Source organism: Streptomyces sp. NPDC048650 (assembly GCF_043199095.1).
Classification (GTDB): domain Bacteria; phylum Actinomycetota; class Actinomycetes; order Streptomycetales; family Streptomycetaceae; genus Streptomyces.
The window spans coordinates 561,733-617,721 of the sequence record NZ_JBICVM010000001.1; the positions used below are offsets into that span (position 1 = coordinate 561,733).

Below are 55,989 nucleotides of genomic sequence, written 5' to 3' on the forward strand. Positions count from 1 at the left end.
AGGAGGGCTGAGCGGTGCGGCGCCCGCTGGGCGGCAGCGACCGGGGCCAGGTCTCCGTCGAATTCCTCGGCCTGCTCCCGCTGATCGGCCTGGTCCTCGTCCTGCTCTGGCAGTTCGTGCTGGTCGGCTACACCTACTCGCTGGCCGCCAACTCCGCCGACCGGGGCGCACGGGCCGCCACCGCCCTCGACAACGGCGGCGCGGGCGCCTGCCGCACCGCCGCCGTCCGCGATCTGCCCGCCGCCTGGCGCGGATCCGCCACCACCGAGTGCGGCAGCGGATCCGGGCTGTGGAAGGCCACGGTCCACCTCAAGGTGCCGGTGCTGTTCCCCGGCGCCGCCTCCTTCCCCTGGACGGTCACCGGCTCGGCCGGCGCGGCGAAGGAGGCCCGGGGATGACGGCCCCGCTCCGCGCCGCCACCCGGCCGCGCGCCCGTGACCGCGGCCAGGTGTCCATCGAATTCCTCGGCTTCCTGCCCGTCCTGCTGACCGTGGCGCTGGCCGTCGTCCAGCTCGGCCTGGGCGCGTACGCCGTCCAGCAGGCCGGCACCGGCGCCCGCGCCGCGGCCCGCACCGCCTCCCTCGACGAGGCCGACCGCGAAACCGATCCGCGCAGCGCGGGCCTGGCCGCGATGAGCGGCTGGATCGCCGACGGCGCCACCATCTCGGTGGGCGGCGGCAGCGCGGTACGCGCCACCGTGACCGTCCCCATCCCGTCCGTCATCCCCGGCGTCGACTTCGGCACCGCCGGCCGCAGCGCCACCATGCCCCGCCCCGAGACGCCCGACGGGCCCGGCGGCGCGGCGCGTCCGTACGAAGGAGCCGTCCCGCGATGAGTCTGAAAGCCCGGATCGTCGCACCCGAGACGCCCGCCGAGGCCCGCCACGACAGCCATCTGGTCGCCGTCTACCGCGCCAAGCTGCTCGAGGAGATCGACCTCGCCGAGATGTCCTCGCTGACCGCCGCCGAGCGCCGCACGCGCCTGGAACGCGTACTGGGCCACATCATCAGCCGCGAGGGCCCGGTGCTGTCCACCGCCGAACGCTCCCAGCTCATCCGACGGGTGGTGGACGAGGCACTCGGCCTCGGCGTCCTGGAGCCGCTGCTCGAAGACGCCTCGATCACCGAGATCATGGTCAACGGCCCGGACCAGGTCTATGTCGAACGCTCGGGTCGGGTCGAGCTGGTGCCCGTCCGCTTCGCCTCGCACGAGCAGCTGATGCAGACCATCGAGCGGATCGTCTCCACCGTCAACCGCCGGGTCGACGAGTCGAATCCGATGGTCGACGCCCGCCTCCCGTCCGGCGAACGCGTCAACGTCATCATCCCGCCGCTCGCCCTGAACGGCGCCACCCTCACCATCCGCCGCTTCCCGCGTGCCTACACCCTGGCCGAACTCATCGGCATGGGCACCCTCGACGAGCAGGTGCTGATGCTGCTGGCGGGTCTGGTGCGCGCCAAGTTCAACGTCGTGGTCGCGGGCGCCACCGGTGCCGGCAAGACGACCCTGCTCAACGCCCTCTCCGGCCTCATCCCGGACGGCGAACGCATCATCACCGTCGAGGACGCCGCCGAACTCCAACTCCAACAGACCCACGTCATCCGGCTGGAGTCCCGCCCGCCCAACGTCGAGGGCAAGGGCCGCATCACCATCCGCGACCTGGTACGCAACTCCCTGCGCATGCGTCCCGACCGCATCATCGTCGGAGAGGTGCGCGGCGGCGAGACCCTCGACATGCTCCAGGCGATGTCCACCGGCCACGACGGCTCACTCGCCACCGTCCACGCCAACAGCGCCGAGGACGCCCTGATGCGGCTGCAGACGCTGGCCTCCATGTCGGACGTCAAGATCCCCTTCGAGGCGCTGCGGGACCAGATCAACAGCGCCGTCGACTGCATCGTCCAGCTCACCCGGCACGCCGACGGCTCCCGCCGGATCAGCGAGGTCGCCATCCTCGACTCCCGCGGACACGAGGACTACCGGATCGCCACCGTGTGCCGTTTCGACGCCGAACCGATGGGCGCCGACCGCGTCGTGCACGGCGCCTTCCGCTACTTCCCGCTGCCCCGCCGGGTCGCCGAACGCCTCTTCATGGCCGGCGAACCCACCCCGCCCGCCTTCGGCGTGGCGGCCACCGACGACCAGCTCGCCACCCGGAAGGCCCTCTCATGACCGGCGGGAACGCCCTGCCCCTGCTCACCCTCGGGGCCACCCTGCTGTGCGGCGTGCTCGCGGTCATCGGCGTACGGGTCCACGCGGCCGGGCGCGCCCAGCGGCAGGCCGTCGTCGACCGCCTCGCCGACGAGAGCGGACTGCCACCGGCCCGGCGCCACCGCCGCTTCCCGTCGGTCGACCGCACCCTGCGCGGCACCCGCTTCGGACGCCGCCTCGAACTGCGCCTGACCGCCACCGGACTGGACGTCAGCCCCGGCGAGTTCCTCGTCTACCTCCTCGCCACGATCGTCGCCCTCTGGCTGATCGCCCAGGCCACCCTCGCCGCCTTCTTCGGCCCGATCGCCGCGCTGATCGCCGTCTGGGCCGCGTTCGCCTTCCTCAACTGGCAACGCCAGAAACGCATCGAGAAATTCATCAACCAGCTCCCCGAACTCTCCCGGATCCTCGCCAACGCCACCCAGGCCGGCCTCGCCCTCCGGACGGCGCTGGGCATGGCCGCCGAGGAACTCGAGGCCCCCGCGGGCGAGGAGCTGGCCAAGGTCTCCGACAAGCTCGCCGTCGGCCACTCCATCGACGAGGCCCTCGGCGAGCTCGCCGAACGCCTGCCCTCGCGCGAACTGGTCGTCCTGGTCACCACCCTGGTCCTCGCCAACCGCGCCGGCGGCACCGTCGTCGGCTCCCTGCGCAACCTCACCAAGACCCTCGAGGAGCGCAAGGAAACCCGCCGCGAGGTCCGCACCCAGCTCTCCCAGGTCGTGGTGACGGCGTACGTCGTCCCGTTGCTCGGCGTCGGCACCCTGCTGCTGATGAACCGCATCGCCCCGGGCGCCATCGACCGCATGACCTCCTCGTTCCTCGGCCAGACGGCGGTCGTCGTGGCCTTCGCCCTCTACGCCCTCGGCTTCTACTTCATCCGCCGCTTCTCCAGAATCGACGTCTAGCACGCGGCCCCCGGCGCCGACCGCCGGGCGCGGCCGCATCCGGACGCAGCGGGAACCGGACCAGGAACCGGATCAGGAAACAGGAACAGGAAGAGGAGCAGGAACACGAATGGGAACGGGAATCGGGGTCCTCATCGCCCTCGCCTTCGCCCTCTCGATCGTCGGCATCTGCTGCGGCATCGCCCTCTACCGCCGCGAGGCCAGACTCCCGCCTGACCTCGCACTGTCCCTGGAGGTCGGCTCGACGCGTACGACGGTGGTCGGCTCGGCCGTCGACCGTATGGGCATGCGCTACGCGCCGCTCGTGCTGCGGCTGATGGGCGACAGACGGGTCGCCACGATCCGCCGCCGCATCGACCGGGCCGGCAACCCCGGTGGCCTCACCGTCGACCGCTACGCCGCCCGTCGCGCCGTCTACGGAAGCCTGGGCCTCGTCGCCGCCCTGGTGATGTTCCTCCGCGGCCAGCTCCTCCTCGGCGTCCTCATGCTCCTCTTCGCCCTGTTCTGGACCGAGGTCGGCATCTGGGCGGCCATCCGCCAGCGCAAGGACACCATCGAACGCACCCTCCCCGACTTCCTGGACGTCCTCGCCGTCGTCGTCAGCGCGGGACTCGGATTCCGCCAGGCTCTGGACCGGGTCGCGGAGAAGTACGAGGGCCCCTGGGCCGACGAACTCCGCATCACCCTGCGTCAGATGGACATGGGCGTCAGCCGCCGCCAGGCCTTCGAGGAACTGCGCAAGCGCAACGACTCCGAACAGGTCGCGCAGTTCGTGACCGCCCTCCAACAGGGCGAGGAGCTGGGCGCGCCCATCGTCGAGACCCTCATCCAGATCGCCAACGACATGCGCCGCACCGACGCCCAGAACGCTCGCCGCCGCGCCACCCGCGCGGTCCCCAAGGCCACCATGGTGATCACCACGTTCATGGTCCCGGCCACGATGATCCTGTTGGTCGCCGGCTTCTTCCTGGGATCCGGCACCAACTTCGGGTCGCTGATGGGGAAATGAGCCGGGAGTCCGACCCGCGCCCATGACACCTTCCCCGACCGCCACGGTTTCGGCCCGTCCTTGCGGATGCACATCGCCACCCGACCCGGCCTCCTCGCCGGTCCGGCCGCCCCGGTGCGGCACGTCCCGCCGCGCCGGGGAGCGGCCCGCCGCCGCCCGGACCCGGCCTCCGCGGCAGCCTCCGACACCGCCGTCGCGTTCCTGCTCCAGGCCTTGCTGCCACTGCTCTTCGGGGTGGCCGAGGTCGACTTCGGCCGCCCCCGCTGCCCCTCCGTCGGCCACGCCTGCCAAGGCCCCGTACACCCCCTCGCGGCCGCGGCCCGTCGCGCGGCCGGATGGGGACGCCACGGGGCCCGCTTCTCGCCAACGCCTTCGCAGGAGCAACGAGTTGTGCCACAGTGGTGGTCCTGGCGGCCTCCCTCGCGCTCCGGTACGAGCGGGCCGGCCGGTCCCAGTGGTGTCGGAGTGCCGGATGATCCCGGAGGGGGAACGGGGGTGGCCGAGGTGCGGCTGAGTGGCCGAAACGCGACGGCACACCCCTCGTTCGCCCACCTTCCAGAGGAAGGGGTTCGGATTCCCTGTTCCGGGAACCCTCTTCCGGCGTACTTTTCAAGTGTCACGAGCGCGGACGACCGCGCCGACACCACGGGGGCAGACCAGCCGGACCAGAGCGGGCCGGCCGCCCATGGAGGGGTAGACGATGGCGAAGCGGTTTTTGGGGAACGACCGGGGACAGACCTCGATCGAGTACCTGGGCATCATCGCGGTGGTCGTGGCGATCGTCATCGCGATCGCCGGTACGGACATCGGCCAGTCCATTTACGACGCCATCACCTCGAAGATCTCGCAACTCACCGGCTGATTGACGCAGTGCAGCAGGGCGTACGGCGAGACGCAGGGCAGGCCTTCCCCATCTACATCGTGGCCGTGGCGGGTCTGCTCTTCCTTGCGTTTGCCCTCTTCGCCGTGGGCCAGGCCGCGGCCACCCGCAACAGCGCCCAGACGGCAGCCGACGCCGCGGCCCTCGGCGCGGCCCAGAGCTACCGCGACGATCTGCACCGCGCGCTGCGCAAGGCGGTCGAGGACGGCGACGGCTGGGAAGACCTGCTCAAGGCCATGGGCGTCTCCACGGGCACGGCTTGCCGAAGCGCCGGCTGGTTCGCAGGGAAGAACGACGCCGACGCCACCTCGTGCACCCCGGACTCCTGGCCGACATCCTTCGCGGTCCGGGTCAGGACACGCGGCACAGTGGGCGATTCGATCGTCCCGGGTACGGAGAGGACCCATGCGTCGGCCGGAGCCAAGGCAGTTGTCACCCCACGCTGCACCGTACGGCCCGCGAAGGCCGGACAGCCCGCTGACGGTGGCGGTGACGACGGCAGGGCCGACAGGAAGGAGGCCGGCAAGGGGAAGATCGAGCTCACCTGTGACGGAAAGCCCTGGACGCTCGACCCGAAGCACCTCGACCCGTTCCCCGTACCCGCCGACTTCTTCGCCGTCCGACTCGCCGAATGACCACCGATGACCAGCAAAGGAATCTCGCCCATGAGCATGCGACGCACCGCGAAGCGCCGTGAGGCGGCGGCCGCGATCGTGATCGCCGCCGGCCTGGCCTTCGGCGCGGTCGGATGTGGCAGCGACGGCGCGGCGACGGGCAACGCGAAGAAGCCCAAGGCCCGAACCAGCTCGCACAGTTCCCCGGCGAGCGAGCCGGCCGCGGACTCCACCAAGATCATCGCGGTGCTCAAGGGCAAAAAGGGAATGGTCCTCACCCTCAACTCCGCCGTGCGGGACGGCGGTGGATTCGTCACGGTGCAGGGCGTCCTGAAGAACACCAGCTCCGAGCCGTTCAGCGAGTCGTCGGCATGGCGGGGCGACGAAACGGAGATGCAGCAGCACGGCAACCACCTGGGCGGAGCGACGCTGATCGACGCCAAGGAGCGCAAGCGCTACTACGTCCTCCGGGACACCGAGGGCCGCCCGTTGGCGACGACCGGCATCCGGATCATCAAGGCGGGGGAGACCCTGCCGGTCTTCATGCAGTTCCCGTCCCCGCCGTCCAGCACGACTGATGTGGAATTCCAACTGCCGACCTTCCCCTCCGCCGACATCGAGATCACCGGGTGAGTGGCCGCATGTCCACAGGTCGCACGAAGCCCAGGGCCCTGACGGTTGCCGCCACCGCCGTACTCGTCGCCGCGCTGCTCACGCCGACGGCCCGGGCGGACGACCCACCCGGCATCACCGAAGGCTCCGCGCCCCCCGTCCACATCGACCCCCAGGATCCCGACCTCCGCATGGTGCAGGGGGCCAAGCTCGCCCCGTCCAAGGTGCTCAACATCAAGTCCATCGTGGAGACCGACGACGGCTCCGAGCGGCGCCAGGACACCAACGACAACGTGACGTTCTCGCTCCAGGCAGAGGTGCTCTTCGGCAAGGACAGTGCCAAGCTCTCGCCGGACGCGCTGTCGCGGATCGACACCATCGCCGCCGAGGTCAGGAAGCAGAACGCCACCAGCCTGCGGGTCTTCGGGTTCACCGACGATCTCGGCTCGGCCGCGCACGGACTGACGCTGTCCAAGGACCGGGCCAACGCCGTGCAGCGGGAGCTGGCCGACGAACTCGGCTCGGCGGTGTCGTTCGAGATCCGGGGGTACGGCGAGCAGTACCCGATCGCCGACAATGCCAGCGAGGCCGGTCGGAAGAAGAACCGCCGGGTCGAGGTCAGTTTCCCGCGGACAGGGTGACCGGGGGCGGCGCCTGGACGGCGAGACGGCGGCCGGGGCGCAGGCCCCAGCGGGTCATCGCGCCGGCCTCCGCCTCCAGGACGTGCCGGGCACGCAGGCGGGGCAGGCCCAGCCGGCCGGGACGCATGGTGCGGACGGACAGCACGGTCAAGTCCCGGCTCAGGTAGGCGACATCGATGGCGAACCGCATCCGGAAGGTGTGCACCCCGCTCGCCGGGCTCAGCAGGAGCGCACCCTCGATGCCGTCGCGGCCCAACAGGCCACGGGTGCGGGCCCGGTAGGACGCCGCGATCTCCACGGGAACGCCGGCGTCCGCGCCGTGCAGGATCCCCGGGCCGTCCGTCCAACGCGCCATACCCGTCGTTCTATCAGCTGCCGTGCGCGGCGGGTAGATCCGAACGCCCGTCTAGGGTCGACGCATGACGGTGATGCTGATGGTTCTCGCCGCCGCCTACGGGGCCGCGGCCGGGCTGCTCATACCGCGGCCGGTCCACCGGATGACCGTCGAGCCCGAGGAGCCGTGGCGGGCGACCTGTCCCGGTGGGCATCCGGTCGGCGGAGCGGCACGCGGCTGGCTGGGTCGGGCACGCTGCCCGGAGCCGGGGTGCGGGGCGTACGGGCCCGGGGCGCGCGCGACGGCGGCGGTCACCGCGCTGGCCTGCGCGGCGCTGGCGGTGGCCACCGGGGCACGGCCCGAGCTCGCGGTATGGCTGCTGATGGCGCCGGCCACCGTGTGCCTGGCGGCGGTCGACCGGCGGGTGCACCGCCTGCCGGACGCGCTCACCCTGCCGCTCGCGGCCGTGGCGGCCGCGGCGCTGGGACTCGTCGGACGGCTGACCGGCGAGAGCGGAACCTGGACCGGGGCGTTGCTGGGCGGGCTGGGGCTGGGCGCGTTCTATCTCCTGCTGTTCCTCGTCAACCCGGCGGGCATCGGCCTGGGGGACGTCAAGCTGGCGATCGGGCTGGGGGTCGCCCTTGGGTGGTACGGCTGGCGCACCGTCGTCACCGGGGGCGCGGCGGGCGTGCTCGCCGGTGCGCTGTACGGGGTCGGGCTGATGTGCGCAGGCCGGGGCCGGTCGGCGGTCATGCCATTCGGACCATTCATGATCATTGGGGCGTTCGGGGGGCTGCTCCTGGGGGCCGCCACGGCCTCCTGAGCGACGGCGGCCCCCGGCCGCCGCCACCGATCGGGCCGCCCGCGCCACGCGGCGCCACGCCGCGATACGGCGCGGTGCACGCACCATCCCCGCGGCGGGGTTATGGTGGAAACCCCCCCTCGGGCCGGTCCGTATTCCCCCCCACGGACCGGCCCGCTTTTTTGTGCCGCCGGGCAGGAGCTCGGGCGGGTGCCCCGGCTTTTCGGCCCACCACCGACCGCAGCCCGCAACGGCTCCGAGCCCCGGCCCACCGCGACGTACGGGGCTAGCCCCGCTTCGCCCAGATGTTCACGCCCTCCGTCGAGGTGGCGAACTCATCGATCTCGGCCAGCTCCGCGTCCGTGAGCCCGGGGCCGTCGAGGGCCGCGATGTTGGCCTCCAGCTGGGCCACGCTGCTGGCGCCGATCAGCGCGGAGGTCATCCGCTCGTCGCGCAGCACCCAGCGCAGGGCGAGCTGCGCCAGCGACCCGCCGCGCCGGGCGGCGATGTCGTTGAGGCCGCGCAGACGTCGCACGACGTCCTCGGACAGCAGATCCGGATTCAGGGACTTGCCCTGGGAGGCACGCGAGCCCTCGGGAATGCCGTGCAGGTACTTGTCGGTGAGCATGCCCTGCGCCAGCGGCGCGAAGGAGATGCAGCCCATGCCCTCGGCCTCCAGGGTGTCCAGCAGGCCGTCGTCCTCGGTCCATCGGTTGATCATCGAGTACGAGGGCTGGTGGATCAGGGCCGGGACGCCCATGCCGCGCAGAATTCCGGCCGCCTCGCGGGTCTGCTCGGCGTTGTAGGAGGACACCCCGGCGTACAGGGCCTTGCCCTGCTGGACCGCGGACGCCAGCGCGCCCATCGTCTCCTCGAGCGGGGTGTGCGGATCGAAACGGTGCGAGTAGAAGATATCGACGTAATCGACACCCATCCGCTTCAGTGACGCATCCAACGACGAGAGGAGATATTTCCGCGAACCCCATTCACCGTAGGGGCCGGGGTGCATCAGATATCCGGCCTTCGTGGAGAGAATGATCTCGTCGCGGTAGGGCCGGAAGTCCTGCGCGAAGATCTTTCCGAAGTTCAGCTCGGCGGACCCGGGCGGCGGGCCGTAGTTGTTGGCCAGGTCGAAGTGGGTGACCCCCAGGTCGAAGGCGCGGCGCAGAATCGCCCGCTGGGAGGCCAGAGTGCGGTCGTCACCGAAGTTGTGCCACAGTCCGAGAGAGATGGCGGGGAGTTTCAGGCCGCTGCGGCCGGTGCGCCGGTACTCCATGGCGTCGTAGCGCGAATCCACGGCGCGGTAGTCAGATGTGCCAGTCATGCTCATCTCCCTATCACGTACCTGTGACACACCTGATTGGGTCGTCGACACACCCGAGAAGTAAAGTTGCCCACTTGAGGCGACGGGGCGAGGGCCATTTCGGCACGGAGGGGCTGGACCACATATGACGCGATCTTCCGGAGTGCGCATCCCTTATCCGCCCGCACTGCGCAATCTGGTCTACCGGTTGTACGCGCGCCGGGTGGAGGGACGCCTGGACCACGACCAGGTGCCCAAGCACATCGGCGTCATCCTGGACGGCAACCGGCGCTGGGCGCGGGCGGACGGGCGGACCACCGAGCAGGGCCACCAGGCGGGTGCGGCGAAGATCAGTGAACTGCTGGGGTGGTGCGCGGAAACCGATGTGGAGGTCGTCACGCTCTGGCTGCTGTCGACGGACAACCTCGACCGGCCCGAGGGCGAGCTGAAGCCGCTGCTGGGCATCATCGAGAACACCGTGCGCGGCCTGGCCGCCGACGGCCGCTGGCGGGTCCACCACGTCGGCAACCGTGATCTGCTGCCGGAGGCCACGCAGCGGGTCCTCAAGGAGTCGGAACAGACCACCCAGGACAACAGCGGCATTCTGGTGAACGTCGCCGTCGGCTACGGCGGCCGGCAGGAGATCGCCGACGCGGTCCGGTCGCTGCTGCTGGACCACGCCGAGCGCGGCACCTCCTTCGAGGAGCTGGCCGAGATCGTCGACATCGACCTGATCTCCGAGCACCTCTACACCCGCGGCCAGCCCGACCCGGACCTGGTGATCCGCACCAGCGGCGAACAGCGGCTCTCGGGCTTCATGCTCTGGCAGAGCGCCCATTCGGAGTACTACTTCTGCGAGGTCTTCTGGCCGGCGTTCCGGAAGGTCGACTTCCTGCGCGCGCTGCGCGACTACGCCGCCCGGCACCGCCGTTACGGCTTCTGAGGGGTGCCCGCAACGGCACGGACAGGCGTTTCCCCCTCCTGAGCCCACCCGCCCCGGCGGCCCGCCCCGCCGCCACCGCTGCGCAGCCGGCACACACCACCATGAGCCGTAACCAAAGGTTCATCAACCATGTGTCATATGCCGTGGCATGGCGGCGGGTCATCCAGGGAATATCCCAGGCAGGTCGGCGTCCGGAACAAGACATCGGGCGCCGCATCTCAGCGGACGGCATGGGGCTGTCCGCCCGGGAGGCCCTTTGCACATCACGGACGATCGTGCGCACCGCACGGACGACGCGAGGGGCCGGCGTTCGGCCCTCGCATCGTGGCCTGAACCCGGTCCTGTCCCCCGCGACGCCGTCGCACCCCGACCTCATCCGAGGGGGTTCGTCCACCCGTGGTGAACAGCAACAAGCGCCGTGAGAACGGCCGGCGCACCTACGTTCTCGACACCAGCGTCCTGCTGGCGGATCCAGGCGCCATGTCCCGTTTCGAGGAGCACGAAGTCGTCCTGCCGGTCGTCGTGGTCACCGAACTGGAGGCCAAGCGGCACCACCCCGAGCTCGGCTACTTCGCACGGCAGGCACTACGCCTGCTGGACGAATGCCGGGTCCAGCACGGGAGGCTCGACGCTCCCCTTCCCATCGGCGATCTCGGCGGCACGCTCCGGGTCGAGCTGAACCACTCCGACCCGGGGATCCTGCCGGCCGGCTTCCGCCTCGGCGACAACGACTCCCGCATCCTGGCCGTGGCACGCAATCTGCAGGCCGAGGGATATGACGTCACGGTCGTGTCGAAAGATCTCCCGCTGCGCATCAAGGCGTCCTCGGTCGGCCTGCTGGCCGAGGAGTACCGCGCCGAGCTGGCGATCACCGACTCCGGCTGGACGGGCATGGCCGAACTGACCGTGCCCGCGGAGCAGGTGGACGACCTGTTCGCCGCCGAGATCGCCGACGTACCGGGCGCCGCGGACCTTCCGGTGCACACCGGACTCGTCCTGCAGTCCGAGCGCGGCAAGGCGCTCGGCCGGGTCACCGCCGACGGCGGGGTCCGGCTGGTGCGCGGCGACCGGGAGGCGTTCGGGATCCACGGCCGCAGCGCCGAACAGCGGATCGCGCTGGATCTGCTGCTGGACCCGGAGGTCGGGATCGTCTCGATGGGCGGCCGGGCCGGCACGGGCAAGTCGGCGCTGGCGCTGTGCGCGGGTCTGGAGGCCGTGCTGGAGCGTCAGCAGCACCGCAAGGTGATGGTCTTCCGGCCGCTGTACGCCGTCGGCGGGCAGGAGCTGGGCTATCTGCCCGGCAGCGAGGCCGAGAAGATGAGCCCCTGGGCGCAGGCCGTCTTCGACACGCTCTCCGCGGTGACCAGCAAGGACGTCATCGAAGAGGTGGTGGGGCGCGGCATGCTGGAGGTGCTGCCGCTCACCCACATCCGCGGGCGGTCGCTGCACGACGCGTTCGTCATCGTGGACGAGGCCCAGTCGCTGGAACGGAACGTCCTTTTGACGGTTCTGTCCCGTATCGGAGCCAACTCCCGGGTGGTACTGACGCATGACGTCGCACAGCGGGACAATCTCCGCGTCGGGCGGTACGACGGCGTGGTCGCGGTCGTCGAGAAGCTGAAGGGGCATCCGCTCTTCGCCCACGTCACCCTCAACCGCAGCGAGCGCTCGCCGATCGCCGCGCTGGTGACCGAAATGCTGGAGGACGGCAGGATCTGACCCTTTGTGAACCACCGCGCCGCCCGGAGAAGCGAAGGAGCTTAACCGGGCGGCGCGCGTGTGCGCGGAGATATCCGAAAATCCTCGGGCGTAAACGAGGTGTGAGCTTTCACACCCGGCCGGGAATTGATTCACGGCCCCCCGTTCGGGCAGAGTCTGGGTCCTGTCAGGCCCCGCATACGGCACCACCAGCATCCTCAGAGGTGCGGAACACACCGAACTTCATAGCGACTCGCCGTATGCCGCCCGAGCACCACGCGGACCCCCTGGGGGACGTACCGGGCCAGTGCCTCCCGTGACCAGCCGGTCCCGCCCGCTCAACTGGGTCCGGAACAAGGGGAGACCAGCGCCAGGGGCACGATTGCGCCCGCGAGGTCACCTATGCGGGCGATGCTGGAAGGAAATCGTGTGAGCCGGATCTCGGTCCGGGGATTCGCCGTGGCCTCCGCCACCGCGGTCACCACCGTCGGCGCCGTTGTCGGCGTCGCTGCAGGGCAGCCTGCTGCTTCGGTCGACAACACCGAGGCCACCGCTGCCGACGCGACGATCGCCGACATCCCCGCGGGCGCACAGGCCCAGGTGCAGACGGCTTCCCTGACGCAGCAGGCGGACGACCAGTCCACCCAGGCCGACGCGGCAGCCCTCAAGTCCGCGCAGGAGGCGGCTCGCAAGGCAGCTGCCGAGACCGCACAGTCCAAGAAGGACGCCGCGGACGAGGCAAAGGCGGAGAAGGACGCCGAAGCGCGCAAGAAGAAGGAGCAGGCCGCGTCCCGCTCCTCCTCGCGCGACCTGGGCGACCTTCTCGGCAAGAGCTCCTACACGATCGCCGAGACCCAGGGCATCGCCCGTCAGATGATGGCGAGCGACCAGTTCCAGTGCTTCAGCAACATCGTGGACCACGAGTCCGGCTGGAACTACAAGGCCACCAACGCCTCCTCGGGTGCGTACGGGCTCGTCCAGGCCCTGCCGGGCTCGAAGATGTCCTCGGCGGGCTCCGACTGGCAGACCAACCCGGCCACGCAGATCAAGTGGGGCCTGAACTACATGAACGACCGCTACGGCAGCCCCTGCGGCGCCTGGTCGTTCTGGCAGGCGAACAGCTGGTACTAGGCCGTACCGGCAGCACCCAGCACGTCCGGAACCCCCGACCGCGGCAGCGGCGGGGGTTTCGTGCATCCGGCACAGGTAACGTCGTGCCGTCAGGTGTGGCACAGGGGAGGGGAAGAGGAAGCGACATGTCCAGATTGCCTCAGTGGGTCGGTGGCCTCGGCGCCGGCCTGACACGGCTCTCGCAGCGGCTGGAGGATCAGCGCCGCCGGGCGGAGGCCGCGGCGGCCGGCGACTCGGAAGAGCTGAGGCCGGCCGGGTTCCCGCCCGGCTCCGTCCCCGCCCCGCCGTCCTACGCACCGGCCGCTGCACCGGCCGCCGCATCGGCGGACGAGGGTTCGGGCGGGCTGCTCGCCGCCACCCGTACGGCCGTACCGGAGACGGTGGACGGCGTGCCGCGCGACGCCGTGGAGGACACGTCGGCGTCCGGCTCCGCCCTGCCGCCCGACTCCGTCCCCGCCCCGCCGTCCTACGCACCGGCCGTCGCGGCCCGTCCTGATCCCGTCGCGGCGGTGCCGTGGGGCGTGCGGGTCGCCGCCGAGGTCGGTTGGCGGCTGCTCGTCCTCGCCGGGACGCTGTGGGTGCTGGCGCGCGTCATCACCACCATCGAACTGGTCGTCCTCTCCTTCGTGGCGGCGCTGCTGATCACCGCGATGCTGCAGCCCACCGTGGCGTGGCTGCGCCATCGCGGGTTGGCGCGCGGGCTGGCCACCGCGCTGACCTTCATCGGCGGGTTCGTCATCATGGGCCTGGTCGGCTGGTTCGTGGTGTGGCAGGTCCAGGACAACATCGACTCGGTGTCCAGCCGCATCCAGGAGGGCATCACCGAGCTCAAGGGCTGGCTGCTGAAGAGTCCGTTCCATGTGACCGAGGGTCAGATCAACCACATCGCCAAGAACCTTCAGGACGCGGTCGGCGCCAACACCGAGGCGATCACCTCGGCCGGTCTGGAGGGCGTCACCGTCGTCATCGAGGTGCTCACCGGCATCCTGCTGGCGATGTTCACCACCCTCTTCCTGCTCTATGACGGCAAGCGCATCTGGACCTGGCTGCTCAAGCTCGTTCCCGGCGCGGCCCGCGAGGGCGTGGCGGGCGCCGGGCCGCGGGCCTGGCGCACCCTGACCGCCTATGTCCGCGGCACGGTGATAGTCGCTCTGATCGACGCGATATTCATCGGCATCGGCCTGTGGTTCCTCGACGTCCCGCTGGCCGTTCCGCTCGCCGTCTTCATCTTCCTGTTCGCCTTCATCCCGCTGGTCGGCGCGGTGGTCTCCGGCGCTCTCGCCTGTGTCGTCTCGCTGGTCACCCAGGGCGTCTTCACGGCGCTGATGGTGCTGGCGATCGTCCTGGCCGTCCAGCAGATCGAGGGCCACGTCCTCCAGCCCTTCATCCTGGGCCGGGCGGTGCGGGTCCACCCGCTGGCCGTGATCCTCTCCGTCGCCGCGGGCGGCCTGATCGCGGGCGTCGGCGGTGCGGTCGTCGCCGTCCCGCTGGTGGCCGTCACCAACACGGTCGTCGGCTACCTCCGTTCGTACTCCAGGAGCGAGGCGCTGCGGATGTCGGCGGCGCCGCACGGCGCCACGGCGGTCGGGGCGGCGGCCGCGCCCGCCCGGCCGGCCGGACAGGGACCCGGCGAGTAGGCGGCGCGACACCCCGCATCGCGCAGAACCCCGCAACGCACAGAACCCCGCAGAGAGAAATCTGCGGGGTTCTGCGTGTGCTGCGGGTGCGCGGCGGGTGGCCGCGCGAGTGCTGCGGACGCACTCGGCGCGCGTCCGCGGCAGGGCTTACGCGCCCAGCGTGTCCTCGGCGTCGAGCGTGGCGCCCACGGCCTGCAGGACCGAGGCGATCTTGATGGCCTCGAGGATCGTCTCGCGGTCCACGCCCGCCTTGCGGAGCACCTGCTCGTGCGAGTCCAGGCACATGCCGCAGCCGTTGATGGCCGAGACGGCCAGCGACCACAGCTCGAAGTCGACCTTCTCCACACCGGGGTTGCCGATGACGTTCATCCGCAGACCGGCACGGAGGTTGCCGTACTCGGGGTCCGACAGCAGGTGCCGGGTGCGGTAGAAGACGTTGTTCATCGCCATGACGGCGGCGGCCGACTTGGCGGCCTGGTACGCCTCGGCGGAGAGGTTGGCCTTGGCCTCCGGCTCCAGCTCGCGCAGCACCTTCGGCGAGCGCGAGGCGATCGCGCAGGCCAGCACGGTGCCCCACAGCTGCTGCTGGGGCAGATCGCTGTTGCCGATGACGGAGCCGAGGTTCAGCTTCAGGTCCTTGGCGTAGTCCGGTACGGCGGACTTCAGTTCGTCGAGAGCCATGTCAGATCGGCCTTCCGTTCAGTGGTCAGTTCACTCGCCGGAGAGCAGCGCGACCGGGTCGAGGGTGTTCTCGCCCTTGGTCCAGTTGCAGGGGCACAGCTCGTCGGTCTGCAGGGCGTCCAGGACCCGCAGGACCTCCTTGGGGTTACGGCCGACGGAACCGGCGGTCACCATGGTGAACTGGATCTCGTTGTTCTGGTCGACGATGAAGACGGCGCGCTGCGCGAAGCCGTCCTCGCCCTCGATGCCCAGGTCGCGCATGAGCTCGTGCTTGGAGTCGGCGAGCATCGGGAAGGGCAGGTCGGTCAGGTCCGGGTGGTCCTTGCGCCAGGCGTGGTGCACGAACTCGGAGTCACCGGAGAAGCCGAGGACCTGCGCGTCGCGGTCGGCGAACTCGTCGTTCAGCTTGCCGAAGGCGGCGATCTCCGTCGGGCACACGAAGGTGAAGTCCTTGGGCCACGCGAAGACGATCTTCCACTTGCCTTCGTAGGTCTTGTGGTTGATCTGCTCGAACTCCTGGCCGGACTCGAGCGAGACGCAGGCGGTCAGATCGAACTCGGGGAACTTGTCACCAACAGTGAGCACGCGCTCTCCTTGCTGCGGAGGAAACGTCGGCGCGTTCCCTTTTTGGGGGTTCGGCCGCTTTCCTAGGGGCTTGGACGGATCACACAGTGCCACAGGAGCCATTGATCAGGGAAATAGCTAGACTGGTTGATGTTGATCGGAGGTGGTTATCAGTGGTGTCCCCGGTGAGTTCCGGCAGCCGGCCCCGCCAGCCCAGCCTCGCCCAGCTCAGGGCGTTCGCCGCGGTGGCCGAGCATCTGCATTTCCGCGAGGCGGCAGCCGAGATCGGCATGAGCCAGCCCGCACTCTCCGGCGCGGTCTCCGCGCTGGAGGAGTCGCTCGGCGTCCAGCTGTTGGAGCGTACGACGCGCAAGGTGCTGCTCTCGCCCGCGGGCGAGCGGGTGGCGGCGCGCGCCCGTACGGTCCTGGAGGCCGTCGGCGATCTGATGGAGGAGGCGGAGGCGGCGCGCGCCCCGTTCACCGGCGTGCTGCGCCTCGGGGTCATCCCCACCGTCGCGCCCTACCTCCTGCCCGCCGTCCTGCGCCTGGTCCACAGCGCCTACCCGGCCCTCGACCTCCAGGTCCACGAGGAGCAGACCGCCTCACTGCTGGACGGCCTCGCGCACGGCCGGCTCGATCTGCTGCTCCTCGCGGTGCCCCTCGGTGTCCCCCAGGTCACCGAACTCCCGCTCTTCGACGAGGACTTCGTGCTGGTCGCGCCCAAGGAGCACTGGCTCGGCGGCCGGGCCGACATCCCCCGTCAGGCACTGCGGGAGCTCGATCTGCTGTTGCTGGACGAGGGGCACTGTCTGCGCGACCAGGCCCTGGACATCTGCCGCGAGGCGGGCCGGGAGGAGGGCACCCCGGTGACGACGAGCGCGGCCGGACTGTCGACACTGGTCCAGCTGGTGGCCGGCGGGCTCGGGGTGACACTGCTGCCGCGTACGGCGCTACGCGTCGAGACGGCCCGCAACGACCAGCTGACGACCGGCTATTTCGCCGATCCGCAGCCCTCGCGCAGAATCGCCCTCGCGATGCGTACGGGCACCGCACGCCAGGCGGAGTTCGAGGAGTTCGCGGGGGCGCTGCGGGAGTCGATGCGGCTGTTGCCGGTGCGGATCGTGGAGAGCTGAGAGGCCCCTCAGGGGCGGGCCACCGCGAGGATCGCCCCGACGTCCAGAGTGATCTCCGCGCCGAGTGAAGGGGGCAGCGTGACGTGCTGTCCGGGGGCGTGCACCTGGTGCGTGCGGTACTCGTTGGCGAACGGGTCGGTCAGGACGTGGATGCGGTTCTTCTTGCGGTCGATGATGACGTAGACCGGGATCCTGGCGATGGCGTACGCGGCGACCTTGCGCTTGAGGTCGGTGGAGTGGTTGGCGGAGGTGACCTCCAGGACCAGGCGGAAGACGGCCGGGTCGTAGCAGTTGAACTCGATGAGGTGGTCGCCGTAGTCGGCGTCCACGACGGCCATGTCCGGGACGACGAAGTCCTCGGGCCCGTCGGGGAGCCACAGGCCCATCGCCTGGATCACTCTCGACTCCGCGCCGTGCAGGGGCAAGAAGGAAACGAAGAGATCGGACAGCACATCCCCGTGGGGGCCGTCCGGCCGTGGCGGCACGGTGAGTTCTTCCCCGATGATCTCGATGCGGTAGCCGGGAAGCTTCTCGGCGAGCATGTCCGCTTCGTGCAGCAACGTGGACCCGCTCTCACAGGGGTGCTCGACCGCAGCGGCAGACATCGCGCCTCCTAGTGGCTGGTGTCGAGACCATTATCGTAAGCCCGGGTGTCCGCAAACGTCTCGTACGACCGCATTCACCCCTCCGCGGAGCGAGGGCAGCCGGCCCCCTACGGCCCGGGCGCGGGAGGGGCCCCGCGCCCGAACCGTCGGGCGCCGGACCGCTCACGCGACGGGTGACCGGTCGTACGTCAGGAACGCCGCGCCGCTCTCGAGGACCGTGTGCGCGCTCAGTTCCCAGCTGCGCGGGTCGAAGGCGGTTGCCGGGGCGAAGAGCGGGGTGCCGGAACCCAGGGTCAGCGGGCCCAGCTTGATGATCAGTTGGTCGATCTCGGAGTAGAGCGCACCGGCCAGGGTGCTGCCGCCCAGCAGCCAGATGTCCTTGCCGTCCTGCTGCTTCAGCTCCCGCGCGGTGACCACGGGATCGGTGGCGACCAGCTCCACGGCCGGGTCCGGGCTCTCCCGCAGCGTCCGGGAGAAGACCAGGTGGCGCAGGTGCGGATAGCAGTCGGTGAATCCGGCGTCGAGGCCGAGTTCGTACGACTTGCGGCCTTCGAGGACGGTGTCGAAACGGGTGCCGGCGGCGGTGACGCCCAGGGCCGAGCGCGCCGGGGCGGGGAGGATCTCCGGGAGTTCGGTGATGAGGTGGTCGAGGTAGCCGTCGGGTATGGGCCAGAAGCCGTCCGGGCCGGTGGGATCCCCGCCGTCAGGGCCGGCGATGAATCCGTCGATGCTGGAGGCGATGCAGTAGACGAGCTTGCGCATGGCAGGTGGCTCCTGGGTGGTGACGAGCACGGAGTGATGGGCGGCCGGTGGCCGGGGTGCGATGTCGGTTCATGATCGCTCGAACCTGCGCGCCACGACGGGCATGGCGTGAATTCCGGGCACCCGGCACCCACGGCACCGCAGCCCCTCACTCCGTCCGCAGGCCCGCCGGCCGCATCAGCCGCCAGAGCAGCGGCAGGGAAAGCGCCGTGACGCCGAGGATGACAGTGCCGGCCGTGCCGGTGAGGGTGAGGATGTCCCACCACTCCGGCTCCGGCGGGCGGCCGACCATGTGGAGGAAGAGGAGGCCGAGCGGCAGCCCGCAGGCGACGGCCAGCCCCAGGCCGACCGCCACCGGCAGCGCCGTCTGCCACAGGATCGAGCGGCCCAGGACGGCGCGGGGCGTGCCGAGGGCGTGCAGGGCGGACAACAGGCGGGACCGTTCGTGGAGTTGTTCCAGGGTCGTGATCAGCAGACCGCAGCCGATCAGCAGCAGCACGGCGACGGCACCGGCGGTCAGGGCGCGGCGGGTGATGTCCAGGACCCCGTCGTCGCCGCTCGTGCCGTACGACAGCACGGCGATCCGGGGGTCGACGTGCGCGGCCGCGTTCCGCAGGTGCTCGATGGCGTCGGGGCGGTGCGGATCGAGGCGGACCAGCACCATGACGCTGTGGTGGCGCAGCAGGTCGCCGTCCAGGGCCCCGGGAGTGACCAGGAGGCGGGGGAACGGCAGCCAGGGCGGCAGGGCGTCGCGCGCCTCGACCCGGCGGGCGCCGGACGGCACGGTCCAGGTGGCGGGGCGGCGGTGGTCGGCGCGCGCGGTGGCCGGTTCGAGCGCCAGCCGCTGCCCCGGGCGCGGGGCCTCGGCGTCGGGGTCCTCGGTGCGGAAGACGTCCCCGTCGGCGCAGGAGCCGATCCGGGCCAGCCGGCGCAGCGCCGCGCAGTCGGCGAGGGTCAGAGGGTAGGGCTCGGGGTCGTCCGCGGCCTCCGCCCCTGCGCCGTGGGGGAGCCCGGCGGGGCCCGCGTACGCGACGGTGAGGACGGGGCCGGGGCGGACGCCGTCCGCGGCGGCCAGTCGATCGTGGAACTCGTGGGTGCGGGCGGCGGGCAGCGCGCCGTCCCTGGCATCGACCTCGGTCCACCGGGTGTAGGGGTCGGTCTCCGCAGGCGGTTCGACGCCGCCGGCGCCGGTCAGCAGCAGCTGTACGGCGATGGCGCCGGCCACCGCCACGGTGATCCCGCTGACCGAACGGACGGCCGCGGCCCCGGTCAACTGCAGCCGCCGGACAGCCAGTTGCCAGGACTGCCCGCCGCGCCCGGAGCGGCCCAGCCGCGCCACCGCGGCGTCCAGCGCCCACGGCAGCAGCGCCGCGACGCCCAGGAGGAGGAAGGAGGTGCCGAGGATGAGCTGAGTCATGGCGGCGTCACCGGGCCGCAGCCCGCCGATCGCCTGCGGCAGCAGCAGGGCCACCCCGGCGCACGGCAGCAGCAGCCGCCACCACAGGCGGCGGCGCGGCGGCGGCGCCGTACGGGTCACGCCCAGCGGTTCGACGGTGACCCGCCGCATGGTGGCGAGGGTGACGGCCACCGCGCAGAGCGGAACGGCCACGGCGATGAAGGCAGCGAGCGGGGCGCCCGGCACGACATCGGTGGGAAAGACGCCGATGCCGGCGACCGTGACGTCGGAGAGCGGAACGCGGACCGCGAGGAAGAGGACCGTACCGGTGAGCAGCCCCAGCAGCGCACCGGCGAGCGCCTCGCCCGCGGCGACGCGGCGGGTGGTGGCCCGGTCGGCGCCCACCAGGCGGAGCGCGGCCAACCGCCGATCGCGGCGGTCGCCGCCGAAGCGCACTGCGGTGGCGACGAAGACGGCGACCGGGGCCAGCAGCGCCACACAGCCCACGACGATCGCCAGGACCACCAGCGGGCCGGACTCGAAGGGTGTGCCCCACTCGCCGAAGCCTGTGATCCGCTCGACGTTCTCACTGGGGCCGCGCAGCGCGTCGGTGCCCTCGTAGAAGCGGAGTTCGCCGGGGTGGGCCAGGCCCGTGGCGCCGATCCGGGCGGTGATCCGGCGGTGCGGGAAGCGGTCCTTGAGCAGGGCGCCGTCGGGGGACGACAGCAGCTCGGCCAGGGCGGGGGAGACGGCCATCTCACCGGGGCGGGGCAGGCGCCGGAGGCCGGGCGGGACGGGGGCGTGCGGGCCCTCCGCCTGCAGCGCCCGGCCGCCGACGTCCGCGCCGTGGTACGTGGTGCTCACCGAGGTGATCAGCAGCGTGTGGTCACCGGGGCCGGTGCCCACGGCGGCGGGGACCGTGCCGCGGGCCCGGTCGCGGCCCAGCGAGGCGTTCATGACGTTCGGGACGGCGGCGGCGAACAGCAGCACGGCCACTCCCAGTCCGACGCCGAGCGCCGTCAGGGTCGTCCGGATCCAGCCCGGGCGCCCGCCGGTGACGGCGAACCGGGCGCCCATGGCCAGGTCGCGGCACCAGCGCGCGGCCCCGAAGGGTCCGGGGGCGGTCGGCATCGGCACGTTCACTCCGTCCGCAGTCCGTCGGGCCGCATCATGCGCCACAGGGGCGGCAGGCTGAGCGCCGTGACGAAGAGGATCACTCCGGCGCCGATGCCGGTCATCCCGGCGATCGCCTGCCAGTCCACCGTCACCGCGCTGTCGATCATGGTGAGCAGCAGCGATCCCAGCGCGAGCCCGCAGCCCAGCGCGAGGCCCAGCCCGAGGACGACCGGGATGGCGGTCTGCCAGAGGACCGACCAGCCCAGGGTGGCGCGGCGGGTGCCGTGGGCGTCGAGCGTGGACAGCAGCCGGCGGCGTTCGTGGAGCTGCTCGACGGTGGAGATGATCAGGCCCGTCCCGATCAGCAGCAGGGTGATGACGGAGCCGCCGAACACACCGGCACGGACGCTGGAGAGCTGCTGGTCATGAGGGTTGTCCAGGTAGGAGTGCTCGTGCAGGGTCGGGTCGATGCGCGCCGCGGTGTTGCGGATGTGTTCGAGGGCGTCCGGGGTGCCGCGGTCGAAGTCGACCGTGATCTCCATCGTCGGGGACGACAGTCGGGCACCGTCGAGCGCGCCCGGCGTGACCAGGAGGTCGTACGAGGACGAGAACGCGCCGGGGGTGCTCACGGGGGCGAGGAGGCGGACGGTCCGGGCCGTCCCGGGGATCTTCCAGGGGCGGGGCTTCGCCGGGGCGTGGTAGCCGTCCGGCGGGTCGAGGTCGACGCTCGTCCCGGGGTTCAGGGTGGGCCGGCGGAGGCCACCGGCCCGTTCGTGGTCGTCGGTGCGGAAGACGTCGCCGTCGCGGCAGGAGGGCAGGTGCGCCAGGCGGCGCAGTTCGGCGCAGTCGCCGACGCTCAGGGCGGCACCCCCGGCGCCGTCGTTCGCGGAGCGGCGGGGCAGCGGGCCGACGGACGCGTCGAGGGTGCCGCGCACCGCGGTCACCCCGGACGTGGCCCGCAGCGCGCCGAGCGCCTGTCGCGTCTTCGGCCAGTCGTCGGAGCCGACCCACAGGCCGACCCGCGGCAGCTTGCCGGACACCGCGTACGCCTGCGCGTAGCCGGCCTGCATCCCCGTCATCAGCATGTGCACCGCGATGGCCCCGGCCACCGCCACCACGATCCCGCCGACCGCGCGGGTCGCCGATCCGCTGTTCAACTGGAGCCGCCGGAAGGCCAGTTGCCAGGGGACCGGGCCGCCGCGCAGCCGGCTCACGACGGCGTCGACCAGCCACGGCAGCAGCGCCGTGACCCCGAACAGCAGCAGGATCGAACCGGTGGCGAGCCGCACGGTGTCGAACCCGGTGTCCGCCCACGGACGCGCCCAGGCGAGCGGGAGCAGCAGCACGGTCCCGGCCGCGGGGAGCGCCAGCCGCCACAGCAGCCGGCGGCGCTGCGGGGGGCGGTTGCGGACGACGCCGAGCGGTTCGACGGTGACGCCGCGCTGGGCGATCAGCGACACCACCACCGAGGCCGTCGGGACCAGGACCCCGATCAGCGCGGCCGCGAGTGGTCCGGGCGCCACGTCCGAGGGGAAGACGTTGACGTCCCACAGCGTGATCGGCGACGCGAACTGCCGGCCGCACAGGAACAGCACCGCACCCCCGGCCAACCCCAGCAGCGAGCCGAACAACGCCTCGCCGGCGGCGATCCGGCGGGTGGTGCGGACATCGGCGCCGACGAGGCGGAGCGCGGCCAGCCGCTGCTCACGGCGTTCGTTGCCGAACCGTACGGCGGTGCCGATGAACACCATCACCGGCATCATCAGCGCCACGCACGTCATGATCACGAGCAGGACGACGGGGGCCCGCATCGGCGGCGAGTCCCAGTGCTTGCCGAAATGGTCGATGCGGTAGCCGTCGGCCGCATTCAGGGCGGCGGGCCGGGCCACGTAGGTCAGTTCCTTCGGACCGAGGAGCCCCTCGTCGCCGATGACGCCGGCCACCTCGTAGGACAGCCGGTCGTGCAGCAGCGCCCCCTCGGGGGAGTCCAGCAGCTCCTTGAGGGCGGGCGAGACCACCATCCGGCCGGGGCCGGGGAGCCCGTGGACACCCGGCGGCACGGGCGGATGCGCGCCGTCGGGCTGCACCAGCCGGCCGCGGATCTGCGCGCCGTGGAAGGTGGTGTCCGCCGACGCGTAGAGCAGGGTGTGGTCGGCGGCCTTCGGCTCCTGCGCCTGGCCGAGGTTCTCGCGCGCCTTCTCCCGGCCGTGCCAGGAACTGGTCAGCGACGGTACGGACGCGCCGAGCAGCAGTACGGCCACGCCCAGGGCGACGCCGAGTGTCGTCAGGGCCGTACGGATCCAGCCCTCGCGCCCGCCGCCGGCCGCGAACCGTATGCCCATCGCCAGGTCGCCGGCCCAGACCGACGGGCCGGTGCGGACCTGGCTCATGTCCGGGCCCGCCTCATCCGCACGTCCGCATCACATACCGGCCCGGTTCATATCAGGCCCGCCAGCATGTCCTTCACCTTGCCGTCGCGGACGACGATCTCGCGGTCGGAGTAGGCGGCGACGCGTACTTCGTGGGTGACCAGGACGACGGCGGCGTTGGTGTCGCGGGCGGCGTCGGTCAGTAGGGCCATGACGCGTTCGCCGTTGAGGGAGTCGAGGGCGCCGGTGGGTTCGTCGGCGAAGACGACCCGGGGGCGGGTGACGAGGGCGCGGGCGACGGCGGTGCGTTGGCCTTGTCCGCCGGAGATCTCACCGGGTCGTTTGTCGGCCACTTCGGTCACTTCCAGTCGCTCCAGCCATTCCCGTGCCTGTTTTTCGGCGTCCTTGCGTCTGGTGCCGTTCAGGCGCAGTGGCAGTGCGACGTTCTCCAGTGCTGTCAGCTCGGGGACGAGTTGGCCGAACTGGAAGACGAAACCGAAGTCGGAGCGGCGCAGGGCGCTGCGTCGGGTGTCGTTGAGCCGGGTCAGGTCGTGCGGGCCGTAGCGCACTGTGCCGGAGTCCGGGGCGACGATCCCGGCGAGGCAGTGCAGCAGCGTCGACTTGCCGGAGCCGGAGGGCCCCATCACGGCCACCACCTCGCCCGGGTGGACGGAGAACTCCACGCCGTCCAGCGCGGGCGTCGACCCGTAGGACTTGTGCAGAGCCTCGGCGGACAGCAGAGATCCCTCCGGCGTCATGCCCGGACCCTCTCCGCCAACCGGTCCAGCCGGGCCGCGGTCAGCTCCAGCCAGCGCAGATCGGCCTCCAGGTGGAACAGTGCGTGATCGCAGATCAGCTGGTCGGCGAGGTCGCCGCCGCGCTTGCGCTCGGTCAGTCCGCGCATCAGCCGCAGATGCTCGGCGCGCTGGCTGTCCAGCAGCTCGGCGGCGTCCCGGTCGGTCAGCAGCGCGAGGACGACCTTGGTGTAGAGCGTCGACTGGAGGTAGGGCTCGGGCTTCTCGGGGCGGGCCAGCCACTGGGCGACATCGGTGACACCGGCGTCGGTGATGGCGTACCGCTTGCGCTCCGGTCCCGCGCCGGCCTCCACGGCGTCCACCTCGACCAGGCCGTTCTTCAGCAGCCGGGACATCGTGGAGTAGACCTGGCCGTAGTGCAGCGGCCGGTCCTGCCCGAAGTGTTCGTCGAAGGCCCGCTTGAGGTCGTAGCCATGGCGGGGGCCGGACTCCAAAAGGCCCAGCAGCGTATGACCGATTGACATGCCGACCACCTTACGTCGTGGGTGTATCGCTCGTGTATACGCGGCGGGTATAGCGGCTCGCGGGGCCCGGCGGCTGCCGTGCCCCGCGCCGTGCCGGTCACTCCGTACGCAGCCCGTCCGGCCGCATCATCCGCCACAGCGACGGCAGCGTCAGCAAGGTGACCGCCACCACCAGGACGCCGCCGGCCGCGACCGGCGGCCAGATCACCGACCACGCGATGCCGCTCTTGCCGGCCATCCGCAGCAGGACGACGCCGAGTCCGACACCGGCCGTCACCGACAGGAAGAGCCCCAGCGCCACCGGTACGGCGGTCTGCCACAGCACCGACCAGGCGAGCGTGCGCCGCCTGGCCCCGAACGCCACCAGGACCGACAGCAACCGCCGCCGCTCGCGCAGCTGCTCCAGCGTGGAGACCAGCATGCTCACGGCGATCAGCGCCAACGTCGCCGTGGAGGCGACCAGCAGGCCGGTGCGCACGCTCGCGAACTGCTTGTCGCGGGTGAGGTTCTGCAGCGCGAGCACATCGGTCGCCGGATCGATCCGGGCCGCGGTGTTCCGCGCGTACTCCACGGCGTCGGGGACCCCCGGGTCGATCCTGACCATGGCGCGGGCGACGGGGTCGGCCAGCGCCGTGGTGTCCAGCGCGCCGGGGGTGGCGAAGATGCCGAAGCCCTCCTGGCCCGTCGGGTCCCTGCGCGAGGGGACCACCCGGGACGCCTTCGGGATCGTCCACAGCTGCGGACGGGCGGGCGCCCGGTCGGTCGCCGCGTCCCGGTTGAGGAGCACCCGGGCGCCCGGACGCGCGGTCTTCGCGAGATACCCGTCGTCCACCGTGCGCCCGGCGTCCCGGACGATGAAGACATCACCGTCCCGGCACTCGCCGGTGTGCGCCAGTTCGCGCAGCGTGGCACAGTCGCCGACGGTCACCTCGGTGCTCGGCACGAAGTCCTCGCCCGCGCGCAGCGGCCCGGGCCGGCCGGCCGAGCCGTGGACGGTGGCGAGCACACCGCGCACGCCCCTCGTCGCGCGGAACTCCCCGATCATCTTCCGGGCCGTCGCGATGTCCTTGCCGGGCAGCGCGACCTCCAACTGGGCCCGGTCGGCGTCCTGCCCCGTCACCTTCATGAAGTCGCTCTGAACGGCGGCGAAGAACAGCTGGAGGGCGATCGCCCCGGTGACCGCGACCGTGACCCCGCTGACCGCGCGGGCGGCCCCGGAGCTGCTCAGCCGAAGCCGCCGGGTGGCCAGCTGCCAGGGCACCGGACCACCCCGGAGCCGCCCCACGACCACCTCGACCAACCACGGCAGCAGCACCGTGATCCCGACGAGGAACAGCACCGCACCGCCCGCGATCACCTCCGTGTGGACCACCGCACCGTCGGCCCGCGGCTTTCCGAAGAACCACAGCAGCGCCGCCCCTGCCAGGGGCAGCGGCAGCCGCCACCACAGCCGGCGCCGGCGGTGCGTCCCGCCCCGTACGACGCCCAGCGGCTCGATGGCCACCCCGCGCAGCGCGAACAGCGTGACCAGCACGGCCACCACCGGCACGGCCGAAACCACCAGCGCCGCCAGGGCCGGGTCGGGGGTCACGTCGAAGGGGAAGGCGTTGACGTCCCAGAGGGTGACCGCGCCGATCAGCTGACGGACGGCGAGGAACAGCACGCCGCCCACCAACAGCCCGCACACCGCGCCGAACAGGGCCTCACCGGCGGCCGTCCGGCGGGTCGTCGGGACATCGGCGCCGACCAGGCGGAGCGCGGCCAGCCGCCGGTCGCGCCGTTCGCCGCCGAACCGTACGGCGGTCGCGATGAAGACGGCCACCGGCATCAGCAGGACCACACACGCCACGATGACCAGCAGGGTGAGCTCGGGGCCCATGGCGGAGGCCGTGCCCGACGCCCCGAAGCCGGTGGCGCGGTAGGCGCTGTCGCCCGCGGTGAGGGAGGCGTGGCCCGCGTAGTACGTCAGCTCACCGGGCCCGACCAGGCCGGGGTCGCCGATGGTTCCGGCGATCTTGAAAGGCAGCCGCTCACGCAGCAGCCTTCCCTCCGGAGAGGCCAGCAGATCCCTCAGCGCGGGGGAGACCACCATCTCGCCCGGCCGCGGCAGCGCGGAGACTCCGGGCGGCACCGACGAGCCGGGCCCGTCGGCGCGCAGCAGCACGCCCCTGACGGGGTCCCCGCGGAACGTGGTCTCCACGGGGGCGAGGACCAGGCTGTGGGCGGAGGGCGGGTGCGTCCCGACGCCGATCGGGTTCCGGGCGTCCGAGCGCTGCTGCCGGCCCTCCATGATGTGCGGGACGGACGCGGCGCCGAGCAGCAGCATCACGCCCAGCCCGACGCCGACCGCCGTCAGGATCGTCCGGACCCAGCCCTCCCGGCCGCCGCCCGCCGCGAAGCGGACGCCCATGGCGAGGTCGCGGGCCCAGGAGGCGCCGCCGGCGGCGGGCCCGCGCTGCTGCCCGGCGGCCCGCTCGTCGTCGAGAACGCTCATACCGCGGCCGCCGCTTCCCGAGCCACGCCGTCGCGGACGACGATCTCGCGGTCGGAGTAGGCGGCGACGCGTACTTCGTGGGTGATCAGGACGACGGCGGCGTTGGTGTCGCGGGCGGCGTCGGTCAGTAGGGCCATGACGCGTTCGCCGTTGAGGGAGTCGAGGGCGCCGGTGGGTTCGTCGGCGAAGACGACCCGGGGGCGGGTGACGAGGGCGCGGGCGACGGCGGTGCGTTGGCCTTGTCCGCCGGAGATCTCACCGGGTCGTTTGTCGGCCACTTCGGTCACTTCCAGTCGCTCCAGCCATTCCCGTGCCTGTTTTTCGGCGTCCTTGCGTCTGGTGCCGTTCAGGCGCAGTGGCAGTGCGACGTTCTCCAGTGCTGTCAGCTCGGGGACGAGTTGGCCGAACTGGAAGACGAAACCGAAGTCGGAGCGGCGCAGGGCGCTGCGTCGGGTGTCGTTGAGCCGGGTCAGGTCGTGCGGGCCGTAGCGCACTGTGCCGGAGTCCGGGGCGACGATCCCGGCGAGGCAGTGCAGCAGCGTCGACTTGCCGGAGCCGGAGGGCCCCATCACGGCCACCACCTCGCCGGAGCGGACCGAGAAGTCGGCGCCCTCCAGCGCGGGTGTGGCCCCGTACGCCTTGTGCAGCGCGCTCGCTTCGAGCAGGGAACCGGCCGGGGTCATGCGGGGGCCCCGGGGGGTGCGGGCAAGGGGTGTCCAGTGGGCATGCCGCGCACTCTACGCCAGCTGTATACCCTCAATGTATAGAAGCGCTCCGCTCGGCCGCTCAGCCGCCGGTCGGCCGGCCGTCGCCCTCCCGCCCCGCCTCGGGTGGTGGTGTGGCCCCTTTGGGTGGCCGCCCCCGCCGCGGCACGGCTCCCGCACCTCGGGGCAGCCGCCCCGCGTCCGCCAGCGCCTTGCGCAGCAGGAACTCGACCTGCGCATTGGTGCTGCGCAGTTCGTCGCCCGCCCAGCGGGCGAGGGCGTCGTGGATCAGCGGGTCGAGCCGCAGCAGTACCTGCTTGCGCTGCTGCGGCCCTCGCGCGGGGGTCCGCTCGCCCTCGGCGCCGGCCCCCTCGGTGCCGGCACTCACTGGTAGAGCGAGCCCGTGTTCAGGACGGGCTGGGCGGCACGGTCGCCGCAGAGCACCACCATCAGATTGCTCACCATGGCCGCCTTGCGCTCCTCGTCCAGCTCGACGATGCCCTGTTCGTTGATCCGTTCCAGCGCCGACTCGACCATCCCCACCGCGCCCTCGACGATCTGCTGGCGGGCGGCGACGACCGCACCGGCCTGCTGCCGCTGGAGCATCGCGGAGGCGATCTCGGGGGCGTAGGCGAGGTGGCTGAAGCGGGTCTCGATGATCCGCACACCGGCGGCCTCCACCCGGGCGGTCAGTTCCAGGGCGAGCTTCTCGGTGATCTCCTCGGCGTTGCCGCGCAGCGACAGGCCCGCCTCGTCGTGCGCGTCGTAGGGGTACTCGATCGCGATGTGCCGGACGGCGGCGTCGGTCTGGGTGGCGACGAACTCCAGGAAGTCGTCCACCTCGAACAGCGCCTGCGCGGTGTCCTCGACCTTCCACACGACGATGGCGGCGAGCTCGATCGGGTTGCCGTAGGCGTCGTTGACCTTCAGTACGGCCGTCTCGTGGTTCCGCACCCGGGTGGAGATCTTCTGGGCGGAGGTCAGGGGGTTGACCCAGCGCAGGCCGTCGGTGCGGATGGTGCCCACGTACCGCCCGAAGAGCTGGATGACCCTGGCCTCGCCGGGCGCGACCATCTTCACGCCGGTCATGCAGAAGAAGGAGCCCACCACCAGCAGGGCGCCGACGATTGCGAACGGCGCGGTCAGCGAGCGGTTGTCGCCGGAGCTGAGCACGCCGCCGACGCTGATGGCGGTGATGCCCAGGGCGACCCCCAGCACGGTCAGCAGCAGGGCGAGGCCGCCCGGGATGCTGTGCGCCGTGCTCTCGCGGACCTGGGGCTCGGGCATCTGCGGGGTGTCGACGGCCGGCTCGGCTCCCGGCCCCGCGGTCATCTGGTCGGTCTGATTGGACATGGAGGTCCCCGTTTCTCCGGAACGGCGCGTGATGTCCGCCGCACCAGGTGATTTCTCTGGTCTAGCAAAGTGATATCACTTTATCGTCCTGGCCTGCCCGGGTCCAGGGCGATGCCCGAAACCCCCTCCCCGGTTCCCCCGCTCCCCGTGCTCTTTGTCACGCCCGGAAAAGCCTTCACTGATGACTATGTGTTGACAGATGCGGTGTTAGCTTCAACAGCTGAATCAGCTGGGGGCGGACGACTGGAGTTGCGGAAGCGATGGGCCGAGCGGATGACAGGCGGGCGCGCCAGGGGAACGCCCGCCGGGCCAAGCAGAAACAGAGAACGCCGAAACAGGACAAGAGCCTCATACGCCGGATCTTCTCCTGGAAGAAGATCCTCGGGGCCTTCCTCGGGGCGTGCCTGCTCGGCATGCTCGCCTTCGTCGGCCTCTACCTGTACGTGGACATCCCCGCCGAGGGGAACGACGCTGCCCGCCAGCAGAGCAACGTCTTCAAGTACGCCGACGGCAAGACCCTCGCCCGCGACGGCAAGGTCAACCGCGAGGTGGTCCCGCTCAGCAAGGTGCCCAAGGCGGTCCAGCACTCCTTCGTCGCCGCCGAGAACAAGACGTTCTACAAGGACTCCGGCGTCGACCTGAAGGGCACCGCCCGCGGCATCCTCAACACCCTGATGGGCCACGGCAAGCAGGGCGGCTCGACGATCACCCAGCAGTACGTGAAGAACTACTACCTGAGCTCCGAGCAGACGGTCAGCCGCAAGCTCCAGGAAATCGTGATCTCGCTCAAGGTGGACAACAAGCTCACCAAGAACGACATCCTCGCGGGCTACATCAACACCGCCTACTACGGCCGCGGCGCCTCCGGCATCCAGGCCGCCGCCCAGGCCTACTACGGCGTGGACTCGGAAAAGCTCACCGTCTCGCAGGGCGCCTACCTCGCCTCGCTGCTCCAGGCGCCGAGCCAGTACGACTGGGCCATCGCGACCGACACCGGCCAGAAGCTGGTCAAGCAGCGCTGGGCCTACACCCTGAACAACATGGTCGAGATGCACTGGCTCTCGCCGCAGGACCGGGCCAAGCAGAAGTTCCAGCCCCCCAAGCCCCCCAAGTCGACGCCCGGTGTGAGCGGCCAGAAGGCCTATCTCATCGCCGAGGCCAAGCGGGAACTCTTCGCCCAGGGCGTCGACGAGAAGCAGTTCGAGGCCGGCGGCTGGACCGTCACCCTCGGCATCGACCGCAAGAAGCAGCAGGAGCTGGAGAAGTCCGTCAAGCGCAAGCTCACCGCGGACCTCGACCCCAAGAAGCGCAAGGTCGACGCGCACGCCCAACTCGGCGCGACCTCGGTCGATCCCGAGACCGGCCACATCGTCGCGATGTACGGCGGCGCGGGCTGTCCCGAGCACTGCCTGAACAACGCGACGCGCGAGGACTACCAGCCCGCCTCGACGTTCAAGCCGCTGATCCTGGCCTCCGCGATGGAGAACGGCAAGACCACCCAGGACGGCGTGCAGATCACCCCGAACACGATCTACGACGGCCACAACCGCCGCCCGGTCGTCGGCGGCACCTCCCCCTTCGCGCCGCCCAACGAGGACGAGCACACCTACGGCAACATCGACGTCCAGACGGCGACGAACAACTCCGTCAACTCCGTCTTCGCGCAGATGGGCGCCGACGTCGGACTGGAGAACGTCAAGAAGACCGCGGTCGAGCTCGGCCTCAACGGCAAGAAGATGGACGTCCAGCCCGCCATGACGCTGGGGACCATGGGCGCCAGCCCCCTCGAGATGGCCGGGGCGTACGCCACCTTCGACAACCACGGCAAGAAGGTCACTCCGACCCTGGTCACCAAGGCCACGCACGGCGAGCAGACGACCCGGCTGCGCAACCCGATCGGCGAGCAGGTCCTCACCCCGAAGACCGCCGACACCCTCACCTCCGTCCTGACCGGCGTGGTCAACGACGGCACCGCCTCGGAGGCCGTGAAGAACACCGCTTATGACGCGGCGGGCAAGACCGGCACCTCCGACGACAACAAGTCGGCCTGGTTCGTGGGCTACACGCCCGACCTGGTCACCGCGGTCGGCATGTTCGGCGAGGACACCGAGAAGGGTGGCACCCAGGTCACCCTGAAGGGGACCGGCGGCGGTGGCCGGGTCAACGGCGGCGGCTATCCGGCGCGGGTGTGGGCGGACTACACCCAGGCGGCGCTGGGCGGCCACACCGGATCCGAGTTCCAGCTGGACACGGACCTCGGCGCCGGGGTGGCCCCGACCCCCACGCCGACGCCGAGCGACACCCCCTCGTCGACCCCCACACCGTCCGACACACCGAGCCAGACGCCCTCGCAGACCCCGACGCCGACCGGGTCCCCGACGGACAGCGGCCGCCCGACGGGCAGGCCCACCGATCCGACCCCGACCGACACCGGCCTTCCCGACGGCGGCACCACCGGCGGCCCCGGAGGGCCCGGCGGAGGCGGTACCGGCGGGAACGACGGCGGACCGGGCGGCACCAGCCCCAACGACAGCGACGGCCTGACCGGCTTCAACTGACCCGAGGGCCGGCACACACGGCACGGCACGGCGCCCGGAGCATCACCGCTCCGGGCGCCGTGCCGTCTCACGCGGGGGCGGGCCTCAGCCGCCGTTGACCTTCTTGGCGATCCGGTCGCCCACGTTCTTGTCGATGTTGCGCCAGTACTGCAGCGCCCGGTCCAGCACCGGACGGCTGACGCCGTTCAGCAGATGGCCGGAGACGTTGCCGACCAGCCGGTCGCGGGCCGCGTCGTCGAGCACCTCGCGGACCATCGTGCCCGGCTGGCCCCAGTCGTCGTCTTCGCGGCGCAGCGTGTAGGCCGTCCGCACCATCTCGCCGCTGGTCTCCCAGCCCGCGGGCTCGCCGTACGCCACGGTGTCCGCCGCCGGCCCGCCGTAGGAGTTCGGGGCGTACGGCCGGGCGACCCGCGACGGCTCGAAGCGCATCGGCCCGTCCTTCGCGTACGAATGGACCGGCACATGCGGCCGGTTGGGCGGCAGCTGCAGGTAGTTCGGGCCGATGCGGTACCGGTGGGTGTCCGGGTAGGAGAACAGTCGGCCCAGCAGCATCTTGTCCGGCGACGGGCCGATACCCGGCACCAGGTTGGACGGCTCGAACGCCGCCTGCTCGATGTGGATGAAGAAGTCTTCCGGGTTCTTGTTCAGCGTCATCCGCCCGACCTCGATCAGCGGATAGTCGCCGTGCGGCCACACCTTGGTCAGATCGAACGGGTTGAAGCGGTAGTCCGGGGCGTCCGCGAACGGCATGACCTGCACATACAGCGTCCAGGACGGAGCGTTGCCGCCGTCGATGGCATCGAACAGATCGCGGCGGTGGAAGTCACCGTCCTCGCCCGCGATCCGGTCGGCGTCCTCCTGGGTGAGGAAGTCGACGCCCTGGTCGGTCTTGAAGTGGTACTTGATCCAGAACTTCTCGCCGCCGGCGTTGATCCACATGTAGGTGTGCGAGCCGTAGCCGTTCATATGGCGGTAGCTCTTGGGGATGCCGCGGTCGCCCATCAGCCACGTGACCTGGTGGGCCGACTCCGGCGACAGCGTCCAGAAGTCCCACTGCATGTCGTTGTCGCGCAGCCCGCTGTCCGGGCGGCGCTTCTGCGAGCGGATGAAGTCCTGGAACTTGATCGTGTCACGGACGAAGAAGACCGGCGTGTTGTTGCCCACCAGGTCGTAATTGCCGTGCTCGGTATAGAACTTGAGGGCGAAGCCACGCGGGTCGCGCCAGGTGTCGGGGGAGCCCTGCTCGCCGGCGACCGTCGAGAAGCGGGCCAGCATCTCGGTCGTCCTGCCGGGCTGGAAGAGATCAGCCTTGGTGAACTGACTGACGTCGTTGGTGACCTTGAAGATGCCGTACGCGCCGCTGCCCTTGGCGTGCACCACCCGCTCGGGAACCCGTTCGCGGTTGAACTGGGCCATCTTCTCGATGAGGTAGTGATCCTGGAGCAGGATGGGGCCGTCGGCGCCCACGGTCAGTGAGTGCTCGTCGCTCTCCACCGGAATGCCGGCGTTGTTCGTGGTGCGCGGGACGTTCTGCGCGGAGGTGGTCATGGAGGAATGCCTCCCGTTCGACGACTGGGGCGGGGGTGGTGGGGGCCAGTCAGTCCCTTTTGTCCACCCCAGCAGTCAACGCCCACCGACGACCTGTCGGCAAGAGTTGGACCCCGTCCGGTCTCAGACGGGGTCCAATATGTGGGACAAATGGCCGTACGGCCTTCCGGCTCAGCCGCGCGCCCCCGCACCCGGCGGCATCGACAGCTCGAACCAGACCACCTTGCCCATACTCAGCCGCGTCGCGCCCCAGCGACGGGCCATCCGGTTGACCAGATACAGCCCCCGCCCACCCTCGTCGGACGGCCGGGCCTGCCGCAGCCGCGGCAGCTGCGGAACATCGTCACCCACCTCGCAGCGCAGCACATCGGTCCGCAGCAGCCGCAGCGTGATCGGCCGCTCCGCATACCGCACCGCATTGGTGACCACCTCGCTGACCAGCAACTCCACCTGATCGGTCAGCTCATCCAGCCCCCACCGCGCCAACGCCCGGCGCGCCAGCCGGCGCGCCTGCCCCGCCGTCTGCGCCTTGGGATCCAGATACCAGTACGCCACATCGCTCGGCGCTATGCCGTCGAACCGGGCGGCCAGCAGCGCGATGTCGTCATCGCGATCACCGGGCCCCAGCATGTCCAGGACCTCGTCGCACAGCGGCTCCAGCGGCGGCGGATTGGGCCCCGTCAGCCGGGCCGTCTCCGTCAGCCGCTCCCGCAGCTGCTCGATGCCCGTCCACACGTCCCGGATCCGCGACTCCACCAGACCGTCGGTGTACAGCACCAACGTCGCACCCGCCGGCGCATCCAGCTCCACCGCCTCGAAATCCACCCCGCCCACACCGATCGGCGCACCCGGCGGCACCCGCAGCACCTCCGCGCGCCCACCGCGGTGCAGCATCACCGGCGGCGGATGCCCCGCGTTCGCGATGATGATCCGGTGCGCCACCGGGTCGTAGACCGCGTACAGGCACGTCGCCATCCGGTCCGAGCCCAGCCGCTGCGCCTGCTCGTCGAGATGGTGCAGCACCTCCTGCGGCGGCAGATCGAGCCCGGCCAGCGTCTGCGCCGTCGTCCGCAGCTGCCCCATGATCGCGGCCGAGGTCATCGAATGCCCCATGACATCGCCCACCACCAACGCCACCCGGCTGCCCGGCAGCGGGATCGCGTCGTACCAGTCACCGCCCACCCGCGCCGTCTCCGCGGCCGGCAGATACCGGCTGGCCAGACGCACCCCGGTCGGCTGCGGCAGCGAATCCGGCAGCATCGTCCGCTGCAGCGCGTCCGCGATGTACGCCTCCCGCCCGTACAGCACCGCCTTGTCCACACCCAGCGCCGTGTGCGTCGCCAACTGCGCCGCCACCAGCAGATCGTCCGGCTCGAACGCCGGACGGTCCGGACGGCGCAGGAACACCGCCGCCCCGATCACCCGCCGGCGCCCCCGCAGTGGCGCCAGAACCACCCGGTGACCACTGGGCAGCCGGGTCTCCGGCCCCAGCAGCTCCGGCAACGCCGTACGCGCCGCCTGCGCCTCGCCGAACAGCGGCCGCACACCCCGCAGGACCTCCGCCAGCGGACCACCCGCCCGCACCTCGGCGAGCTCCGCCGCACTACCGCCCATCGCGGGCCCCAGATCGGGCTGGGCGGGCAGCATCGGCAGCCGCGTGCCGTTCGTGTCCGGCTCCTCCGGGATCCGGTCCGTACGCCGCAGCCGCAGCACCACCGGACCCGTCGGCCGCTCGTCACCCACCGGCAGCGGATCGCGCAGATACACCAGGATCGCGTCGGCGAACGTCGGCACCGTCGCCCGACACAGCCCCAGCACGATCTCGTCGAGGTCTATACCCCGCGCGATCCGCCGCGTCGCCGCCCCGATGAACCGCAGCCGGTCACCGCCCGCCTGCCGGGCCGCCGCCACCTCACCGCTCTCACCCGGATGCGCCGAGCGCACCGGAGGAGCCGCCGGCGGGCCCGCCGGCGGCGGCACCCGCACCCCGGCGGCCTCCCCGGCCACCGGACGCGTCGCCTCCCCGGCGAAGCCGCCCTCACGCTGCCGCCCGATCCCCTCGCCGCCACGCGGCTCCTGGCCCGTACGCGGCTCCTCACCCGGCTCCGGCGACCCCGCACGGCCCACCGCGCCCTGCCCCGCCCCCTGCACCGCTCGGGCCGCCGTTCGCTCCTCCGGCACCCCGGCCGGCCGCCCGGCCACGGGCATCGCCACCTCCCTGTACGCATCCGGGTACGCATCGGCGGACGGATCCCCGTACGAACCCGCCGCGCCCCACGCCGCGGCGTGACCGGCAGCGTGGTCACTCACCTGATGACCGGCCGGCTGCCCGGCCGTGTGCTCCGCGGCATCACGCGCCGCCTCACCCGCCGCGTCCCGCTCCGCCGCGCCGTGATCCGCCGCCGGCTCGTCCCGAGCACCATCGCGCACGCCATCACCACCCATGCCGGCCTCCAGGCCGGCGCCCGTACCGCTGTTCATGCCGATGTTCATGCCGATGTCGTCACCGCCGCGCACCGCGAAGCCCGTGCCGGGAACCGGCGCGAACCCGGTCGCGGCAGGCGGCTGCGGGGCGCTGCGGGGATCGGGAACCGCGCCGAGCGGCGCCGTCCCGGCCGCCCCCCGGAAAGGGGACGCCGAGGGCGCGGCGGTCGAGGCCGACCGCCGCGATTCGTAGGAGGTGGGGTGCTCCGTCACGCGTGGGATTCCATCCGTCCGGGGCTGCATACCTGATATCCGACCCGCCGCATATCGGGCGTGTCAGACGCGTTGCAGGTGCAGAAAGAGCTGGATTTCGGGTGGTACGTCCGTACTCGCCGGGGCATACGCATACGAGTCCTCCCCGGTGACCTCGAAACCCGCGTCGCGCACGACCCGGCGCAGGTCGTCCCGCAGGTATCCCGATACCCGGACCGAGGTGCCCAGGAACGGAATCGTGAAGTCGTCCACATCCGCTTCGACCATCGACAGAGCCAACACCCCGTCAGGTCGTAGGAGATCATGCAGCATGGCCAGCGCGTAAGGGATTTCCGCACGCGGCAGCATCAGAAGCGAGAAAAAGGCGGCAATTCCGTCGAAGGAACCGGTGCCGCCGAGCCGGCCGCCGCGCAGATCGGCGATGTCCAGCCGGTGGAATTCCGCGCCCGGGACGTTGTCCCGAGCCAGTTTGATCATCGAGGGGGAGAGGTCGACACCCACCACGCGGTGCCCCGCGTCCGACAACTGACGGGCGGTCGGCAGACCCGTACCGCACCCCACATCCAGGACACGCGAACCTGCCGGCAGCGCATCGGCCAGCCACGCCCCCGACGCGAGCTGGCCCTCCTTGTGCGGAAAGGCGACGTCGTACCGGTCACCGACCGCATCGAACGCCTCGGCCTGGCCGGCCCGATCCAGTGCTAACCGGTTCAGGCCCTCGTATTCGTCGTAGCTTCTCGCGCTCACGACCTTGCCCCTCCTGCGACCGCGGTCAAGTTCGTTTTCCCGTTCTGGAGTTGCGCCTGTGCAGCCTTGCGGAGGACGATCCTACGGTTGAAGACCCCCGCCACAGCAAGGGGGCTCGGTCAGGCTTCTCGGCCCGCGAGAAAAGCCCGTGCCCATAGGCGCGTCTTTCCACGGTTCGCCCGGTTACTCGCCCCACTTCCCCTTACGCACTCACGACCGCAAACGGCCCGACGGATGGCCCCAGTTCTCCGGAAGCCCGGGAACCTCCCACCCCGGATCAGGCCGCCAATTCTCCCAGCCATCGGCGAACGGCCTGCCCCACGCCCCGATCTGGGCCACCGCGGCCCGCCCCGCCGACCTGACCTCGGACGCCTGCGCAGAGCTCATCAGCCCGTCCCGCTGCGCCTGTGCGAACTCGTCCTCGTCCCGCCACTCCCAGTGCCGGTCCGGATAGACGCAGATGTCGAGGAAATGATCCAACGAGTCAATACCACCCGCCCAACGGCGACGCGGTTCCTCCAAATTGACGTACCAGTTCTTGAACAGCCAGCCCTGCTCCCAGAACAGCCACACCGACCAGGGATCACCCGGCCGCGCCAGCTTCAGCACCCCCGTGCCGAACCACTGGTCGAAGGCGGTACGGCGAGCCGAGGTGTAGCGGGTGGCCAGCGGCTCCCGATGCACCGGCGTCCCGTCGGCGAGCACCGGCTTGACGCACGGCGTGCCGGGCGCCAGCCACACCGCAAGCAGCTCGTCGGAGTCCTGGACAACAGTCACCGGACGGGCGATGTGGATCCGGCGGCCATCGGCGTTGTCCCGATAGCGCCACAGGATCTGCTCCCCAGGCTCCCACCGCGCCGGCCCCACGTCGCGAGTGGACTCGCCTTCCGTCGTCTCCACCATGTCCGCTGTCATGACCAGAGCTTAGGACCACGGAGTTACGCGCGCCGTGACCCGAGCCGCACCGCACGTGACGACCAGCCGCACGACACGCCCTCGGCACACCCGCGTCACACACCCGCGTCACACACCCTCACGGACACCCCCACCCACAGCTCACCGTCACGGACGGGTCATCCGCAGCACATCCAGCGCACGGTCCAACTGCTCCTCGCTCAACAGCCCCCGCTCGACATAGCCCCCCTCGATGACCACCTGCCGAATCGTCTTCCGCTCCGCCAGCGACGCCTTCGCCACCTTCGCCGCCTCCTCGTAGCCGAGGTACTTGTTCAACGGCGTGACCACGGACGGCGACGACTCCGCATACTCCCGCGCCCGCTCCGCATTCGCCTCGATCCCGTCCACCGTCCGGTCCGCCAGCAGCCGCGACACGTTCGCCAGCAGCCGCACCGACTCCAGGACGTTCCGAGCGATCACCGGAAGCATCACGTTCAGCTCGAAATTACCGGCCGCCCCCGCCGCAGCCACCGTCGCATCATTACCGGTGACCTGCGCCGCCACCATCAAAACGGCCTCCGGAATCACCGGATTGACCTTCCCCGGCATGATCGACGAACCCGGCTGAAGATCCGGCAGCGTGATCTCCGCCAGCCCCGTCCGCGGACCCGACGCCATCCACCGCAGATCATTGGCGATCTTCGTCAGCCCGACCCCGATGGTGCGCAGTTGACCGCTGATCTCGACAATGCCGTCCCGCGCCCCCTGCGCCTCGAAGTGATCACGGGCCTCCGTCAGCGGCAGCCCCGTGGCCAGCGCCACCTCTGCGATCACCGAAGCCGGGAACCCCGGCGGCGTATTGATCCCCGTCCCCACCGCCGTCCCGCCGAGCGGCAACTCCGCCAGCCGCGGCAACGACGCCCGCAGCCGCTCCACGCCGTAACGGACCTGCGCGGCATACCCCCCGAACTCCTGACCCAGCGTCACCGGCGTCGCATCCATCAGATGCGTCCGCCCCGACTTCACCACATCGACGAAGTCCGTCGCCTTGCGCTCCAGCGCACCCGCCAGATGCTCCAGCGCCGGGATCAGATCGCGCAGGACGGCCGCCGTCGCCGCGATGTGGATCGACGACGGAAACACGTCGTTCGACGACTGACTGGCATTGACGTGGTCGTTCGGGTGCACCGGCCGCCCCAACCGCTCGCTCGCCAGCGTCGCGATGACCTCGTTGGTGTTCATGTTGGACGACGTCCCCGACCCCGTCTGGAACACGTCGATGGGGAAGTGCTCGTCCCAACGCCCCTCCGCCACCTCCCCGGCGGCCTCGACGATCGCCGCAGCCGTCTCCTTCTCGAGCACCCCCAGCTCCGCGTTCACCTTCGCCGCCGCGGCCTTGATGCGCGCCAGCGCCTCGATGTGGGCCCGCTCCAGCCGCTGCCCCGAGATCGGGAAGTTCTCCACCGCCCGCTGCGTCTGCGCCCGCCACTTCGCGTGCGCGGGCACCCGCACCTCGCCCATGGAGTCGTGCTCGATGCGGAAGTCGCCGGGCTCGCCGTTTGCGCTGTTCTCGCTCATACCTGTTTCAGTACCCGGGACCGCCGTTCTGTTCCCGGATACGGACACCGGCCCCTCGCGCGGCGCACGCGAAGGGCCCGGCTCCGCGGAACCGGGCCCCGCGTCCACCGCTCAGCGGCAGCGGCGCGACATCAGTGCGTGCACTTGTAGTACTCCGTCTCGTACGCGTTGGCCGCGTACAGCTCGTCGCGCCACTTCGCCTCGTACTGGCGCACCTTGTCCTTGTTCGGGTGGGCCTTGTCCGCTTCCACGGCGGCGAGCCGGTGGTACTTCTCGGCCGCGAGCTTGTGCTGGCGCACCTTGTCCAGGTACTTGTCGCAATTGGCGGCGGCCGAAGCCTTGGCGCCGACCGGGGCGGCACCGGCCGGAGCGACGCCGGCGAAGGTGATACCGGCGAACGCCACGGTCGTGACCGCCGCGGCGAGTGAACGGGTCATTGTGCGCATGCTTCGTATTCCCCCATGAATGTGCTGTGAACTGTGCCTGCGTGACACTGGTCCGGTGCCACTCGAACAGTTTAGCGATCATGGAGGGGGGTGTCCGGGAGTCTGCGGCATTTCGCTACGGCGTAGGGGCGTAGGGGCGTAGGGGTGCAGAGGCGTACGGCGGCGGGCGCGGTGACGCCGTGGGCCAGGGCACCGGGTGCACCCCAGGGTGGCCCGGACGGGCAGCGGCGAACCGCACCGTCATCTCGCGCGGCAGCGGGCGCGCCCGCTCCGCGGCCCGGCCCCGCTGCCGCTCCAACGCCTCGCGCCGGCCCGGCAGTTCGGCGAGGACGTCCGGGCGGCGCCGGGCGGCTCCCCGGCCCACGCGGATGCGGCTCCAGGCCGGAAGGGGGAGCCGCATCGTGATGCGCGGGCGGTTACGAGCCCTGACGCACCGGAATGCTCGTGAACGTCGGCGCCGGGTCCTACCGGACAGGGAGGGGGAGGTCGAAAGGATCTGGGGCCCTTCTCCGCACCCGCCGCCTTCCCTTCGCGTGCGCGCGCGGGGGTTTGCCCGAAGTCGTAGGTCCGATATTCCTCGCCTCCGCGCCATGGGTGTGACCGCGATCACTTCAATTACGGCGCGCGAATCGCGCGAATAACAGGTCTTTGGAGGATGAACCAAGGAAGCTGCGATTCCTTGCGGGGAGGAATCGCAGAGCGGCGACGGGTGGTGTTGTCGAGGCCGGTGGTCACACGGTTTGACTCCAAAGGCCGTGAGGCCACTTGTCTCCTTCCGGGGCAACACCACCGTCCACCGAGGAAGGAAACTCAGGCCATGGCTGAAGCGATCACGCTTCGGTGCTGGGCTTGCTGCAAGGAATTCAGCGTGACGTACGGCCCTGGGCGTCCTCGACGCTACTGCGACTCGCACTCGCACGGCCATTGCCGAGACCCTGAAGCACATGGATTTGCGCGCCTTTGACTCGGTCGAGGAGCGGGCCCGGCTCGACCGAGAGAACGAGGTTCGTTCGCTCGCTCAGAGGCACGGCGGGTTTCTGACTCCCGGCACCCTTCCTGCCCCCGATGAGGCTCAGGAATGGCGTTCCCTGATGCCCTCTCTCAGCGAGTACCGTGCAATTTCGGGTGGTGTGGCCTCTGAAGGTGGCTACACGGTGCCGACCGAGGTTTCCGGGAAGTACATCGACGCGCTGAAGGCGAATTCGACCTTCCTTCGCGGTCTGCCCGAAGGCAGCATCATTCCGTTCGCCTCGGCCACTTTCTCAGTTCCGCAGCTTGTCTCCTCTACCGGAGCGGACTACGCGGCCGAGGGGTGAGAAGTGCGATCTCGCGGTCCCACAGGTCGAGCCTGTCCGATCCGGGGCTCTCCAGCACGTTGTACGTGCACTCCTTGACGTGCGGGCGGACCGCGTTCAGCAGCGCCCGAGGGTCGCGGTATGTGGTACCGCTATGAGCTTCGACCATGACGGTCATGCGGTGGTTCCCCTTCCCATTGATGGGGTGTTGCCCGCCACTGCCGCGCGGTTGCGCGGGAGACGGGAGCTCATAACTTGCCGGTCGCGGCAAGGGTGATGATCAGGCCGCACAAGCCGGTCACGATCAGCACGAACGATGGCCACGCAATGCGGCCAAGGAACCGCTTTACCACCTGATCGGCTCCAATGTTCCGCCCGCGCGGTGCGGGCACGGCACCTTGAATGTGAAGCGGCATGTAGTGCAGCCTTCGAATCCGCAGCAGTCGGGGCACCAAATCCGAAGGTGACCGATGCAAACACCGCAGTAGGTCGCAGGGGCGGCCTGCGGCATGTCCGCAGCCTGCGGGGCGCTCCTGCGTCGAATGGGTTTGCCCGCTCGCTTTTGAGGCGCCTTGGTGGCGGCGGTCATGCGTTTTCCGGTCGGTGGACCTCCGGTGCGGGCAATTTCGCAACTCGACGTGGCAATCCGCCGCTGCTGAAAGTTCCCACTAGCCTCGGCCTCTGCGCGCTTCTTGGCCAGCGCGGCACAAACCCCGCATCCTTCGGTTGGCTTCGGAGTGCTGGGAGGGAGCGACAGATGGACAGGCGGTGTCATCATCGTGTTGTCGCTCATCGCTATTGGCCTCCCCGGTCCGGCTGCTCGGTGGCAAGCAATGATGCCGGGAAGCGTGCATCGTCAGAGGTCTTATTTGCGAGGTCGGGTAAAGTTCGCGGACCACTCAGCCAAGAGTTCTCGACAGCTATCGCCAAAGACGGCGAGCCGCTCGTACGCCTCAAAGTCCTTGAGATACGCCGTGATGTCTCTGTGGTCGCGCAAAATCAACGCCCCTGTACCTGTTTCGACAGTGGCTAGCCGGCGGTCGTAGACCGTGAATGTGTTCAGCGGCCTTTCCGGGATGTGTCCACCCAGAGGGATCACGCCTAGCTGCACATTCGGGATGCGAGAGACGGATGTAAGTCTGTCGAGTTGCATGGCCATGGCCATTGGGGGGAGAAGTGGCCACCTCACCGCCTGCTCGGTGAGAATGAATATGAACGACTTCGAGGAGTCGTAAAGCACCTGCTGTCGTTCAAGCTTCTTGGCAATGGTCTTCGATTGGTCGCCGGGAACGTCGGAAATGCTGGCACGCACATATTCAGGCGTGGCCAGCAGTACGGTAATCATCGACAGCAGGAAGAACCGGAACTCTGTCGAGACCGCTTCGAGCGTCGCCAGCTCGTTCTGTTTTTTATCCAAACCCCTACGGCGAGAGGACCAGTGATCCTGCCATTCCGTGTTGGCTGTTCTTGCTATCGCCAAGATTTCGGAAGCGACAGGGCTGTCTGCCCCGAGTGCTTGAAGGATCAGTTCGACGTCGACCAGTGAGGGCGTGAGCTTTCCGCTCTCGATGTTGCTGACCTTGGTTTGAGACATGTTGCAGCGGCGAGCGAGCCAGGTTTGGGTTTTCCCGGCTCGCTTGCGCCGGCCTCTCAGGACTTCCGCTAGGTCTGCCGGCCAGCGGGTTATCCCGCTCGGTCACGTCGAGAATTCGGATCTGCTCACCCGATAGCGCGTGGGGCGTGTAGTACTGCGCGAACTCGAATCGCAGGTAGTCCGATAGTGGCCGCGTCACGATGTGCACGCGCCCCTGAGTGCGCCCTTCATCGGCTTGTCGGCGCAGCCGATCGGTGTACTCATTCGATACGGCGTGAGGGTCGATTCGTGCCCCCGCTTTGAACGCTTGGAACTCTTCTTCTTCCTGCGGCATGAGGTATTGAGGCAGGGTCTCAAGCCTCCACGCTTCCCGCTGAAAGCCCTCGAAGCGTGACGCCCACGCCTCACCAGCCAAGAACACGAACGGCCTCCCTCAGCACGCTCTCGGGGATCATCACAAGCCTTCGCCCTCGGGCGGCGTGAACGCCTGGGAAACGTCGCCCTGTACGACGAATGAGCCGTCGGCGGTGCGATAGACGTTTGGGCAGTCGTCCTTGCCACAGGTGCCGTTTCCGTTGCCGGTCAGTCGGGTCAGTCCTCGCGCGCCATGCCGAAACCCCCTTGTGGTTGACCCCTGTTGGGGCCTAGTGGTCATGACGGTACGAGGGGACGACACGGCCGTCTATGCGGCGGCTCGAATATTCGCGAAGTCGGGTATTCCCAGGTCCATGCCTGGGCCGGGCGAGCCTGCGTGGGGCCGTCCTGGGCCGTGCTGCCCCGAGTGGCAGCAGAGCCCCCGGCGGTTTGCCAGGGGCTCTGCGGCGCTTCTGGGGGTGACTCAGGCCAGGCCAGGGCCCCGTACGGGGATGCTGGTGAACGTCGGCTGCTGAGGTTCCCGCGAAGTGAAGAAGTCGTTGCCCTTGTCGTCGACGACGATGAAGGCCGGGAAGTCCTCGACCTCGATCCGCCAGACGGCCTCCATGCCGAGCTCCTCGTACTCCAGGACCTCGACCTTCTTGATGCAGTCCTGGGCGAGACGGGCGGCCGGGCCGCCGATGGAACCCAGGTAGAAACCGCCGTGCGTGCCGCACGCCTCGGTGACCTGCTGGGAGCGGTTGCCCTTGGCCAGCATGACCTTGGAGCCGCCGGCCGCCTGGAACTGCTCGACGTACGCGTCCATCCGGCCCGCCGTCGTCGGGCCGAACGAACCGGACGCGTAGCCCTCGGGGGTCTTCGCCGGGCCCGCGTAGTAGACCGGATGGTCCTTGAGGTACTGCGGCATCTCCTCGCCGGCGTCCAGCCGCTCCTTGATCTTCGCGTGCGCGATGTCGCGGGCGACGACCAGCGTGCCGGTCAGCGAGAGGCGGGTCTTGACGGGGTGCTTGGTCAGCTCGGCCAGCACGTCGTCCATCGGGCGGTTGAGGTCGATGGCGACCGCGTCGAGGTCCGCACCGGCGCCCTCGGTCAACTGCTCCTCGGTGGTCTCCGGGAGGAACCGCGCCGGGTCGGTCTCCAGCTGCTCCAGGAAGACGCCCTCGGCGGTGATCTTCGCGACGGCCTGACGGTCCGCGGAACAGGAGACGGCGATGGCCACGGGGCAGGAAGCGCCGTGGCGGGGGAGGCGGACGACGCGGACGTCGTGGCAGAAGTACTTGCCGCCGAACTGCGCGCCGATACCGATCTTCTGCGTCAGCTCGAAGACCTTCTCCTCCAGCTCCTTGTCCCGGAAGCCGTGCCCCGTGGCGGAGCCCTCGGCGGGCAGCTCGTCCAGGTAGTGCGCGGAGGCGTACTTGGCGGTCTTCATCGCGTACTCGGCGCTCGTGCCGCCGACGACGATGGCGAGGTGGTACGGCGGGCAGGCCGCGGTACCGAGCGAGCGGATCTTCTGCTCCAGGAACTTCATCATGGAGGTCTCGTTGAGGACCGCCTTGGTCTCCTGGAAGAGGAAGGACTTGTTGGCGCTGCCGCCGCCCTTGGCCATGAAGAGGAACTTGTAGGCGCCGCCGTCGGTCGCGTACAGCTCGATCTGCGCCGGGAGGTTGGAGCCGGTGTTCTTCTCGTCCCACATCGTCAGCGGGGCCATCTGCGAGTAGCGCAGGTTGAGCTGGGTGTAGGCGTCGTAGATGCCGCGCGAGAGGGCCTCCTCGTCGCCGCCCTGGGTCAGGACGTTCTGGCCGCGCTTGCCCATGACGATCGCGGTACCGGTGTCCTGGCACATAGGCAGCACGCCCGCGGCCGCGATGTTGGCGTTCTTGAGCAGGTCGAGCGCGACGAAGCGGTCGTTGGCGCTGGCCTCGGGGTCGTCCAGGATCTTGCGGAGCTGGGCGAGGTGGGTCGGGCGCAGATAGTGCGAGATGTCGTGCATCGCCTCGGCGGCCAGCTTGCGCAGCGCCTCCGGCTCGACCTTGAGGAACGTACGGCCGTCCGCCTCGAAGGTGCTCACACCCTCCGAAGTGACCAGGCGGTAGGGGGTGTTGTCCTCACCGGTGGGCAGTAGGTCGGTGTAGGCGAATTCCGGCATTTGGGGATGATTCCTTACTCGGAGGGGTGTGGCTGGCGTCTACGGCAGCGCCTTAACAGCGTAGAACCCTGACGGCCGCCCGCCGCTGTGAGGTAAGGCTCAGTGGCGAGCCGAGCCGAGCCGAGCCGGGCGGGGCAGGCGGGACGGGCCTGCCCACCCTGCCCGCCCCGCCTGCCCCGCCCGCCTGCCCCGCCCGCCTGCCCTGCCTGCCCCGTCCGCTCACCCCGCCCTGCCTGCCCCGTCCGCCCCGCCCGCCTGTCCTGCCTGCCCGCACCGTCCGCCCTGCTCCCGCCCTTCGTCGCCCGTGGCCGCCCACCCCCGCTCGGCGCTGGTGTTGCCACGTCCGGCCACGTCTGGCCACGTCCGGCCGGGTCCGGCTGCGCCTGGCCGCGTCCGGCTGCGCCAGGCTGTGTCCGGCAGTGCCAGGCTGTGTCCGGCAGTGCCAGGCTGTGTCCGGCAGCGCCAGGCTGTGTCCGGCCACGCCCGACCCGGGTCGGACATGGTCGCCCCGACCCGACACCCCGTAACTCTCCGCGGGAATCAATCACTCTCCGTGTTCGTTGCTGTAATGAGAAGAGAGTGGGCGGGACGGCCGGACGCGATGTGTTCCTGTAGGTCTAGTCGCGATCTATCGCGTTTCGGTACGCTGGCGAGGTGGACTCAGCAGACAACGGGGGACGACCGGGCCCCGAGACCCCGCCCGGACCGCTTCGCAAGCAGGCACAGGGAGAGCGTCCGGTGGATCTGACCAAGCCGGTGGCCGAGGCGGAGCTTCGTGCGTCGGACGCGGACCGCGACCGGATCGCCGAGATCCTGCGCGAGGCACTGGCGGAGGGCCGACTGGACGCCGAGGAGCACGCCGAGCGGATCGACGTGGTCTACCGCGCCAAGACCATGGGCGAGCTGGAGCCCGTGGTGCGTGACCTGCCCGCGGCGAGCGGCCGCAGCCGCACCCACTCCGCCACCGCCTCCGGTGCGTACGCATACGGCCCCGCGGCCCCGATGCCGGATCAGAACCTGGTGGCCATCTTCAGCGCTTCGGTGCGCAAGGGCCGCTGGCAGGTCCCGGCGCGGATCAACGCCGTCGCGGTCTTCGGCACCGTGCAGATCGATCTGACCGAGGCGGTCTTCCCACAGCAGCAGGTGCGGATCAACGTCACCTCGATCTTCGGCAGTGTCGACATCCGCGTCCCGGAGAACGTCACGCTGCGCAGCAGCGGCTCCGGCGTGCTGGGCGCGTTCGAGGTCGAGACCCACGAGGCGGGGGACGACGACGCCCCGCAGGTGCTGGTCAACGGCTATGCGGTGCTGGGCAGCGTGGAGGCCAAGCCGAAGCGCGGGGCGTGGATCCGCGATCTGCGCGACCGGCTGCGCGAGGAGCGGCTCGACCGGCGCGACCGTGTGCGCGAGCAGCGTGAGGAGCGGTTGGGTGAGGTCCTCGACCGGCACGCCCGGCTGATCGAGGACCGGCACGAACGGCACGAGCGGCGCCGGCTGGATCGGCACGAGCGGCGGGACCGGTTCCGCCGAGGCACGGACGGCTGAGCGGCTTTTCGGGTTTCCGCTTTTCGGGTTTCCGCACGATCGCCACGGTGTGCATAAGAGTGCGTACAGCGGGTAGGGCTGGTGCATCGTCTCTCGTACGGCTGCGGGGTGCGAAAAGCCGTGCGCAGCGAGACGGGCAAGGGTGATTTCGTCGCCGAAGCCGTCGTCAGGAGTAGACCGTGCTGCTACCGCATCAGCCCCTGCAGGATGCCGCTGTCGTTCCGTCCCCGCGAGTGCCCGATGCTCGCGACGAGGCCGGCCCCTGGCATTCGGAGGCGGTGTGCCGCCGGGATGAAGCCGGGCTGTTCTTCGCCCCGTCCAAGGAGCCGACCGCCGCGCGGCTGGCAAGGGAGGAAGCCGCGAAGCGGGTCTGTGCCCGCTGTCCCGTGATGGTCGAGTGCCGGGAGCACGCGTTGCTCCAACCGGAGCCGTACGGCGTCTGGGGCGGGTTGACGGCGGCCGAGCGTCGGGTCGTGCTGGCCCGCCGTCGACGCCGGGAGTCCGATCTCCAGCGCGCCGCTCATATGCCGGCGGCGGGCTGACCCCGCAGCGCGGCAGTACCGGCTTCGGCACGTAGGCCCCGTACGCGTCAGCGCTTCGCCCCCGTCGGAGATCCTCCGACGGGGGCGAAGCGCTGACATCAGCGGCCGTCATGGCCGTGGCGGCCGTCATGGCCATGACGGTGGGGCCACTGCGACCGGTATCGCCGGCCGAGCCGCGGCAGCTCGGCCGGGACGGCCCGGCCGTGGCAGCCCGGCCGCCGCGGCCGGTGCCGCTAGCTGGGCCGCTCGAAGTCCACCGAGCTGTACGCGCGCAGCTTGGACAGTCGGTGCTGGGAGTCGATCTGGCGGATCGTGCCGGACTTGGAGCGCATCACCAGGGACTGGGTGTAGGCGTTCTCGGCGCGGTAGCGCACGCCGCGCAGCAGTTCGCCGTCGGTGATGCCGGTGGCGACGAAGAAGACGTTGTCGCCGCGGACCAGGTCGCCGATCTCCAGCACCTTGTCCAGGTCGTGCCCGGCGTCCAGTGCCCGCTGCCGCTCCTCGTCGTCCTTGGGCCACAGCTTGCCCTGGAAGGCGCCGCCCAGACACTTCAGCGCGCAGGCCGCGATGATGCCCTCGGGTGTTCCGCCGATGCCCAGCAGCAGGTCGATGCCGGTGCCCTCGCGGGCCGCCATGATCGCGCCCGCGACGTCGCCGTCGGCGATGAACTTGATCCGGGCCCCGGCCTCGCGGACCTCCTTGACCAGACCCTCGTGGCGGGGCCGGTCCAGGATCACCACGGTGACGTCCTCGACGGCGGACTTCTTCGCCTTGGCGATCCGCTTGATGTTCACGGCCACCGGGGCCGTGATGTCGACGAAGTCCGCGGCCTCCGGGCCGGTGGCGAGCTTGTCCATGTAGAAGACGGCGGACGGGTCGAACATCGAGCCGCGCTCGGCGACCGCCATGACGGAGACGGCGTTGGCCATGCCCTTGGCGGTCAGCGTCGTGCCGTCCACCGGGTCCACGGCCACATCGCACTCCGGGCCGGTCCCGTCGCCGACGCGCTCGCCGTTGTAGAGCATCGGGGCGTTGTCCTTCTCGCCCTCCCCGATGACCACGACGCCGTTCATCGACACGGTGTGGATCAGGGCGCGCATGGCCTTGACCGCCGCACCGTCCGCGCCGTTCTTGTCACCTCGCCCCACCCAGCGGCCCGAAGCCATGGCGCCGGCCTCGGTGACCCGGACGAGTTCCAGGGCGAGGTTGCGGTCCGGGGCCTCGGGGCTGACCTCGAGTTGGGACGGGAGATGATGCTCGGTCATCGAGCGCACCTTTCTGTACGGCGACGGCCGTGAAGGATGAGGGTGGTACGACTTTATCCGTACGGCGCCAAAATGAGCAGAGCGCCCTTCGCATGAGCGGCGTCAAGGCTGGCCGGAACCCGATGTATGCGCAGGTTGCGGCCGTGTCCGGGGGCCGGGTCGGGGTCGCCGCCGCCATAGGGGACGATAGGGGCGTGGCAGGTATGCGAGGCAGGCAAACGGTGCGGGACATGATCCTGTCGCTGGCGGTTATCGGCGTCGTGGTTGCGGCGGTCTACATCTTCATCCCGCACGACGACAGCCGGGGCGCGGAGCAGAACGCGGTCAAGGCCGTCGACTACCGGGTCGAGGTGACGACCGCCCGGCGGGCCGCGCCGTACCCGGTCGCCGCGCCCGAGGGGCTGCCGAAGACCTGGCGGGCCACCTCCGTCTCGTACAAGGCCAGCGAGGACGGCAAGGGCGGCGCCTGGCATCTGGGCATGCTGGATCCGGAGCAGCAGTACGCGGCCGTCGAGCAGAGCGATGCGCCCGCGAAGAAGTTCATCCGGGAGGTCACGCTCGGTGCGGCCAAGGTCGAGGGCAAGCAGGCCGTCGGCAGCAAGAAGTGGGACCGCTACCAGGGCGACAGGTACCGGGCGCTGGTGCGCGCGGAGTCGGGGGTGACCACGGTGGTCACGGGTACCGCGCCGTACGGCCGGCTCGCGGATCTGGCCGCGGCCCTGGTGGCGAAGAAGGGCTGACGCCCGCAGAACGGCACGAGGCCGCCGCACCCGGAAAGGGTGCGGCGGCCTCGTTGCGTGGGGCTGGGCGTGGCGCGCGGCGGCTTCGCGGGGGCGGGGCCGCGGTGGGGCTCAGACCGTGGTGGCGGCGTCCTCGAAGGTCAGGCGCGGGGAGCGGGGGGAGAAGGCGTCGGCGCCCGGCTTGCCCACGTTGATGACCAGGAAGGACTTCTGCTTGCCGTCGCCGAAGAACTCCTTGTCGACGCCGGTGAAGTCGAAGCCGGTCATCGGGCCGGCGGCCAGGCCGGCGGCGCGGATGCCGAGGATGAGGTAGCCGGCCTGGAGGGTGGCGTTCTGGGTGCCGGCGACCTCGCGGGCGGCGGCCTCGGCGAAGAAGGTGTCCTTGATGCCCGGGGCGTGCGGGAAGAGCTGCGGCAGCTTCTCGTGGAAGTCCAGGTCGACGGAGAGGACCAGGGTCAGCGGCGCGGCCACGGTCTTCGGGCCGTTGGCGCCCATGGCGTGGCGGACCAGACGCGCGCGGGCCTCCGCGGAGCGCACCAGGGTGAGCCGCAGCGGCGACTGGTTGAAGGCCGTCGGGGCGTACTTCACCAGGTCGTAAATGGCCTGTACCTGCTCATCGGTCACCGGCTCGTCCGTGAACGTGTTGGCGGTCTGGGCCTCGCGGAACAGGAGGTCCTGAGCGGTGGCGTCAAGGGCGAGAGACATAAGGGCACACCTCGGTGAGTCAGGGTTTCAGGTCTACGGAAACCACTGTAAAGGGGATAGGTTAATCTTCAACTAAAACTGGGTGATTGTGAGGGGCCTCACACGGTTCAGGGGCAGGGGCGGTCACCCAGGGGCCGGCCGCGGGGCCGTGGCCGCCTGCGACGCCTCGCCCCCAGCGCTCACCCCGCCCCGGGTGCGGCCAGGAGGTCTCCGCCTAGGGCCTCCCCGCCTCCGCGTCCCCGGACGCGTCGGCCAGCGCCGCGTCCAGCCGGGCCCGCGCGCCCTCCAGCCAGTGCCGGCAGACCTTCGCCAGCTCCTCGCCGCGCTCCCACAGCGCCAGCGACTCCTCGAGCGTCGTGCCGCCCGCCTCCAGGCCGCGTACGACCTCGATCAGCTCGTCCCGGGCCTGCTCGTAACCGATGACGGACTCCACCTGGGGGTCTGCACCCGCCGCCGGGCCCTGCTCGGCGGCGTCCGCCGCACCGTCCGTCTTCGCCTTCGCCATGTCTCCCACCCTATGAGTCGGTCTCTGTCGCGGACGCGGCGGCGCCGGGGACGCCGTCCACCCGCACCCTGAATTCGCCCTCGGCCACCCTGGCCCGCAACGTCTCGTCCGCGCCCACCTCGTCCGGTGAGCGCACCGCCGCCCCGTCCGGTTTCTGCAGCACCGCGTAACCGCGCTCCAGCGTCGCCTTGGGGGAGAGCGCGACCACCCGCGCCAGGGTGTGCGCCAGCTCCGAGTCGGCCCGGTCCAGCAGATGCCCCAGGGTCCGGCGGCCGCGCTCCAGCAGCGCGGTGATCTGCTCCTCCCGCTCCTCGACCATGCGCTGCGGCCGCTGCATCGAGGGTCGGTGCAGTGCTGCCGCCAGCCCTCGCTCCTCCCGTTCCAGGAACCCGCCGATCGCGCGCAGCGCCCGCTCCCGCAGCTGCCGCACCCGGGTCAGCTCCTCGCCCACGTCCGGGACGACCTTCTTCGCCGCGTCCGTGGGCGTCGACGCCCGCAGGTCGGCGACCAGGTCCAGCAGCGGACTGTCCGGCTCATGGCCGATCGCCGAGACGACGGGCGTACGGGCCGCGCCCACCGCCCGCACCAGCTGCTCGTCCGAGAACGGCAGCAGGTCCTCCACGCTGCCGCCGCCGCGGGCCACGATGATCACGTCGACCTCGGGCAGGGCGTCCAGCTCCTGCACCGCCTCGATCACCTTCGGTACCGCGTGCACCCCCTGCACCGGCACATTGCGCACCTCGAAGCGGACGGCCGGCCAGCGGTGCCGGGCGTTCTCCAGGACGTCGCGCTCGGCGGCGCTGGCCCGGCCGCAGACCAGCCCGATCAGCTGCGGCAGGAACGGCAGCGGCCTCTTGCGGTCCGCGGCGAACAGGCCCTCCGCCGCCAGCGACTTCTTCAACTGCTCCAGCCGGGCCAGGAGTTCACCGACCCCGACCGGCCGGATCTCGGCGGCCCGCAGCGACAGCTGACCCCGCGGGGCGTACCACTCCGGTTTGGCGTGCACCACCACCCGGGCGCCCTCGCTGATCACGTCGGCCACCTTGTCGAAGACCTGGCGGTAGCACGTCACGCTCAGCGAGATGTCGTACGAGGGGTCCCGCAGCGTCAGGAACACCACGCCCGCGCCGGGCCGCCGCGACAGCTGGGTGATCTGCCCCTCGACCCACACCGCGCCGAGACGGTCGACCCATCCGCCGATGAGCCGCGACACCTCGCCGACCGGGATCGGCGCTTCCGCAGACGTTGAGAGAGCCATACGAGCGAGACTAGCGGCGGCCACCGACAGCGCCGGACCGGCGGCGGGCCCGTTCCCCGCCGCACCGGCCCGTGTCCGGCCGTCAGCCCCGCGCGGCCCCGGCCCGCGCCCGGCTCCCGTACTGCACCGCCAGCACCGCCAGCCCCACCGCCAGCCAGATACCGCCCACGATCTGAGCCGTCGGCGACGCCTCGACGAGCACCGCGGCCACCACCGCCAGTCCCAGCGACGGCACCACCACATGCCGCAGCACACTCGGCGTCCCGGCCCGCCCGCGGAACCGGAACCAGCCGATCACCGAGGCGTGCAGCAGCGCGAACGCGGTCAGCGCCCCGACGTTCACGACCGACGACAGCTGATCGAGTCCGTCGTCGCGGCGCGCCGCCCACACCGCCGCCACCAACGTCACCGCCGCCGCACCCAGCAGCGCCCGGCGCGGCACCCCGCTGCCCGCGTCCACCTTCGACATCGCCCCCGGCAGCCGCCGGTCCCGGGCCATCGCGAACAGCAGCCGTCCCGCCGCCGCCTGCCCCGCGAGCGCCGCGAACGCCGCGCCGATCGCCTTGCTCACCGCCACCAGGTCGTGCAGCCAGCCGCCGACCGCCGAGTCGACCGTCGCGTAGAAGGCGTCGCCCTGCTCACCGGGCCGCGCCGCCAACTCGGCCGCCGTCATCGGGGCGAGCAGCGCCGCCAGATACGTCTGCACGGCGAAGAGCACACCGGCCACCACCAGGCAGGTGATCACCGCCCGCGCCACCCGGGTCGCCCCTCCGGCCGCCTCCTCGGCGAACGAGGCGATCGCGTCGAAGCCCAGATACGACAGCACGGCCACCGACACCGCCGACAGCACCGCCGGGAGCGAGAAGCCGCCCTCACCGGTCAGCGGCACCGCCCAGCCGCGCTGCGCCCCGTGGGCCGCCAGCTCCACGACCGCCGCCACCACGAACACCGCCAGCACCACGATCTCCAGCGCCAGCACCGCGAACCCGACGACCGCCGCGACCCGCACACCCCACAGATTCAGCAGCGTCGTCACGGCCACCGCGAGCGCCGTCCACACCCACTGGTCCACCGACGGGACCAGCGCGTGCATCGCGATCCCGGAGAAGAGGTACGCCACCGCCGGAATCAGCAGATAGTCCAGCATCGCCATCCACCCGGCGACGAACCCCGCGCCGTCCCCCAGGCCCACCCGGGCATAGGTGTAGACCGACCCGGCCCGCGGGGCGACCCGCACCATCTGGGCGTACGAATACGCCGTGAAGGCCATCGCGACCGTCGCCACGAGGTAGACGACGGCGATCGCGCCGTGGGACTTGGCCTGCAGCGTGCCGAAGATCCCGACCGGCGCCATCGGGGCGATGAACAACAGCCCGTAGACGACCAGGTCCCGGAACGTCAGCGTCCGCCGCAGCCCTCCGGCGTCCGCGCCGGTGCTCCCGTCCGCCTCGTCACCCGTGATGTCGCCGACCGTGCCCGGCATCCGCCCTCCTTCGTACGCCCTTCGACAGTCTGGGCCACCTGCGGGATCGATCGGCGCCGGGGCACGGCCTTACGATGGATCGCATGACTTCCCGCCCGTCGCCCACCGCCGCCCCCAGTGGAGACGCTGCGCGTCGCAGTGACATCCCGCAGCCCGCCCGCAAGGTCCTGCTCGCCGCCCCCCGTGGCTACTGCGCGGGCGTGGACCGCGCCGTGATCGCCGTCGAGAAGGCCCTCGAGCAGTACGGCGCGCCCGTCTACGTACGCCACGAGATCGTGCACAACAAGTACGTCGTCAAGACCCTCGAGAAGAAGGGCGCGATCTTCGTCGAGGAGACGGAAGAGGTGCCCGAGGGCAACATCGTCATCTTCTCGGCGCACGGCGTCGCCCCCGTCGTCCACGACGAGGCCAAGCGCGGCAAGCTCGCCACCATCGACGCCACCTGCCCGCTGGTCACCAAGGTCCACAAGGAAGCCGTCCGCTACGCCCAGGAGGACTACGACATCCTCCTGATCGGCCACGAGGGCCACGAAGAGGTCATCGGCACCAGCGGCGAGGCACCCGAGCACATCACCCTGGTCGACGGCCCCCAGGACGTCGCCAATGTCGAGGTCCGCGACCCGGAGAGGGTCGTCTGGCTCTCCCAGACCACCCTCTCGGTCGACGAGACGATGGAGACGGTGGACGCCCTCAAGGGCCGCTACCCCAACCTTCTCTCCCCGCCCAGCGACGACATCTGCTACGCCACCCAGAACCGCCAGATCGCGGTCAAGCAGATGGGCGCCGCGGCCGATCTGGTCATCGTCGTCGGGTCCAAGAACTCCTCGAACTCCGTCCGCCTCGTCGAGGTGGCGCTGGGAGCCGGCGCCCGCGACGCGCACCTCGTCGACTCCGCGGAGGAGATCGACGAGGCATGGCTGGAGGGCGTCGGCACGGTCGGCCTGACCTCCGGCGCCTCCGTCCCGGAGATCCTCGTCCACGGCGTCCTGGACTGGCTCGCCGAGCGCGGCTACGAAGACGTCGAGACCGTCACGGCCGCCGAGGAGTCCATCACCTTCTCGCTGCCCAAGGAGCTCCGCCGCGACCTGCGCGCCGAGGCCCGGACGGCCACCGAGGGCTGAGCGCCCGCCCGCCGCATCCGGCGTTCGAGGGGTGCGCGGCCGCCTGCACGCCTAGCCTTTTCCCATGAGGGTCTTCGGTGTGGACATCGGCGGTTCGGGCATCAAGGGTGCCCCGGTGGATCTCGAACGCGGCGATCTCGCGGACGAGCGCTACAAGGTGCTCACCCCGCATCCGGCCACGCCGGAGGCGGTCGCGGACTGCGTCAAGCAGGTCGTGGACCACTTCGGCTGGTCGGGCCCGGTCGGCGCCACCTTCCCCGGGGTGGTGACGGGCGGCACGACCCGCAGCGCCGCCAACGTCGACAAGGGCTGGATCGGCACCGACGCCGGCGCCCTGCTCACCGGCCGGCTCGGCGCCGGCAGCCCCGTCACGCTGCTCAACGACGCGGACGCGGCCGGGCTGGCCGAGATGCGGTACGGCGCGGGCCGCGGCCGCACCGGCACCGTCATCGTGCTCACCCTCGGCACCGGCATCGGCAGCGCCGTCTTCACCGGTGGCCGGCTCGTCCCCAACACCGAGCTCGGCCACCTGGAGCTGCACGGCCACGACGCCGAGAAGCGCGCCTCGACCAAGGCCAAGGAGGACGAGGACCTGAGCTGGCAGCACTGGGCGCACCGGGTCCAGAAGTACCTCGCCCATGTGGAGATGCTCTTCTCGCCCGAGTTGTTCGTGATCGGCGGCGGGGTGAGCCGCAAGGCGGAGAAGTTCCTGCCGCTGATCGAGGGCGTCAGGGCCGAGATTGTGCCTGCCCTGCTTCAGAACAATGCGGGGATTGTGGGTGCCGCGATGGCCGCCCTTGCCGATCCGGCTGCTGAGCCACCTCGCGCGGACGGTTCCCCTTCCCCCGTCCCACCGGGCCCCCCGGCTGTGGACCCACCGGTCGGTCGGCCCGACGCTGGGCGATGAGCATCGCCTTGCGGAACAGCGCCACCAGCGCGCAGATCAGGGTGCCCGCGTAGAGCCACGGCGCGTTCAGTGCCAGGACGGTGAAGATGCCCATCACCATCCCGCCGAACCCGTCGGGGCCGCGCTGGACCGGCAGCGCCCCCAGCGCGAACGCGATCGGCAGCGCGACCGGCGCGGCGATCAGGTCGTACGGCCGCACCCACAGCGACGCACAGAGGCTGACCAGCACGAAGAACACGCCGTACGGGGCGTGTGCGGCGCCGAGGAGCAGCCGGTCGAGGAGCGCGAAGAGCAGCAGCGCCAGGGTGGCGAGCAGCCAGCAGCCCAGGCCGGTGAGCATGGGGCGGGGCATCCGGCGCAGCAGCTTGGCCAGCGCCGGGGGTGGCGGTGGCCGCCGGGGCCGGACGCGGTACACGGTCGAGGTCTCGCCGGTGGGCGGGCCGGTGGCCTCCGCGGGGCGGGGCAGCCGTGCGTCGGGACCCGTGGCCGTGGCCCGGCCGCCGCGGGACGGACTGTGCTGGTACCTGCGCGCTTCATGTTGCTCCACTCGCCAACGGTAGGCCGCCAAGTGGGATTATTTGCTCGCAGGACACGCGGTTTGGGTGAGCTTGGCGCCCCATGGGGTAGCGGCCCGCGGCGCGTGCGCTCCCGGTGGCGGCCGCTCGGCGCCGCCCGCCCCGTAGACTGGTGGATCGGCCCTACCGGGACACGTTCCGGAGCGGTCGCCCACTCCACCACCTCCTCGCGTCGGAAGTCGAGTCGCCACCGTGTCGCTCACGATCGGAATCGTCGGTCTGCCGAATGTCGGCAAGTCGACCATGTTCAATGCCCTGACCAAGAACGACGTGCTGGCGGCCAACT

General features: G+C 70.8%; 53 protein-coding genes and 2 pseudogenes (2 of these 55 cut by a window edge). 24 read left to right on the top strand and 31 right to left on the bottom strand.

The annotated features are described in order from the left end of the window. The 10 genes from ACGFML_RS02585 to ACGFML_RS02630 all read left to right on the top strand — a co-directional run. A protein-coding gene (locus tag ACGFML_RS02585; protein WP_393539158.1) for a CpaE family protein crosses the window boundary here: on the top strand, positions 1–11 show its end. It extends 1,441 nt beyond the left edge of the window; the window shows 11 of its 1,452 coding nt (coding positions 1,442–1,452); its start codon lies beyond the left edge, outside the window; its stop codon occupies positions 9–11. A 3-nt stretch (positions 12–14) separates the two neighbouring features. Next, on the top strand, positions 15–398 hold the full coding sequence (locus tag ACGFML_RS02590) for a TadE/TadG family type IV pilus assembly protein (protein ID WP_393539160.1): 384 nt from the start codon (positions 15–17) through the stop codon (positions 396–398). Next, on the top strand, positions 395–835 hold the full coding sequence (locus tag ACGFML_RS02595) for a TadE/TadG family type IV pilus assembly protein (protein WP_393539163.1): 441 nt from the start codon (positions 395–397) through the stop codon (positions 833–835). The genes ACGFML_RS02590 and ACGFML_RS02595 overlap by 4 nt, the downstream gene beginning before the upstream one ends. Then, positions 832–2,172 carry a CpaF family protein gene (locus tag ACGFML_RS02600; RefSeq protein WP_393539165.1) on the top strand — a complete coding sequence of 447 codons (1,341 nt, stop codon included), beginning with the start codon at positions 832–834 and terminating at the stop codon, positions 2,170–2,172. The genes ACGFML_RS02595 and ACGFML_RS02600 overlap by 4 nt, the downstream gene beginning before the upstream one ends. Continuing rightward, complete coding sequence (locus tag ACGFML_RS02605) at positions 2,169–3,116, top strand: type II secretion system F family protein (RefSeq protein WP_393539167.1); 948 nt, start codon at positions 2,169–2,171, stop codon at positions 3,114–3,116. Before ACGFML_RS02600 ends, ACGFML_RS02605 begins: the two co-directional genes overlap by 4 nt. A 109-nt stretch (positions 3,117–3,225) precedes the next feature. Continuing rightward, positions 3,226–4,125 carry a DUF5936 domain-containing protein gene (locus tag ACGFML_RS02610; protein ID WP_393539169.1) on the top strand — a complete coding sequence of 300 codons (900 nt, stop codon included), beginning with the start codon at positions 3,226–3,228 and terminating at the stop codon, positions 4,123–4,125. 700 nt (positions 4,126–4,825) lie between these two features. Beyond that, positions 4,826–4,987, top strand: coding sequence for a Flp family type IVb pilin (locus ACGFML_RS02615; protein WP_046930826.1), 162 nt, complete (start codon positions 4,826–4,828; stop codon positions 4,985–4,987). A gap of 8 nt (positions 4,988–4,995) precedes the next feature. Beyond that, positions 4,996–5,640: a pilus assembly protein TadG-related protein gene (locus tag ACGFML_RS02620; RefSeq protein WP_393539171.1), complete on the top strand. Its 645-nt coding sequence runs from the start codon at positions 4,996–4,998 to the stop codon at positions 5,638–5,640. A 30-nt stretch (positions 5,641–5,670) separates the two neighbouring features. Then, a complete protein-coding gene (locus tag ACGFML_RS02625) occupies positions 5,671–6,252 on the top strand; it encodes a hypothetical protein (protein WP_393539173.1) in 582 nt (193 codons plus the stop codon). 8 nt (positions 6,253–6,260) lie between these two features. Further along, on the top strand, positions 6,261–6,872 hold the full coding sequence (locus ACGFML_RS02630; RefSeq protein ID WP_393539175.1) for an OmpA family protein: 612 nt from the start codon (positions 6,261–6,263) through the stop codon (positions 6,870–6,872). On the opposite strand, the gene ACGFML_RS02635 is transcribed toward ACGFML_RS02630, so the two are convergent. Next, complete coding sequence (locus tag ACGFML_RS02635; RefSeq protein WP_393539177.1) at positions 6,850–7,227, bottom strand: DUF192 domain-containing protein; 378 nt, start codon at positions 7,225–7,227, stop codon at positions 6,850–6,852. The two genes, ACGFML_RS02630 and ACGFML_RS02635, sit on opposite strands and share 23 nt — an antisense overlap. A gap of 64 nt (positions 7,228–7,291) precedes the next feature. On the opposite strand from ACGFML_RS02635, the gene ACGFML_RS02640 reads away from it, so the two are divergent. Continuing rightward, positions 7,292–8,029 carry a prepilin peptidase gene (locus ACGFML_RS02640; RefSeq protein ID WP_393539179.1) on the top strand — a complete coding sequence of 246 codons (738 nt, stop codon included), beginning with the start codon at positions 7,292–7,294 and terminating at the stop codon, positions 8,027–8,029. Between the two features lie 265 nt (positions 8,030–8,294). Here the strand turns inward: ACGFML_RS02640 and mgrA are convergent, their stop codons facing one another. Further along, complete coding sequence (gene mgrA / locus ACGFML_RS02645) at positions 8,295–9,332, bottom strand: L-glyceraldehyde 3-phosphate reductase (protein WP_393539182.1); 1,038 nt, start codon at positions 9,330–9,332, stop codon at positions 8,295–8,297. A gap of 124 nt (positions 9,333–9,456) precedes the next feature. Between mgrA and ACGFML_RS02650 the strand changes: the two genes are divergently transcribed. The 4 genes from ACGFML_RS02650 (at position 9,457) to ACGFML_RS02665 (ending at position 14,720) form a co-directional block, all read left to right on the top strand. Continuing rightward, positions 9,457–10,254: an isoprenyl transferase gene (locus tag ACGFML_RS02650; protein ID WP_393539184.1), complete on the top strand. Its 798-nt coding sequence runs from the start codon at positions 9,457–9,459 to the stop codon at positions 10,252–10,254. A gap of 396 nt (positions 10,255–10,650) precedes the next feature. After that, positions 10,651–11,973 (top strand): PhoH family protein, encoded by a 1,323-nt coding sequence (locus ACGFML_RS02655; RefSeq protein WP_393539187.1) that lies wholly within the window; start codon positions 10,651–10,653, stop codon positions 11,971–11,973. Positions 11,974–12,381: 408 nt separating this feature from the next. Next, a complete protein-coding gene (locus tag ACGFML_RS02660; RefSeq protein ID WP_393539189.1) occupies positions 12,382–13,083 on the top strand; it encodes a transglycosylase SLT domain-containing protein in 702 nt (233 codons plus the stop codon). Between the two features lie 125 nt (positions 13,084–13,208). After that, complete coding sequence (locus tag ACGFML_RS02665; protein WP_393539192.1) at positions 13,209–14,720, top strand: AI-2E family transporter; 1,512 nt, start codon at positions 13,209–13,211, stop codon at positions 14,718–14,720. A gap of 147 nt (positions 14,721–14,867) precedes the next feature. Here ACGFML_RS02665 and ACGFML_RS02670 read toward each other — a convergent pair whose 3' ends face one another. Further along, on the bottom strand, positions 14,868–15,401 hold the full coding sequence (locus ACGFML_RS02670; RefSeq protein ID WP_393539194.1) for an alkyl hydroperoxide reductase: 534 nt from the start codon (positions 15,399–15,401) through the stop codon (positions 14,868–14,870). A 30-nt stretch (positions 15,402–15,431) separates the two neighbouring features. Next, entirely contained in the window at positions 15,432–15,986 is a 555-nt protein-coding gene (locus tag ACGFML_RS02675; RefSeq protein WP_326699570.1) for a peroxiredoxin, read from the bottom strand. A 164-nt stretch (positions 15,987–16,150) separates the two neighbouring features. On the opposite strand from ACGFML_RS02675, the gene ACGFML_RS02680 reads away from it, so the two are divergent. Beyond that, positions 16,151–17,098 (top strand): hydrogen peroxide-inducible genes activator, encoded by a 948-nt coding sequence (locus tag ACGFML_RS02680; protein WP_393539196.1) that lies wholly within the window; start codon positions 16,151–16,153, stop codon positions 17,096–17,098. Positions 17,099–17,106: 8 nt separating this feature from the next. Here ACGFML_RS02680 and ACGFML_RS02685 read toward each other — a convergent pair whose 3' ends face one another. The 10 genes from ACGFML_RS02685 to ACGFML_RS02730 all read right to left on the bottom strand — a co-directional run bounded on the left by ACGFML_RS02685 (position 17,107) and on the right by ACGFML_RS02730 (position 29,176). Further along, positions 17,107–17,703, bottom strand: a complete 597-nt coding sequence (locus ACGFML_RS02685) for a Uma2 family endonuclease (RefSeq protein ID WP_393539198.1) — start codon at positions 17,701–17,703, stop codon at positions 17,107–17,109. Positions 17,704–17,865: 162 nt separating this feature from the next. Continuing rightward, positions 17,866–18,465 (bottom strand): dihydrofolate reductase family protein, encoded by a 600-nt coding sequence (locus ACGFML_RS02690; RefSeq protein WP_393539200.1) that lies wholly within the window; start codon positions 18,463–18,465, stop codon positions 17,866–17,868. 148 nt (positions 18,466–18,613) lie between these two features. Further along, entirely contained in the window at positions 18,614–20,992 is a 2,379-nt protein-coding gene (locus ACGFML_RS02695) for an FtsX-like permease family protein (RefSeq protein ID WP_393540374.1), read from the bottom strand. Between the two features lie 8 nt (positions 20,993–21,000). Next, complete coding sequence (locus tag ACGFML_RS02700; protein WP_393539202.1) at positions 21,001–23,367, bottom strand: FtsX-like permease family protein; 2,367 nt, start codon at positions 23,365–23,367, stop codon at positions 21,001–21,003. A gap of 47 nt (positions 23,368–23,414) precedes the next feature. Then, positions 23,415–24,104 (bottom strand): ABC transporter ATP-binding protein, encoded by a 690-nt coding sequence (locus tag ACGFML_RS02705; protein WP_393539204.1) that lies wholly within the window; start codon positions 24,102–24,104, stop codon positions 23,415–23,417. After that, a complete protein-coding gene (locus ACGFML_RS02710; protein ID WP_393539206.1) occupies positions 24,101–24,625 on the bottom strand; it encodes a PadR family transcriptional regulator in 525 nt (174 codons plus the stop codon). Before ACGFML_RS02710 ends, ACGFML_RS02705 begins: the two co-directional genes overlap by 4 nt. 97 nt (positions 24,626–24,722) lie before the next feature. Beyond that, positions 24,723–27,119 (bottom strand): FtsX-like permease family protein, encoded by a 2,397-nt coding sequence (locus ACGFML_RS02715; protein ID WP_393539209.1) that lies wholly within the window; start codon positions 27,117–27,119, stop codon positions 24,723–24,725. Next, the gene (locus tag ACGFML_RS02720; protein WP_393539211.1) at positions 27,116–27,802 is read right to left on the bottom strand and encodes an ABC transporter ATP-binding protein; all 687 of its coding nucleotides are present in this window, start codon (positions 27,800–27,802) and stop codon (positions 27,116–27,118) included. Before ACGFML_RS02720 ends, ACGFML_RS02715 begins: the two co-directional genes overlap by 4 nt. Before the next feature lie 103 nt (positions 27,803–27,905). Then, positions 27,906–28,211 carry a hypothetical protein gene (locus ACGFML_RS02725; RefSeq protein ID WP_393539213.1) on the bottom strand — a complete coding sequence of 102 codons (306 nt, stop codon included), beginning with the start codon at positions 28,209–28,211 and terminating at the stop codon, positions 27,906–27,908. Next, complete coding sequence (locus ACGFML_RS02730; protein WP_393539215.1) at positions 28,208–29,176, bottom strand: SPFH domain-containing protein; 969 nt, start codon at positions 29,174–29,176, stop codon at positions 28,208–28,210. The genes ACGFML_RS02725 and ACGFML_RS02730 overlap by 4 nt, the downstream gene beginning before the upstream one ends. Positions 29,177–29,436: 260 nt before the next feature. On the opposite strand from ACGFML_RS02730, the gene ACGFML_RS02735 reads away from it, so the two are divergent. Then, complete coding sequence (locus tag ACGFML_RS02735) at positions 29,437–31,734, top strand: transglycosylase domain-containing protein (RefSeq protein ID WP_393539217.1); 2,298 nt, start codon at positions 29,437–29,439, stop codon at positions 31,732–31,734. A gap of 84 nt (positions 31,735–31,818) precedes the next feature. On the opposite strand, the gene ACGFML_RS02740 is transcribed toward ACGFML_RS02735, so the two are convergent. The 7 genes from ACGFML_RS02740 to ACGFML_RS02770 form a co-directional block, all read right to left on the bottom strand. Next, positions 31,819–33,282 carry a catalase gene (locus ACGFML_RS02740; RefSeq protein ID WP_393539219.1) on the bottom strand — a complete coding sequence of 488 codons (1,464 nt, stop codon included), beginning with the start codon at positions 33,280–33,282 and terminating at the stop codon, positions 31,819–31,821. Between the two features lie 171 nt (positions 33,283–33,453). After that, on the bottom strand, positions 33,454–35,979 hold the full coding sequence (locus tag ACGFML_RS02745; protein ID WP_393539221.1) for a SpoIIE family protein phosphatase: 2,526 nt from the start codon (positions 35,977–35,979) through the stop codon (positions 33,454–33,456). 63 nt (positions 35,980–36,042) lie between these two features. Further along, a complete protein-coding gene (locus ACGFML_RS02750; RefSeq protein WP_393539223.1) occupies positions 36,043–36,726 on the bottom strand; it encodes a class I SAM-dependent DNA methyltransferase in 684 nt (227 codons plus the stop codon). Between the two features lie 210 nt (positions 36,727–36,936). Continuing rightward, positions 36,937–37,641 (bottom strand): DUF402 domain-containing protein, encoded by a 705-nt coding sequence (locus tag ACGFML_RS02755; protein ID WP_393539225.1) that lies wholly within the window; start codon positions 37,639–37,641, stop codon positions 36,937–36,939. 147 nt (positions 37,642–37,788) lie between these two features. Next, entirely contained in the window at positions 37,789–39,201 is a 1,413-nt protein-coding gene (locus tag ACGFML_RS02760) for a class II fumarate hydratase (RefSeq protein ID WP_393539227.1), read from the bottom strand. Positions 39,202–39,332: 131 nt separating this feature from the next. Beyond that, positions 39,333–39,638 (bottom strand): hypothetical protein, encoded by a 306-nt coding sequence (locus ACGFML_RS02765; RefSeq protein ID WP_393539230.1) that lies wholly within the window; start codon positions 39,636–39,638, stop codon positions 39,333–39,335. A 124-nt stretch (positions 39,639–39,762) separates the two neighbouring features. Then, positions 39,763–40,011: a hypothetical protein gene (locus ACGFML_RS02770; protein WP_393539233.1), complete on the bottom strand. Its 249-nt coding sequence runs from the start codon at positions 40,009–40,011 to the stop codon at positions 39,763–39,765. A 580-nt stretch (positions 40,012–40,591) separates the two neighbouring features. On the opposite strand from ACGFML_RS02770, the gene ACGFML_RS02775 reads away from it, so the two are divergent. Then, positions 40,592–40,963 (top strand): hypothetical protein, encoded by a 372-nt coding sequence (locus ACGFML_RS02775; protein WP_393539235.1) that lies wholly within the window; start codon positions 40,592–40,594, stop codon positions 40,961–40,963. A gap of 227 nt (positions 40,964–41,190) precedes the next feature. Here ACGFML_RS02775 and ACGFML_RS02780 read toward each other — a convergent pair whose 3' ends face one another. The 4 genes and pseudogenes from ACGFML_RS02780 to ACGFML_RS02795 all read right to left on the bottom strand — a co-directional run bounded on the left by ACGFML_RS02780 (position 41,191) and on the right by ACGFML_RS02795 (position 45,057). Further along, positions 41,191–41,394: a hypothetical protein gene (locus ACGFML_RS02780; RefSeq protein WP_393539237.1), complete on the bottom strand. Its 204-nt coding sequence runs from the start codon at positions 41,392–41,394 to the stop codon at positions 41,191–41,193. A 413-nt stretch (positions 41,395–41,807) separates the two neighbouring features. Further along, the gene (locus tag ACGFML_RS02785) at positions 41,808–42,596 is read right to left on the bottom strand and encodes a helix-turn-helix domain-containing protein (protein ID WP_393540376.1); all 789 of its coding nucleotides are present in this window, start codon (positions 42,594–42,596) and stop codon (positions 41,808–41,810) included. A gap of 16 nt (positions 42,597–42,612) precedes the next feature. After that, positions 42,613–42,957: pseudogene (locus ACGFML_RS02790) on the bottom strand (DUF6879 family protein); the annotation flags it as partial. Positions 42,958–43,374: 417 nt separating this feature from the next. Further along, a complete protein-coding gene (locus ACGFML_RS02795; RefSeq protein ID WP_393539239.1) occupies positions 43,375–45,057 on the bottom strand; it encodes a fumarate hydratase in 1,683 nt (560 codons plus the stop codon). A gap of 738 nt (positions 45,058–45,795) precedes the next feature. Here ACGFML_RS02795 and ACGFML_RS02800 point away from each other — a divergent pair. Continuing rightward, positions 45,796–46,602 carry a DUF1707 domain-containing protein gene (locus ACGFML_RS02800; protein WP_393539240.1) on the top strand — a complete coding sequence of 269 codons (807 nt, stop codon included), beginning with the start codon at positions 45,796–45,798 and terminating at the stop codon, positions 46,600–46,602. A 179-nt stretch (positions 46,603–46,781) separates the two neighbouring features. Then, positions 46,782–47,144, top strand: a complete 363-nt coding sequence (locus tag ACGFML_RS02805) for a WhiB family transcriptional regulator (protein ID WP_393539241.1) — start codon at positions 46,782–46,784, stop codon at positions 47,142–47,144. 233 nt (positions 47,145–47,377) lie between these two features. On the opposite strand, the gene glpX is transcribed toward ACGFML_RS02805, so the two are convergent. Then, positions 47,378–48,409, bottom strand: coding sequence for a class II fructose-bisphosphatase (gene glpX / locus ACGFML_RS02810; RefSeq protein ID WP_393539242.1), 1,032 nt, complete (start codon positions 48,407–48,409; stop codon positions 47,378–47,380). Between the two features lie 203 nt (positions 48,410–48,612). On the opposite strand from glpX, the gene ACGFML_RS02815 reads away from it, so the two are divergent. Next, on the top strand, positions 48,613–49,149 hold the full coding sequence (locus ACGFML_RS02815) for a DUF4245 domain-containing protein (RefSeq protein WP_393540377.1): 537 nt from the start codon (positions 48,613–48,615) through the stop codon (positions 49,147–49,149). Positions 49,150–49,260: 111 nt separating this feature from the next. Here ACGFML_RS02815 and ACGFML_RS02820 read toward each other — a convergent pair whose 3' ends face one another. From ACGFML_RS02820 to ACGFML_RS02835, 4 genes are all read right to left on the bottom strand, one after another. Next, the gene (locus ACGFML_RS02820) at positions 49,261–49,854 is read right to left on the bottom strand and encodes a malonic semialdehyde reductase (protein ID WP_393539243.1); all 594 of its coding nucleotides are present in this window, start codon (positions 49,852–49,854) and stop codon (positions 49,261–49,263) included. 214 nt (positions 49,855–50,068) lie between these two features. Then, entirely contained in the window at positions 50,069–50,359 is a 291-nt protein-coding gene (locus ACGFML_RS02825; RefSeq protein ID WP_393539244.1) for an exodeoxyribonuclease VII small subunit, read from the bottom strand. Positions 50,360–50,369: 10 nt separating this feature from the next. Continuing rightward, positions 50,370–51,617 (bottom strand): exodeoxyribonuclease VII large subunit, encoded by a 1,248-nt coding sequence (gene xseA, locus ACGFML_RS02830; protein WP_393539246.1) that lies wholly within the window; start codon positions 51,615–51,617, stop codon positions 50,370–50,372. Between the two features lie 82 nt (positions 51,618–51,699). Beyond that, positions 51,700–53,100, bottom strand: a complete 1,401-nt coding sequence (locus ACGFML_RS02835) for an APC family permease (protein ID WP_393539248.1) — start codon at positions 53,098–53,100, stop codon at positions 51,700–51,702. Between the two features lie 83 nt (positions 53,101–53,183). Between ACGFML_RS02835 and ACGFML_RS02840 the strand changes: the two genes are divergently transcribed. Both ACGFML_RS02840 and ppgK read left to right on the top strand, forming a co-directional pair. Further along, complete coding sequence (locus tag ACGFML_RS02840; RefSeq protein ID WP_393539250.1) at positions 53,184–54,221, top strand: 4-hydroxy-3-methylbut-2-enyl diphosphate reductase; 1,038 nt, start codon at positions 53,184–53,186, stop codon at positions 54,219–54,221. Positions 54,222–54,285: 64 nt separating this feature from the next. Further along, positions 54,286–55,128, top strand: coding sequence for a polyphosphate--glucose phosphotransferase (ppgK, locus tag ACGFML_RS02845; protein WP_393539252.1), 843 nt, complete (start codon positions 54,286–54,288; stop codon positions 55,126–55,128). A 61-nt stretch (positions 55,129–55,189) separates the two neighbouring features. Here the strand turns inward: ppgK and ACGFML_RS02850 are convergent. Beyond that, a pseudogene (locus tag ACGFML_RS02850) lies at positions 55,190–55,480 on the bottom strand (DUF6542 domain-containing protein); the annotation flags it as partial. 415 nt (positions 55,481–55,895) lie between these two features. Between ACGFML_RS02850 and ychF the strand changes: the two are divergent. Then, positions 55,896–55,989 carry the start of a redox-regulated ATPase YchF gene (gene ychF / locus ACGFML_RS02855; protein ID WP_393539254.1) on the top strand. 995 nt of this gene lie beyond the right edge of the window, so 94 of the gene's 1,089 nt are visible here — the first part of the coding sequence; its start codon is at positions 55,896–55,898; its stop codon lies beyond the right edge, outside the window.

Excerpts from the sequence above, each read along its gene's own strand:
- ACGFML_RS02765 (WP_393539230.1), bottom strand. The coding sequence starts at position 39,638 with ATGACCCGTTCACTCGCCGCGGCGGTCACGACCGTGGCGTTCGCCGGT.
- ACGFML_RS02605 (WP_393539167.1), top strand. The coding sequence starts at position 2,169 with ATGACCGGCGGGAACGCCCTGCCCCTGCTCACCCTCGGGGCCACCCTG.
- ACGFML_RS02730 (WP_393539215.1), bottom strand. The coding sequence starts at position 29,176 with ATGTCCAATCAGACCGACCAGATGACCGCGGGGCCGGGAGCCGAGCCG.
- ACGFML_RS02735 (WP_393539217.1), top strand. The coding sequence starts at position 29,437 with ATGGGCCGAGCGGATGACAGGCGGGCGCGCCAGGGGAACGCCCGCCGG.
- ACGFML_RS02690 (WP_393539200.1), bottom strand. The coding sequence starts at position 18,465 with ATGCGCAAGCTCGTCTACTGCATCGCCTCCAGCATCGACGGATTCATC.
- ACGFML_RS02615 (WP_046930826.1), top strand. The coding sequence starts at position 4,826 with ATGGCGAAGCGGTTTTTGGGGAACGACCGGGGACAGACCTCGATCGAG.
- ACGFML_RS02715 (WP_393539209.1), bottom strand. The coding sequence starts at position 27,119 with ATGAGCGTTCTCGACGACGAGCGGGCCGCCGGGCAGCAGCGCGGGCCC.
- ACGFML_RS02795 (WP_393539239.1), bottom strand. The coding sequence starts at position 45,057 with ATGCCGGAATTCGCCTACACCGACCTACTGCCCACCGGTGAGGACAAC.
- ACGFML_RS02705 (WP_393539204.1), bottom strand. The coding sequence starts at position 24,104 with ATGACGCCGGAGGGATCTCTGCTGTCCGCCGAGGCTCTGCACAAGTCC.
- ACGFML_RS02685 (WP_393539198.1), bottom strand. The coding sequence starts at position 17,703 with ATGTCTGCCGCTGCGGTCGAGCACCCCTGTGAGAGCGGGTCCACGTTG.
- ACGFML_RS02840 (WP_393539250.1), top strand. The coding sequence starts at position 53,184 with ATGACTTCCCGCCCGTCGCCCACCGCCGCCCCCAGTGGAGACGCTGCG.
- ACGFML_RS02625 (WP_393539173.1), top strand. The coding sequence starts at position 5,671 with ATGAGCATGCGACGCACCGCGAAGCGCCGTGAGGCGGCGGCCGCGATC.
- ACGFML_RS02815 (WP_393540377.1), top strand. The coding sequence starts at position 48,613 with ATGCGAGGCAGGCAAACGGTGCGGGACATGATCCTGTCGCTGGCGGTT.
- ACGFML_RS02740 (WP_393539219.1), bottom strand. The coding sequence starts at position 33,282 with ATGACCACCTCCGCGCAGAACGTCCCGCGCACCACGAACAACGCCGGC.
- ACGFML_RS02600 (WP_393539165.1), top strand. The coding sequence starts at position 832 with ATGAGTCTGAAAGCCCGGATCGTCGCACCCGAGACGCCCGCCGAGGCC.
- ACGFML_RS02710 (WP_393539206.1), bottom strand. The coding sequence starts at position 24,625 with ATGTCAATCGGTCATACGCTGCTGGGCCTTTTGGAGTCCGGCCCCCGC.
- ACGFML_RS02760 (WP_393539227.1), bottom strand. The coding sequence starts at position 39,201 with ATGAGCGAGAACAGCGCAAACGGCGAGCCCGGCGACTTCCGCATCGAG.
- ACGFML_RS02650 (WP_393539184.1), top strand. The coding sequence starts at position 9,457 with ATGACGCGATCTTCCGGAGTGCGCATCCCTTATCCGCCCGCACTGCGC.
- ACGFML_RS02820 (WP_393539243.1), bottom strand. The coding sequence starts at position 49,854 with ATGTCTCTCGCCCTTGACGCCACCGCTCAGGACCTCCTGTTCCGCGAG.
- ACGFML_RS02825 (WP_393539244.1), bottom strand. The coding sequence starts at position 50,359 with ATGGCGAAGGCGAAGACGGACGGTGCGGCGGACGCCGCCGAGCAGGGC.
- ACGFML_RS02595 (WP_393539163.1), top strand. The coding sequence starts at position 395 with ATGACGGCCCCGCTCCGCGCCGCCACCCGGCCGCGCGCCCGTGACCGC.
- ACGFML_RS02610 (WP_393539169.1), top strand. The coding sequence starts at position 3,226 with ATGGGAACGGGAATCGGGGTCCTCATCGCCCTCGCCTTCGCCCTCTCG.
- ACGFML_RS02695 (WP_393540374.1), bottom strand. The coding sequence starts at position 20,992 with ATGCCGACCGCCCCCGGACCCTTCGGGGCCGCGCGCTGGTGCCGCGAC.
- ACGFML_RS02630 (WP_393539175.1), top strand. The coding sequence starts at position 6,261 with ATGTCCACAGGTCGCACGAAGCCCAGGGCCCTGACGGTTGCCGCCACC.
- ppgK (WP_393539252.1), top strand. The coding sequence starts at position 54,286 with ATGAGGGTCTTCGGTGTGGACATCGGCGGTTCGGGCATCAAGGGTGCC.
- ACGFML_RS02755 (WP_393539225.1), bottom strand. The coding sequence starts at position 37,641 with ATGACAGCGGACATGGTGGAGACGACGGAAGGCGAGTCCACTCGCGAC.
- ACGFML_RS02665 (WP_393539192.1), top strand. The coding sequence starts at position 13,209 with ATGTCCAGATTGCCTCAGTGGGTCGGTGGCCTCGGCGCCGGCCTGACA.
- ACGFML_RS02700 (WP_393539202.1), bottom strand. The coding sequence starts at position 23,367 with ATGAGCCAGGTCCGCACCGGCCCGTCGGTCTGGGCCGGCGACCTGGCG.
- ACGFML_RS02720 (WP_393539211.1), bottom strand. The coding sequence starts at position 27,802 with ATGACCCCGGCCGGTTCCCTGCTCGAAGCGAGCGCGCTGCACAAGGCG.
- ACGFML_RS02775 (WP_393539235.1), top strand. The coding sequence starts at position 40,592 with ATGGATTTGCGCGCCTTTGACTCGGTCGAGGAGCGGGCCCGGCTCGAC.
- ACGFML_RS02635 (WP_393539177.1), bottom strand. The coding sequence starts at position 7,227 with ATGGCGCGTTGGACGGACGGCCCGGGGATCCTGCACGGCGCGGACGCC.
- ACGFML_RS02835 (WP_393539248.1), bottom strand. The coding sequence starts at position 53,100 with ATGCCGGGCACGGTCGGCGACATCACGGGTGACGAGGCGGACGGGAGC.
- ACGFML_RS02670 (WP_393539194.1), bottom strand. The coding sequence starts at position 15,401 with ATGGCTCTCGACGAACTGAAGTCCGCCGTACCGGACTACGCCAAGGAC.
- xseA (WP_393539246.1), bottom strand. The coding sequence starts at position 51,617 with ATGGCTCTCTCAACGTCTGCGGAAGCGCCGATCCCGGTCGGCGAGGTG.
- mgrA (WP_393539182.1), bottom strand. The coding sequence starts at position 9,332 with ATGACTGGCACATCTGACTACCGCGCCGTGGATTCGCGCTACGACGCC.
- glpX (WP_393539242.1), bottom strand. The coding sequence starts at position 48,409 with ATGACCGAGCATCATCTCCCGTCCCAACTCGAGGTCAGCCCCGAGGCC.
- ACGFML_RS02640 (WP_393539179.1), top strand. The coding sequence starts at position 7,292 with ATGACGGTGATGCTGATGGTTCTCGCCGCCGCCTACGGGGCCGCGGCC.